The organism is Paraburkholderia agricolaris (genome assembly GCF_009455635.1).
Classification (GTDB): domain Bacteria; phylum Pseudomonadota; class Gammaproteobacteria; order Burkholderiales; family Burkholderiaceae; genus Paraburkholderia; species Paraburkholderia agricolaris.
In genome coordinates, this window is sequence record NZ_QPER01000001.1 from 3,158,394 (window position 1) to 3,216,064 (window position 57,671).

Sequence of the window (57,671 nt, forward strand, 5' to 3'; positions counted from 1 at the left end):
GGTCATGGCACGGGCACGCGGCGCTGTAAGCCGAATCGCAGGCACGCCCGCTATGCTTCGAATGCGCGGCGGCACGTCGCCTGCCGCTATCCCGACCGACCGTGACCCAGAACGCCCACCACGAAGCTGTCCGCCAAGCACCGTCTCCGGGCGCGTCAGCCGGGCACGTTGGCGAAAGCGCCCCGCTCGATCCAGCCCGCCACCGAGCCCTCGCCGAAATCCGGCGCGGCGACGGCGACGAACTGGGCGCACTCGCGCATCTGATCGCCGCCCACACGCTGGACGCCTACGCCGGCTCGGCACCCGACGCCAGCGCCGCGAATCTCTGCGACGTGGCAACCGGATACTTCATGAAGGGCGATCACGCGATCGCGGAATACTGGTACCGCCTCGTTCTGACACTCGATCCGCAACTCGCCACTGCCTGCCAGAATCTGGCTGCCGTCCTTGCAAACGCTGGACAGGTGGATGAAGCCGCCGGGTACCGGGAACGTGCCTACCGGATCCAGCGCGTCTTTGTCGAAGGAAGCGGTACGGAACAGCGTCGCGTGCTGCTCCTCTGCGCGGCGCGCACGGGCGGCAATGTGCCATTCGATGCCTTGCTGTCTGGCGCGGACTGGTGCCGCATCAAGTACGCGATCGACTACGCCGCCGACGAAGAAGACGATCTCTTGCCGGCCTACGATCTCGTGTTCAACGCGATTGGCGATGCGGATATCGCCGCCCCGCTCTCCGGCCGGCTCGCGCGCTTCGTCTCGCGCTGCGCGCGGCCCATGCTCAATCCACCCGCGCTTGTCGCTCGAACTCAACGGCACCTGAGCGCGAGCCTGCTCAACGGCTTGCCGGATGTACAGGTGGCGCCGTGTGTGCAGAGCGATGCCGCCCCAACCTCAAGCGCCGCGCTTGGCGCGCTGCTGGCGGCGGGTGGCCTCGGGTATCCGGTTCTGGCGCGCCCCGCCGCTACGCATGGTGGCGACGGACTGGTGCTATGCGAGAACCCCGCGGCGCTCGAAGCATGGTGCTCGACACAAGCCGGGGTTTCCTATCTGACGGCGTTTCGCGACTATCGCAGCACCGACGGCTTCTACCGCAAATACCGGATCATTTTTGTCGATCGCGAGCCGTTTCCCTACCATCTGGCGATTTCATCGCACTGGATGGTCCACTACTACTCCGCCGACATGGAACAGCATGCGTGGAAGCTGGAGGAAGAGCGGCGGTTCCTGGGCAATCCGCATGCCGCGCTCGGCGAGCGTGCGATGCATGCCATCGCGGCAATCGGCAGGCAGCTCGATCTCGACTACGGCGGGATCGACTTCACCTTGCTGCCGGGCGGACAGGTGCTGGTCTTCGAAGCGAACGCGACCATGCTGGCGCACTTCGAGCGCGAGAGCGGCGTGCTCGCGCACAAGAATCCCTACGTGCAACGCATCGTCGACGCGTTCGAACGGATGATGACGCGCCGCACGCCGGTCTGAAGATTGGTCCGTTACTGACTGGACAAATGCTGGCGCAGATACGGCACAAAGCCGTTCTGCGTCGGACCTATCTGCTTCACGCAGTCGTCGTAATCGGAGCCCATCGCGCGATCCGGACCATACATGTCACGGCACTGCGCATACAGCGTGATAGTCGCTCCGCTGCCCTTCGCCACTCGCGTAGCCGAATAGACTGCCTTGCCCGAGCGGCCCGGCACGTCGGTCTCGATCGCCACCGCGTCCGCGCGGACGATCGAGGTATAAGAGTGCTTCGCCACGTAGTCTTTCGTGAGCGACCAGGCCTTGTCGCACTGCGCCTGATCCGCGCACGCAATGGCAGCGTTACGCTGCGCGGCATCGAGCAGGTTCTCGGAGCGGGTGAAGTCGCGCTCCTGCGCCTGCTCTTTCTCGGCGGACATACAGCCACTCAGGGCGAGCGCGGCAAGCGCAATAGCGATAGTTGTTTTCACAGGTTGAAGATCCGATGGCGAATTCCGGTGAGGATTATAGACGCCCTCAAGCGGCGCTTACAGGTTCGGAACCGCCATCGGCACGCGGCCTCAACTCGCGTAGCCGACCACGCCCTTGATCTCCAGGAAGTCCTCGAGACCGAACTCGCCATACTCGCGGCCGTTGCCCGATTGCTTGAAGCCGCCGAACGGCGCATCGGGACTGTAGTCCGCGTAGTTCAGATAGATCGTGCCGGTACGCAGGCGCTTCGCCACCGCATACGCATGTTCGATCGACGCGGATTGCACATAGCCTGCGAGACCGTAGAGACTGTCGTTGGCCATCGCGACCGCTTCGTCTTCGGAGTCGTAGCCGAGGATCGACAGCACCGGCCCGAAAATCTCCTCGCGCGCGATCGTCATGTTCGGCGTGACATCGCCGAATACCGTCGGGCGTACGAAGTAGCCGTCTTTCAGGCCTTCAGGGCGCCCGAGGCCGCCGGCCACCAACGTTGCGCCTTCTTCGATGCCCACGCCGATCAGCCGCTGGATCTTGTCGAACTGCTGCTCACTGATGACAGGTCCAAGATCCACACCCTTCGCATCCGCAGCGCCGACGACCAGTGCGTCAGCCGCTTCCTTCGCGTAGGTGAGCGCCTCGGCGAGGCGAGCGCGCGGCACGAACATGCGGGTAGGCGCGTCGCACGACTGGCCGCTGTTGTCGAAACAGGCACGGGCGCCGCGCATCACCGCGTGTTTCAGATCGGCATCTTCAAGAATCAGGTTGGCCGATTTGCCGCCCAGTTCCTGATGCACGCGCTTGACCGTATCCGCCGCGGCCTTCGCGACCAGCACGCCCGCCCGTGTGGAACCGGTGAACGACATCATGTCGATATCCGGATGACGCGACATCGCCTCGCCCACCGTCGCGCCCTCGCCGTTCACGAGGTTGAACACGCCGGCCGGCACGCCCGCTTCGTCGAGAATCTCGGCGAAGATGATGCCGGACAGCGGCGCCAGTTCCGAGGGCTTGAGCACCATCGCGCAGCCGGCCGCGAGCGCGGGCACCACCTTGGTGGCGATCTGCAGCGCCGGCCAGTTCCACGGCGTAATCAGCCCGCACACGCCGACCGCTTCCTTGCGGATCAGAATGCTGCTCTTCACGTACTCGAATTCGAACGTGTCGAGCGTGCGGATCATTGTCTCCAGATGCGCGACGCCGGTCCATGCCTGCGCGTCGTTCGCATACTGCAGCGGTGCCCCCATCTCGCGGCTGATCGCATGCACCATGTCGTCGTAGCGCTTGCGGTAGACGTCGAGGATCGCCTGCAGCAGATCGATTCGCTGCGCGATCGTCGTCTCGCTATAAGCCGGAAAAGCACGCTTCGCAGCGGCCACCGCACGGTCGACATCCGCCGTGCTGCCGAGCGAAATCTGCGCGAACGGCGTGGCCGTGGACGGATCGATCACGTCGAGCGTGGGCGCGCCGGCCGCGTTTAACGGGTCGACCCATTGGCCGTCGATATAAAACTGCCGGGCATGTTGGAATTGCGATTGCATGGCTTAGTCCTTTACATGGATTGTGTTAGGTCAGATCGTGGGCCGCGGATCGCGCCCATGCGGTATCGAAGGCTTTACATCGACGCCGCTCAATCTGAATGTCTTCAAATCGAAATTCATCGCTACGCAGCTTTGGCTCAGACTCCGGTTCTGCTTCGATTTCTTCATCGAATTCCCTGTTATCGACTTCCTTGCCTCTGAATCACATCAACCAGGAGAGACACATGAGCACCATCACTTTCACCCGCATCGACGCTAAAGGCCCCGGCGCTTCCGGCCTGAACCCAGCCCTGCACGATCCCGCCGACGTCATTCTGGAAGGCGCCAGGGCGCCGCACGCCCTCAACGCCTTCTCCGACGCGACCAACATGTTGTCCGCCGGCGTATGGCAATGCGATGCGGGCACGCTTAAGCTGGCCGACCTGCCGATCCACGAAGTCTGCGTGCTGATCGAAGGCGAAGTCGTGATCACCAGCGACGACGGCCGCAGCGAACGCTATGCCGCCGGCGACGCCTTCATCCTGCACAAGGGCTTCTCGGGCACGTGGCATATGCCGGTGGCGACCAAGAAGTACAGCATCGTGTACTGCGGTTGATTCATACTGCTTCACACCGTTGCTGCAACAGGAACCGCACCCGTTAAGGTGCGGTTTTTTTATTCCGGCGGCAATGAATAAAAACGCCGCCGCTACATCGGAAAACCCAGCGCCTTGATCGAATTGATCCACAGACGCCGCCAGCCGCCTCGATCGTCGGCGCCGTCGAAGGCGTTGAAGGTGATCTTCGCGGCGATCCAGCGCAGCGGTTCAGGCGGAATGTACGACGGCCCTTTGCGCGAAATATCCAGCGACGTGATCACGGTATCGCGATTCCACAGCATATCGAGGCCCATCTTCGCACCGAATCGGCTGCCCGCCACGCCGAAGCCCGTGTAGCCCGCGACGAACACGCTCTTGCCGCCGTGATAGCGGCGCGCGAACACGGCGCCCCGCGAGCAGTAGTCGATCGGGCCGCCCCATGCGTGGGTAAAGCGCACGTCGTGCAATTGCGGGAAGGTGCGATAGAACGCCTCGGCGAGCTTGTAGTAGGTGCTTTCGTCACGATCCGCGGCCGGATTCGGATCGCCGCCGAAGTGATAGCTCACGCGGCCGCCGAAGATGATCCGGTTGTCTTTGGTGAGTCGGAAATAATTGAGTTGCGTACGCGTGTCGTAAATGCCCTGGCGATTGTTCCAGCCAATCCGCGCCATCTGCTCGTCGCTCAGCGGCGCGGTCGCGATGATGTGATCGCGCACCTGCATCACGCGGCGCTTGATGTCGGTCACGCCCACGTCCGCCGTGCCGGTGCCGAGCAGCACACGCGGAGTTTCGATGCGCCCCGCCTGGGTATGCACGATCATCGTCGCGCCGAGATCCTCCAGACGCGTGATCGGCGAGTGTTCATGCAAACGCACGCCGAGCTTCAACGCAGCCGCTTTCAAACCCCACGCGAGCTTGGCCGGATGAATCGTGCCGCTGCGATTACGTGACCACATCGCGCCCGCGAACAGCGGCGAATCGAGTTGTTCTCTGGCGCCGTTGCTGTCGAGCAGCACCACGTCGTGCCCGTGCGACACGTGCAACTCGTAATCGCCCTTCAGATGATCGAGGTGGCCCGGGTCGACCGCGACCGTCATCTCGCCATTCCATTCGACGTCCGCTTCAATACCGTAACGCGTCAACGACTCCTTGAAACCGTCGAGATTCTCCTGACCCAGCTTTTCCAGCACGTCGAGGTCTTGCGGAAACACCCGGGTCGCATTCGGCAGACCATGCATCACCGACGTGGAGATGATCCCGCCCGGACGGCCCGACGCACCGTAGGCCACTTTCCCCGCTTCGACCAGCACGACGTCGAGCGACGGGTCCGCTTCTTTCGCCTGAATCGCCGCCCATAACCCGGTAAAACCACCACCGACCACCACCAGATCCGCGGACGTCGGACCGATCAATTCCCGTTCGACAGCCGGCGCGCGCGGATTGTCCAACCAGAACGGAAACAGCTTTACCCCTTCAAACGCGCGCTTTACTGACTCGCTCATCTTGTTTGCCTACTCAACTTGAATACCATTGCATTTACCGCGTAACTGTCGTTTCGGTGCGGGCGATTCAACCCGCGTCCTGCATGTCCAGTGCTTCCTCGCGTTCGCGTCGCACGGTGCGCGGATCCGCTTGATCCTTCATTTGCGGCGTGATTTGTGCCCCACCCGCCTTAAGCTTAGTCGCCGGCACCACCGGATGCACAGTCACATTGCGTTGCGAACCGCTACGCAACCAGCGGCGGCCAAGCGGCCCGTACACGCCGTCCGGTTCAGGAAAGCACTGCAGCAAGGCGATATACAGCGCGCAGGCAAGCGTCAGCGAAACCGGCATGCTGATGTCGAGACCATCGGCGAGTTGTCCGAGCGGACCCACGAACTGATCCGGCAGATTGACGAAACACAGGCCGATCACGGCGCTCGGAATCCACGCGCCCATCGCGCGCCAGTTCCAGCCGTGCGTGAACCAGTAGTGACCGCCACGGCCACCGCGGTTGAACACCTGCAGGTCGTCGGACAGATAGAAGCCGCGCCGCGTCACGAAGCCGATGATCATGATCACCATCCACGGGCAACTGCAGACGTTGATCAGCACCGAGAACGTCGACACGCTTTCGACCAGATTGAACGCGAAGCGGCCAAGAAAAATAAAGCCGATGGCGAGGCTGCCGATCAGCAGCGTGGCGCGCACGCGGTTCAGAAACTTCGGGAACATGCTCGACATATCGAGCCCGGTGCCGTACAGCGCGGTGGTGCCCGTCGACATCCCGCCGATGATCGCAATCAGGCACACCGGCAGAAAGAACCAGTTCGGCGAGATGGCCAGCAGACCGCCCACGTAGTTATTCGACGCGATGAATTCCGGCGCCTTGCCGGCGATGATCGTCGCCGTGGCGAGCCCGAAAAAGAACGGCACGAAGGTGGCCAGTTGCGCGAGCATCACCGCGAGAATCGTGCGTTTCTTCGGCGTGTTCTCGGGAATATAGCGAGCCCAGTCGCCGAGCGTGCAGGCAAACGAGACCGGATTGCTCATCGCGACCAGCACGGCGCTCACGAAGGCCGGCCAGAAACCCACCGAACCGAGCGCAACCTTGCCGGCGTACGCGCTATCGAACGGCCCGGCAAATGCCACGATGCCGACCACGAACAGCAGGCTCGCCGCCCACACGGCGATCTTGTTGACCCACAGCATGAAGCGGAAACCGTACACGCAGACGGTCAGCACCAGCACCGCAAACAGACCGTACGCGAAGCTCAGCGTCATCCAGTTGACCGGCAGGCCGAGCAGATGATTCGCGCCGCCCACCAGCGCGTCGCCCGAACTCCACACGGCCAGCGAGAAGAAAGCGACCGCGGTCAGCACCGCCAGAAAGGAGCCGACGATCCGGCCATGAATACCGAAATGCGCGCCGGAAGAAACCGGATCGCTCGTGCCATTGCGCGGACCGAACAACCCCATCGGCGCGAGAATGCATGAACCGATCAGCACGCCGAGCACGATCGAATAAACGCCCGCCTTGAACGACAAACCAAGCAGCACCGGAAAGCTGCCGAGCACCGACGTGGAAAAAGTATTGCACCCGCCGAACAGCAAGCGGAACAGATCGATCGGCCGCGCGTAGCGCGAGCGGTCGGGAATGCGCTCAAAACCGAATGTTTCGACTTGGGTGATGCTGTTGCTGCTCATTGTCTCCAACTCCTGTAACGGCCAGGTCTCAATCACGATGGCTCGCCACGGGGGATGTGGTGTCCACTTTTTTCAGATGTCTGGACGTCACTGTAAAGACAATCGGCGTGGGCAAAAATATCGGCCGCCCAACCTTTACTTCGATCTCGGGCGATGTAACCCGAAACCCCTGTCAAATAAGGCGCTGCGCGCTAACGAAGGGCCGCGTGAGGACATCCTTCAGGCCTGATAGAGCGCAAACGTCGAAGCAAATCGTGAGAATCCGCGCCTCAGACCGGATCTGCCGCGCGCCCCGCTTCACGCCCCTGACGGCGCCGCTTCGCTGCGGCGACGGTGGGCAGCGGCACCGGTACCGCGCCGGACATGCCGTGCTCGAGCAGAAAATCGCGGAACAGTCCGGCGACGTGCGGCAGGCGTTTATCCGACACATGCATCACATACCAGTCGCGTTCGATCGGATTGGCAGGCAAAGGCAGCAAGGCCAGCAAACCGGCCTGAAATTCCAGCGAACACGCGTGCAGCGACAGAAACGCAATGCCCAGGCCCGCTTCGACCAGTTGCTTGATCGCCTCGTTGCTCGAGAGTTCGGAGCCGATATGCAGCTTGTGCCCGGCGAGCCGAAACAGGTTCTCGACGGTCGAGCGCGTACCCGAACCCCGCTCGCGCACAAACAGATTCGCGGTTTGCAGATCGTCCAGCGACAGGCGTTTTTTCTTCATCAACGCATGTCCGGGCGAGGCGACAAACGCCATGGGATGCTTCGCGAAAGCCGTCGCCACCGTGCGCAATTCACGCGGCGCGCTGCCCATCACAGCAAGATCGATCTCGTGCGTGGCGAGCATGCGGATGATATCGGCGCGATTGCCCACCTTGAACTGCACCTTCACCTGTGGGCGCAATTCAGTGAAGCGCACCAGAAACGGCGGGATCAGGTATTCGGCGGTGGTGATCGCGCCGATACGCAGCGTGCCGCCCTGCTCGCCGTGCAACGCGGCAAGATCGTCCGCCGCGCCGTTCCACAGATCGAGAATTTCCAGCGCATAGCGCGCGAGGATTTCGCCCGCCGCGGTCAACTGCACGCCACGGCCCACCCGCTGCAACAGCGGCGCCCCGGCCGCCTCTTCGAGCAGACGCACCTGCAGCGACACCGCCGGTTGCGTGAGCTTCAGTTCCTCGGCCGCACGCGACACGCTGCCGAGCTTCGCGACCGTATGCAAGGCTTTCAATTGACGGAACGTAGCGGCTTTTAACATAAGTGAAAACCTATATGTTCTGTATAAACATTAAATTGTGCTGCGGTTTCCGCCGATTCTATACTGACCCCGACAGATCAGACCGATGAATTCCGGGTATAGCCCGCCAGCACTTTCATCGGCTGTGCATAGATAACTTCAGGAGGATCAGGATCATGGCCGGAATCGATCAGCGAACAACCTCTGACGCGCAATGTACACAGCCCACTAGACAGCCCATTACGCAACCCATTCAGCACGCGCAGGAAGCGCCGCACGCAACGCCGGCAGCGGCGCATCGCGTCGTGATCGTCGGCGGCGGAGTGGGCGGTCTTGGGCTTGCCACGCGGTTGTCGGAGACCCTCGGGCGCGCCGGTCTCGCTCAGGTCGTGCTGGTGGATCGCTGGCCAACGCATTTCTGGAAGCCCTTGCTGCATGAAGCCGCGTCGGGCCAGATCGATCCGGCTACGCATCAACTGCAATATGCTGTGCAGGCGCAGCGGCACGGCTTCGAGTTCGAACAGGGCGAACTCGCCGCGCTCGATCGGGCCAACCGGCACATCACGCTCAATGCGCTGCACGACGCCGACGGCCGCGAAATCCTGCCCTCACGGCAGTTGGCATTCGATACGCTGGTGCTGGCGATGGGCAGCGTCACGCAATATTTCGGCGTGCCCGGCGCGGCTGAACACGCGTTGCCGCTCGAATCGGTCGCTCATGCTGAAGCGTTTCGCCGCAAGCTGCTCGACGCCTGCCTGCGTGCGAACCACGCGCGCCGCGCGCGGACCGCTCAGGCGGACACGCCGGTGTCGATCAACATCATCGGCGCCGGCGCAACCGGCGTTGAACTCGCCGCCGCGGTACGCGATACGGTGCGTCTGTTGAACCGCTATAGCCCGTTTTCGCTCGACCCGGTGCGCGATTTCCGTATTCGTCTGATCGAAAGCAGCGAGCGCGTGTTACCCGCGCTGTCTGAAACGATTTCAACGCGTGCGCAAACAATGCTCGGCACGCTTGGAGTGGACGTGTTGACCTCCACGCGCGTCACCGAAGTGCGTGCCGATGCCGTGCTGACGGATCAAGGCGCACCGCTCGCCAGCGACATCGCAATCTGGACCGCCGGCATTGCAGGGCCGCCGGTGTTGCGCACGCTGGATGGCATCGCGGTGAATCGTAACGCCCAGGTGCAGGTGAACCGTACGCTGCAATGCACGAACGACGCGAACATCTTCGGACTCGGCGACTGTGCGGCCTGCCCTTCTTCAGGCACCGCGGATGCGTTTCTGGCGCCGCGCGCTCAGGTCGCGCACCAGCAGGCGCTGTTTCTGGCACGCACGCTGAAGTGCAGAATCGCGGGCGAGCCCTTACCGGAGTTCGTCTATCGCGACGCCGGCACCCTGGTCGGTTTCGGCCGCGAAGGCACGATCGGCAGCCTGAGCAACAGCTTGCTGACGCAGCCGGTGTTCGTCGACGGCTGGCTGGCGACGGTCGTCTACAAGCTGATCTATCGCCGCCACGTGATGACCTTGACCGGCTTCGCACGCATGGCGCTCGATTCGGCAAGCCACTGGTTGCGCCGCCGCGTGCATCCGGTGATCCGCTTGCATTGAAGGCGGACGCATTTCGGCCAGCGTGGGCGGCGTCTTTCGGAAAACGCCGCCCGCGTGGCGCTCAATCTCAATCGAGAAACTCGGTCGCCCGCTTGCGCAGCACCGCGCTGAAATCGTCGAGCCAGCCGATCGACAGGCGCCAGCTCTGCCAGTAGAGATCGACGTCGATATGCTTGCCGGGCGCCATGTCCACCAGTTCGCCGCTGGCCAGATGCGGCGCGATCATGCGCTCCGGGCACATGCCCCAGCCGAGCCCCGTCACGCAAGCCCGCAGAAAACCGGCAACGTGCGGAATCCAGTGCAAAGGCGGGTCCAGATCCGCCCGCGTGATGCGGCGCATGAAGCGCTTCTGCAACTGATCCTTCGGATTGAAATCGACACACGGCGCGCGCCGCAGCGACTCGCGCGTGACGCCATCGGCAAAATGGCGCGCGCGAAACGCCGGCGTGCAGACCGCCAGATAGCGCATCCGTCCGAGGCGGGTCGAGCGGCAGCCCTGCACCGGTTCGGCCTGCGTGGTGACCGCGCCTTGCACGCTGCCATCGCGGATTCGTTGCGCGGTGTGGTCCTGATCGTCGACCACCAGATCGAGCAGCATCTCCCGTTCGACGCAAAATTGCGCCACCGCGTCGATAAACCAGGTGCCCACACTGTCGTCGTTGACTGCCACCCTTAATGCCGGCCATGGTTCGACCAGCGCGCCGGGCAGCGCCGGCAGCCGGCCGGTGAGTTCCGCTTCCAGCAACAGCACGCGTTCGGTATGGCGGCACAGCAGCGCCCCCGAGGTGGTGGCAACGCACGGCTGGCCGCGCTTCACCAGCACGCTCCCCACCCGCTCCTCCAGCAGTTTGACCCGCTGGGAGACAGCTGACGGCGTCACATTCAGTTCGCTGGCGGCACGGTCGAACGAACCGTGCCGCACCACGGCGGCCAGGGCATCGAGCAACGCATAGTCGAGCATTAGCGTTCCTTAATCGGCATTAACTAAATTAGCTTCTCTTACGAGCAGCAAACCCGCAGACTAGCTTCGTTCGCTTCCCCCGTCTACTGGATTGACTATGAACTGGCTGTCTTTTTCCCATGGCGCCGCGCTATGCGCGTCACTGATCGTGACGATTGGCGCACAAAACGCCTTTGTGCTGCGTCAGGGCATCATGCGCTCGCACGTCGGCAAGATCGTCACGCTGTGCGCGCTGTCGGACTTCATTCTGATCGGCGCCGGTGTCGGCGGCGCATCGGTGCTGGTGGAACGCTATCCGGTCTTCGTCCACACCATGCTGTATGTCGGGCTCGCCTATCTGGCATGGTTCGGCATCAACGCGCTGCGCCGCGCGGTGCGGCCCGGCCACGCGGTGCTGGACGCCAATGCGGGCAGCGCCGCGGGAACGGCGCCAACCCAGCGCGCAATGCCGATCATTCTGATGACGCTGGCCTTCACGTGGCTCAATCCGCACGTGTATCTCGACACCTTCCTGCTGATCGGCACGGCGGGCGCGCGTGAACCCGACGGCGCACGGGTGGCGTTCGCACTCGGCGCGATGGCGGTGAGCGGGGTCTGGTTTATCGGTCTGGGTTACGGTGCGCGTGCGCTCGCGCCGCTGTTTCGGCGGGCTACGGCGTGGCGCGTGCTGGATGGCGCGATCGGCAGCATGGTGCTGCTGCTGGCGGTGACGCAGTTGCGCTAACGCCGGATCGGCAGGCGCTTGACTTCCTGCGCGCCGGCCGGCCCAGCGCCCTACTTCTGCGCCTGCTGCATACCCAGCAGATCCTGCACGAGCTGGTCCGACACATAATGCGGTCCGTCGAACAGATAGGTCCGGTAACCGCGATACGCCAGCAATTGCGGCGACAGTTCAGCAGCCGTCGCGGCGCGGAACGCACCGTTTTGAGCCGGACGGAACGCCTCGGCAATGATCCGCACACGGTCCTTGCCGAGCCGCGCGGCCAGCGCGTCCGCATACTCACGCGCAGCCGCCGGGCCGCGTGCATAAACACCGCAGCCGTCCTGCAGAAACACGCCGACATCCTTCGGCAGCCAGCCGTCCAGCCACGCCGCCAGCGCCTGACCGCCGATATTCGAATTGTCGTAGACACTGATCCACAGCGGCCGCGGCAGCTTGTCGAGTAAAGGCGCGAGCGTGACGGCGTCTTTCCAGGTCGGATCGACTTCAACCGGAAAATAGTAACCGTCGATGTGGACTGCCGGCCGCACGGCGGCCAACTGCTTCGATTGCTCGACCAGTTGCGCCGCTTGCGCGCGGGCCGTGGTTTCGTCGAAGCGTCCGGCGAGACCGACGATCACATTGCGCGCCCACGGCTCGCCGCCAATCCGGGTCCAGTCCGGCAGACGCTGGGCCGTTTGCATCGTAGTGCCGGGCAGAAACGAAATGTCGTCCACCGCGGTCCATTGCACCAGCAGATCCGTCACGCCGAGACGATTCCAGTCGCCATGCGGATTGACATGATCTTCGTCGATCTGCCAGACCACGCCTTGCGCCAACGCGGCGGCGTCGGCCGAACCCGGTGCCGAGCAGCCGTACAGCAGCGCCGAGAGCGCCACGTTGGCGCCCGCGGCGAGCAGTGCACGGCGGCGCGGCGAGACCGGCTCGCCGGTCTGGACCGGAACGTCGTGCGAATTACCCATTGTGCTGCCGCTGTGCCTTGAGATGAATGTCACGATAATCCTGAGCAAGTTGCGCGCGGTCGATCTTGAAGTTGACCGATACCGGCAAGCTCCGGCACGCGAGCAATTCTGACGGGATCATATACGACGGCAGGCGCGTGGCCAGCAGCGCCTTCCAGTCGTGCAGCGCGTCGGGCAGGCGGCCGTCGTCGCTGCCGGTCGCCACGAACGCGACGATCCGCGCAACCGAGCCATCCGGGCGCCGCAGCGGCACAGCGGCGGCACTCGCCGCGCCAGGCAGCGCACGCAGGCCCGCATCGATCTCCATCAACTCGATCCGGTAACCACCCATCTTGATCTGATCGTCGATACGCCCGTGGCAAAACAGCAGGCCGTCCGCATCGACCGCGCCCAGATCGCCGGTGCGAAACGCCCGTTCGCCGTGACGGGTGAACATGCGCGCCGCGTTCAGGTCCGCGCGATTCAGATAGCCGCGCATCACGTGCGCGCCGGCAATGCACAACTCGCCGTCATCGACGAACACCTCGGCGTCGCGCTTGGCGCGGCCAATCGGCAGGCGCGCGTGATGGGCCAGCACCGCATCGTCGACGACGATCCAGGTGGTCGCCACGGTCGCTTCGGTCGGTCCATAGGTGTTGATGATCCGTGCGGCCGGAAACCGCTGGCGAAGTTGCCGCGCGAGCGCGACCGGCAGCACTTCGCCGCAGAACAGGAAGGTGGTGAGTGCCGGCAAGCCCTCCTGAGAGAACTGCGGATTGAGCAACTGCTGCTGCGCGAACGACGGTGTCGACACCCAGGTCGTCACGCCGTGCCGTGCGAGGCTGGCAAGCAAGGCCACGCCCTGCGCGGTCAGTGCGCGTGAAGCGAGAACTACGGTGCCGCCGAGCGCAAGCGTGCCGAACACTTCGTACATCGACAGATCGAAGCTGAACGGCGCCTGGTTCAGAAACACCGGCGCAGCGCCGAGTTCGAAGTCGGCCGCCATCCAGTCCGCCAGCGCGGCCACGCTTTCGCGGCCGATCTGCACGCCCTTCGGCTCGCCGGTTGTGCCGGAGGTGAACAGTACGTACGCGAGATTTTTCTCGTGCAAGGCGGGTGCCGCCGACGCCGATGCCGATGCCGATGCCGATGCCGATGCTGAAGCTGAAGCCGAAGCAACCGGTTCCGCGCCGTGCCCACTCAAACTCACGAAGCGGCCAGCCTGCGCGTCGAAGTAAGTCCGCGCGCCGAGCGTGCTCGCGATGCGCCGCATCCGTTCATCCGGGTAGATTGTGTCGACCGGCACGAACGGCGCGCCGAGCAGCAACGCCCCCGCCATCGCCACAAAGAATCCCGCTTCCTTGTGGCCGCGCACGAGCACCGGCACATCCGCGGCAAAACCGTGCGCGCGCGCCTGTGCGGCCCATGCGTGTGCCTGCTCCGCCAACTCGTGCCAGCGCAGCGCGCGATCGGCGCCGATCACCGCCCACGCGTCGGCGCGCACATCGGTATCGACAAAGCGGCTTGTGCCCAGATCGAATCGCATGATGCGCCTACCGATTGGCGGCAATGAACGCGCTCAGCGCATTCACGGATGCCAGATGCTCGGCGATCTCGGTGGGCGGAATGCGCACGCCGAATTGCATCTCGACGCCCATCACGATTTCGACGGCCAGCACCGAATCGACCAACCCCGTTTCGAGCAGCAACTCATCATCGCGCACGAGGCGCAGTACGACGGATTCGACCAGCGCCGCTACGTCGGCGTGCAGTGTTTCGTTTTGAGTCATGGTGGTGTCCTTGTGCAAAGGTCGTTACGGCAATCAGAACTGGAAATAGAGAAAACGCACTTCGCCGTGCAACTGCGCGACGCAGAATACGAGCACCCCAAGCATCGCGACCGTCCAGCGCAGCGACGGCCGCCATGTCAGCGCAGCGGGCAGCCCCTCGGCCGCGCGTTCGAGCGCCGGCGAGAAACGGCCCATCAGTTGATGTGAATTCGGCGTGCACCAGACAATCGCCAGTAACGCGGCGATCTGCAAGGCAAGCGTCGAGCGGCCCGCGACCAGATGCAGCCACTCGCCAAAGCCGATGTTTGCCGTGCCCCATGCGGGCCAGTCGAGTGCTTCGATGCCGTGCAGCCCCGCCATGCCCTGCAGTAAGGCGAGCGCATCGCCAACGCCATGAGCGCGGAAAAACGCAAACGCGACCAGCGCGGCCACGAAGGTCAGCAACACGTTGCCTGCATGGCGAACGCGCGCCCTGAAGCGCATCGCGAATGCCACCGAATTTCGTGGCGATCCCGCCGTCTGTGCCGATCCCGCCGCTGTCCCCGCTGCCGCGCCCCCGGCCGCCGGCGCGGGCGCAGCCGCCGCCCGCCACGCGCGATAAGCGTGGTTCACGGTGAGATACGACGCATGCAGCAAGCCGTAGATCAGATACTGCAGGCCCGCGCCGTGCCAGATGCCGGCCAGCGCCATCGTGTAGAACGTCGGCACGGCGACCGTCGACAGAAAGCCACGCGTCGAACGTTGCGCGAGACGGCCGATCGGCAGGCCCCGCAGCGCACGGCTGCGATTGATCCGCATCGCCATCGGGTAATAGAGGTAGGCCGTGAGGTAACGCGTGAGCGTCATGTGCCAGCGCTGCCAGAAATCGATGATGCTGGCCGCCTTGAACGGCGAATTGAAGTTCAACGGAAAGCGCACACCGAACATTTTCGCGAGACCCACGGCCATATCCGAGTAGCCGGAGAAATCGAAGTAAAGTTGCAGCGCATAGGCGAGGCAGGTACCCCACGCCGCCAGCCACTGCAATTCGTGCGGCGCGGCAAATCCGGCGTCGGCGAACGGCGCGATGGTGTCGGCGAACAGCACCTTCTTCGCGAGACCGATGGTGAACACGAACGCACCAATCGAGAGATTCTCAGCGCGCAGCTTGTACGTGGCCGGCTGCGCGAACTGCGTCATCATTTCCTTGTGATGCAGGATCGGCCCCGCGATCAGATGCGGAAAGAACGTGACGAATTGCACGTAGCCAAGCGGGTCGCGCTCCTTGACGATCCCCGCATTGCAGTCGAGCAGATAGCCGATCTGAGTGAAGGTAAAGAACGACACGCCGAGCGGCAGGATCACGTCCTGCATGCCGTGCGCGAGCCAATCGGCAGGCGCCACGCCACTTGCGTGCACGAGCGCGGTAAGCAGCGTCGCCAGATATTTGTAGCGCACCAGCAATGCGAGATCGGCGGCAATCGCAAGGCCCAACAGCCAGCGGCGCCGTGCCGACTGCGCGGGCGCCGCGACGATCGCACAACTCATCGCATAGTTGAACACGATCGACGCCACCAGCAAGCCGACGAACGCCGGATTCCACCAGCCGTAGAACACGATCGACGCACCGCACAGCCACGCCGCCGCGGCACGCGGCATGCGTTGGCCGAGCAGGTAGTAGCCGGCCAGCGCGGGCGGCAGGAACAGCGTGAGGAAGATAAAGGAATTGAATAGCATCGCGCTCAGTCCTGCTTCGCTGGTGCGGCAACGGGGTTGACAGGCATCGCAGCGTTGGCGGCCGTTGCTGCGGCAGCCGTTGCTGCGGCAGCCGATGCTGTGGCAGCCAACGCTGCGGCAGGCGTCGGCGCTACGCCCTCGACCGGCATCGACAGCGCGTCTTCTGACATTTCCCAGACCACCACGCGCACACTCTTCGGCCAGTTGGCGCGCTCGCGCCAGATCGCCTGCAAGGCACGGTCGAACTGACCGTCGTCGAGACTAACGTTCCAGACTTCGCGGCCAAGCTGCTCGCCCAGGCGCTCGGCAAACGCGCTGCGGCGCGAGAACGAACTGCCCGCAAGCAGCACGTCGGCCGCCGGCCCGTCGTCGAGCAGACCACCGCTGCGTTGAGCCTGCAAGGTTTCTTCCGCGACGACGTCAGGCGCCGGCCGCCAGGCGTCCGGCACGTCGTTCAGGTTCGCGAGCGTCAGCAGATCGCCGACCCGCGGCGCGGGTTGCGCCGTCGCATGCGTGAATTTTGTCTCTCCGGGTGTGCCGAGCAAGGGCAACACCGCCGCGCCGACCACCTGGGCGGCGGCTTGCGCGCCTTGCGCATTCCAGTGCACATCGGTGCGGAAAAACGCCGGACGCGCGGCTTGCAGGGCCGGCAGCAATTCGACGTGCGTGACCTTGCTCGCAGTCAGCGCACGGTTCCAGACGTTCAGACGCTGCGTCATCCGCGCGTCCTGGCGCAGCCCGCACAGCGCCTCGCTTTCCGCGCGCGCCTTGTCGGGCACCGTCACGACCACCAGTTGAATTCCGGCGCCGCGCAGTGCATCCGCATAACGATGCAGCGTGGCAATGCGCGCATCGGTCAACGCATCGCCACCGTCGGCGCGTTCGACGGGATCATGGCCCGCCTGCACCGGCGCGCGCAAACCGTCCGCATAGAATAGCCTGCCGGGGCAACCCTCGCGCACCTGCTGCCCGAGGTCGCCGAACAGGCGGTAGCGCGCCGCCGCCTGCCAGCGGTGCAGCGAGCGCGCGTACGGCACGTCGATTGCGCGGTCGAGTTTGTGGCCGAGGCTGCCGTCGCGCCAGCCACGCAGATCGAATGCCGCGCCGTTGCGCGACTGCACGACCAGCGAAGTCACTGCGCCAGCACAACCGAGGCCGAGCAGCAGCGCGATCAGCCACGCGATGCGCCGATGCGCGCGCGCGAGCGGCAGCGCGAGCTCCGCCGCCGCTCCCGTCTGAGCGTGCGCGGTGGCGCCCTCTCTCGCCGGCGTGCCTGCCGCCGTGCGTTCAGCCGCGCGTTCCGCCGGGCGTCCGACTGACTCGCTCATCAGGTCACAGCCTTGCTCAGGCGCGCGAGAAACGCATCGTCGGCCATCACCGACGCCGCGTCCCATTGACCTGCCGCGCTCGGCAGATTCATCATCTGCCCTTCGTTGAATTGCCAGACGATCGCTTGCGGCGGATTGGCCTTGAACTCGGGCGACTCCAGATAGTTGAGCAACGTCTTCCACGGGCCGGTGTCGCCGAAGGTCCACGTCAAACCGACCTGGCGATCGATCGCGTTCGAGAGCTTCTGCGGAAAACCGAGGTACGGCTGCACCATGCTGTTGCCGACCACCTGCACGACCGGCGGACCGCTATCGACGAGACCCGGCGACGCCACCACCGTGCGCACGATGAAGTGATCCTTGCCGACCGCCTTCTTGCGCTCCGGCGGCAACAAGGCCGCAAGATCGCCATAGCGGACTTCCTCGTTCCATGCGCCGAGCCGGCTCCCTGCACCCGCCGCGCCCTTCAGCGGACCGGCCGAGACCAGGCGTTCGGCGACGCGCGCCGCGACCGCTTCGGCGGAATGGCCGCTCCAGTGGTAGTCGGCGCGAATGTACTTTTCCTGTGCCGGGTCGACTGCGGCAATGGCTGCGTCACCATCGACGATCTGCAGGCCGAGCGAATCGGCATGCGCGCGAATCGCGGCATAGCGCCCCGCGACACCCGCGGACAATGCGGTGCCGTCCGGCAGATTCTCCGGGCAAGAACGGGCTTTCAGCGGTGCGATCACGATCACACTGCGAATGCCGCGCGCCGAGAGTTTGTCCGTCGCCTGACGAATCAGATCGACGGCTTTCAGACAGGCGGGCGTCGCGTCGTCGGTGAGACTCTCCCAACCGGGATAGAGCCACAGATTGCGGCCTTCGATCACACTGGTCGATGCCGCGGCGAATGCACGGCGCGGCAGCAGCGACAGCGCGCCGCCAAGCGGCGCCGCGGCCAGTGCGAGCAGCAAACGGCGGCGCACGCCGTTGAGCGGTTCCGGTTGGGCAGATGCCTGGATGAACGAACGGCTGGAGTCGGTCATTGTGTTGGGTCCCCGTGATTTATGTGAAGCGTGTGATGCAGGTGCAGCGGCAAGCAAAGCAGGAGGCAAACCGCGCGCGGCGATCAATTCGCGGCGGGCGGCCACGCCAGTGCATCGCGCGCGCCGCTCAAGACCGGTTTGGCCGCATCGCCGGTGACGAACAGGCTATAGCTGTCGCCGGCTGCGAGCGCCGGCAGCGGCAGCGCCGCGCTGGCCGCCGCGCCGCACTGCCCCACCAGTTTCGCGCTGACCGGATTGATGGCACGCGCGTCCTGCGCGCCCGCGGCCACCTGCGCGAACACCGTCGGGCCGTTGCCGTCCACACCGATCTTCGCGCTGCAACCGGACGCGAAATTAAACGCACGCAAGGTCGCCTTCAAACCGTCGACGCGCTCATAGCGGCCGACGATCCGCGTCGCATGCCAGCCCTTCGCGTCATGACGCAGCGCGACGGTGACGGCGTCGCCTGCGCCGGCTGCCGCATTAGCCGTGGCCTCGGCGACGGCCTTGCCGTCGGCCGTCACGCGCGCCGGCGTGCCCGGCGTCAGCACGCTGAAGCGCGTGACGGCGCCCGGTGCCAGCGTCTGCGGCGCTTCGCTGCCGGCGAGCGCGACGTGCACCGCTTGCGACGATGCGTTCAACACGCGCAGATACGACGCGTTGGCGGGCGGTTGCGGTCCATACAGGCTCGCGACGTCGTCCGCCGCTGCGTGCGCCACGCCGGCCGACAGCAGCGCCGCCAGAAAAACTGCTGTCCTCGAATACCCCAAGCTATTTTTTTTCATTTGATCCGTCCGGATTCAATACGAGTAAATCGCGCCGAAGAACACCCCGCGCGCGCGATCGTCGCCGCTAATCTTCCAGCGGTACTGCACCGACAGATCGACATACGAGCGCGGCGAGTCGTATTTGCTGTCGCGGAACCAGTAACGCGTCGAAATCCCCACCCCCGCGCCGAGCGGAATGCTGTGGTCGATGCTCGAGTCGTAGTCCGCGCCGATCACCGCATACGGGAACACGGTCCACTTCGGGCTATAGCGATCCATGCGGTAGGTGCGCCCCACTTCGAGATTGGTGGTCGCATAGACCGACCCCGCGTTCAGATAGGTGCCGGTCTCGGCATAGATCTGCGCGGTCCACCATGAAGGCACGTCGACCCGCCGCTCGATGCCGTAACCGCCCGAATACGCGAGCCGTGCGAGCCAGTCGGGATTCACCTGCGAGCCGATCGGAATGATCCGTTCGAAGGCGACGATCGCGTCGATCTGCGAGAACGGCTTGGCGCGCGCGCCAATAGTGGCCTGCAGGGTATCCACGCCGCTCGCGCCGCCGTTCTTCACGCCGAAACTCTCGTAGCCGCGTGCGTAGAGTTCGAACATCCGGTCGCCGAGACTGCCGAACGGACGCCAGTAGGCTTCCACGCCCGCCTGCCAGTTGTTCGACGTGCCCGGTGTCGGCGACGACGCATAGCCCGGCTGCATGCCCGCGCCGCGATAATTCATCGACGCGTCGAAGCCCCAGTTGCGGGTGGCTTCGGCGTGCGCGCTGCGCATCTCGTTCAGTTGCGCGGGGGTGGCCGGCGGGGTGTCGTCGCCCGGTTTGGCGCTCGCGTCGATCGCGCGTTCGAAGTACTGCGCGGCTTCGCGGTTGCGGTACGCGTTCACGGCCGAATAGCCGGCGTCGGCGTAGGCGCTGGCCGGCATCGTGCCGGCCTTGTCGGCCATGCTGAAACGCTGGAACGCGACCTTGTTGTTGCCGGCCCGTTGTGCGATGTACGCGGCGCTCAGGTCCGGCATCGCGTCGAGCATGCCGGCGTCGATCATCTTTTGCGCTTCGCGCGACGCGGCGGAGTCGTTACCGGCCGTGCTGAGCGCGTTGATCAGTTCGACCCGGTGCTGCGGATCGTCCGGCGCGGCTTTGACCGCTTCGCGTGCGTAGCCGACCGCGCCGGCCTTGTCGTTTGCAGCGGCTGCGGTGGCCGCGGCGCGTGCCGCGGCGAAGCCGCGATCGGCGGCGTATACATCGCAGCTGGCGCCGAACTGATCGACCACGCAGTCGATCACGGGACGGTGCGCCGGGTCGATTTGCGTGGCTGGAGCGAGTGAATCGGTCGACGCGGTTGAAGCGGTTGCGGTGCTCGAAGCATTCGCCGCAACGGCCGGCGCATGCGCCAGCAACCGCCGCGCCTGCGCACGGCGCAGCGCGATCGGCGGATCAGTGTCGTCGCCATTCATCTTAAGCGGCGCGAGCAGATCGAGCGCGCGCTGCGGCTGTCCTTCGGCGATCCATACGTCGGCGATGATCACGCGCGCCACGCGCTTGTTGCGCTGCGTCGCATCGTTGGCCTGCAACGCTCTCGCGAAATCCGCCTCGGCGTCCGCCGTCTTGCCCTGAGCGGCCAGCACGTAGCCACGCAGCGCGAGCGGCATGATTTCCGTATCGTCGGCGGCAATCGCGTCGCTCGCCGCGGCTTGCACGCCCGGCAGATCGTTCGCGGCGAACAACACGTCCATCAACTGGATGCGGTAGCCAACCTGATCCGGCGCATAGGCGACCGTCTCGCGCGCGAGCGTGGCAGCCTGCGTGTAGTCGCCCTTCCTGAACGCCTCATACGACGCAGCGGACGACTTCGGCGCCAGACGGTTGCCGATGAAGCTGCGCCTCAAGCGCAGTTCGTCGGTGTCGCCGAAGCGCTTGCTTGCGTCGAGATCGGCGTTCCATGCTTGGGTATCCTGACCGGCCGCGCTCGCCGCATCGATCAGCAACAGCCGCAGGCGCAGCAAGTCGGGACGCAGCGAGATCGCCTCGTTCGCGTACTTGACGGTGCCCGCAAAATCCTTCGCCGCGTACGCTTTGTAGGCCTGCTGCGCGGCCGTCAACGCGGCGCCGGTCAGCACGTCCGGATCGGCCGGCTGCTGGCGGCCCGCGCGTGCCACTGCGCGGGTCGACACGTTCAGCGCGTCGATCTGCTTGCGACGCGAGACCAGCGCCGGATCGCGGCCGATCTGCGCAATCGCGTCGCCGAGCGAGCGGCTTGCTTCGCTATAGCGGCGCAGCGCGGCGAGCGAGTTGGCGAGCAGCACCCGCAGCGACACGACGTCGGGGCGCTGGCGGATCGCCTCGCGTGCTCGCGCCACCGCGCCGGTGTAGTCGCCGCGCTCATAGGCGGCGTATGCGGCCTGCGCCACCCGGTAGGCGGCGCCGCTCAACGGCAGCGTGTTCTGTCCGGATGCGGCCGGCTGCGGCGTGGCCGCCGTGCTCTGCCCATAGGCTGTCGCGCCGCTCAGGCACAATGCGCCCGTCACCGTTGCAGCGGCAACGGCACGCAAGCTGAAGAAAAATGAATCGCTCATTCGGATGCCGCCAGAGCGCCCTGCAGGCGGCGCTGTTGCTGGATTACGTTCTCGAGTGCGGCACGCGAGATCACGCCGCGCGCCACCATGTAGTCGCCGATACGGCCGTGTCGATCCGGGCGGTAGTCCTGCATGGCTGCCTCGAAGGCTTCACGGCGCACGTGGCCATGCTCGATCAGCAGATCGCCGATCAACGGCACGCCGCGTGCCGGCACGGAACCTGCCGCGTCGCCTGGCAACGCACCTGCCGACGCACCTTCCACCGTGCTCCCCGACTCGACCTCGCCCGCCGGCGCTGCGGTTCCAACGCCGCGCAACACGCGCAGGCCCGCCGCGATCTCGCCCTCACGGACGATCTGCTGGGTGACCGGTCCCTTGATCAGCGCGCTCAGTTCCGCGACCGCCGTCTCGGCAAGCGGACTCGCGGTCAGCAAAATCGTGCGGCCATTCGCGGCGTCGATCTGCGGCAATACGCGATGGCGCACGATCGCGTCGAGCGGCAGGCGCTCCGCGTCGTCCTTGATGCGTTCAAGCATCACATGGCCACGCGGCAAATCCGCCTGGAAGGCAATCGCTTCCGCGAGGGTCTCCTCGTCGAGCCAGCCCTTGGCCATCAGCACGCGGCCAAGCGGCGCCTCACGCGCATGGCTTTCGCCGAGCGCCTGTTCGAGCTTGTCCGGATCAATGGCTTGCCACGACAGCAGCAATTCGCCCAGACGCTGGCGGCGGTTGTTGAAGCCGTCGGCGGAGGGAAAGTCGTGCATGGTCTTGTCCCATGCCAGACGCTTGCCCGTCACGAGGTGCGTGAGGAACATTTTCCACGCACGCGAAACAGCCATGAAGTTGATGAAGTTACCCACCACCATGCGCGGCACGGACAGCACGCCGTGCTCCCAACCGTACAGACGCGTCACGAAGTAGATCCGCTGCGCGACGCGCAACAGCAATGCGCAGCCGTTGGCCCATAACAGCGCTTGCAGCCACGGCGAATCGGAGAACGGCGAAGCGATCAGGTCCGGCATCCAGCCGAGCAGTTCGGCGCCGGCGAAGAGCAGGAACTGGATCACCAGCCCATACGCGATGATGCCGACGAACGCGGTAACGATCCCCTTGCGGTCGCGGAACAGCAGATAGCGATTGGCGAGCGAGCCGGTCCAGCCGGTCTGCTTCCAGCCTTGCAAGCCGATGCCGAGCGTCCAGCGCGCACGCTGCCGGTAGGCGGTGCGGAAGGTATCGGGGAAGAATTCGCGCACGCACAGCGGCATCGTCACGGTGATGTCGCGCTCCTTGCCCAGGCCGAACCACGCCTTGCGGCGCGTTGCGAATTGCACCGGAAAGCGCGCGAAAATCGACTGCATCCCCATCTTGCCCAGGCGCGCGCCGACGTCGTAGTCCTCAGTCAGGCTTTCGGTATTGAACGGCTGGTTATCGGTTTCGGCGATCAGCGCGAGCAACGCGCGGCGCGAGAAGCACGTGCCTACCCCAGCGGACGGCACCGAGCCCACCAGGCTCTCGCGCACCACCAGGTCTTTCGCGTGCCATTCGGCGAACTCGTCCATATAGGTGCCGGCCACGAGTTCGAACCAGTTGCGCTCGAGCGAGGCGACCGGCAACTGGATCATGTCCTTGCGCGGCAACAGATAGTTGAAAAAGCGCAGCTCAACCGGATGCAGCACGTCTTCGCTATCGTGCAGCACCACGCCGGCGAATTCGATGCCGGCCTCACCCTCGTACTTGAAGATCGCCTGAATCACCCAGTTCAGACAGTCCGCCTTGCAGGTCGGACCGTCATGCGGCACTTCCACGCGACGCAACTGCTTGTAGCGGCGGCGCATCCGTTCGACTTCGGCGATGGTCTGCGGGTCGTTCTGATAGGTGCCGACGAACACCACATAGTTGCGGTAGTCCATCACCCGCACCATGTCCTCGATCATCGCCGCGACCACGTCGTACTCGTGCCACGCGGGCACCATGATCGCGATCGGCTGCTCGTCGCGCTGATACAGCTGCGCGCTGGTAAGCGGCTTGTAGGTGCGCTGCACCGTGAAGCGGCGATAGATCGTTCGGGTCCAGTACCAAGCGTCGATGAACAGATCGTCGATGCTGGATAGCAGAATGATGAACGCCACCAGCGCCGCGACGTATTCGAGCCCCAGGTAGTAGTGGGCTACCGCGTAGCCCGCATACCATTTGATCAGCGCGATGCTCACGACTTGTCCTTATTCCTGCGGCGCGCCACGTTGGCGACCAGCAGCAATACGATCAGCAAGCCGACGAGCGCGGCCGGGATGCCCCAGCGTACCCAGTTCTGCATGAACCACGGACCTTGCACGTCGTCCGCGTCGACCACTTCGCCCGGATGACGCGTATCGAACTGGCGCAGCGTACCGCTGCCGTCGACAATCGCCACATCGCCACGCGAGAGTTGCAACGATGCAGGCAGCACCGCCGCCGTATCCCCCACCGTGCGATACGCGATGCCCGAAACGCTGCCCGACTTCACCGCTTCGATCACGCCGACGCGGTTCAGACCCGACACGTCCGCGAGGACCTTGCCGGATGCATCGGTCAGCGACAGGCGGTCTTTCGACAACCGTGCGAGGCTCTTCTCATCGGCGAGCGCGACGTCGGCCGCGAGGAAGGCGCCCTTCGGGTTCACCGCTTCGCCGTCACGGGCGACGCTGAAGGCTGCGCCCGTCGGCGAAATGCCGCTTGCGTTCGCCAGTCGCGCGACGCGCGGCAGTGCTTGCGTGGGATCGTTCAGGTACGCGGCCGGCACCAGCACATTCGCTTCCGACGCGAAACGCGCGACCATGCCGGTGAAATCGTCGCCGATCTTCGCATCGGTGAGCGTCAGGTGACTGCTCGGCAATACGGCAATCGGATGGCCCTGGCTACGCGGCTGGCAGCCGCCTTCCGGCTGACGCTGGAACACCACGCGCAGCAGATTGTTCGGCGCCAGCGCGTAGTGCGGCACGCGCGCGGTGATGCGCTGCGGCTTGCCGTTGGCGTTCAGCAACTGCGAGCCGATCAGCACGTCGTTGAAATAGATCGAGGCGGTCTGCGCCGTGTTGTTCAAGGTCGGCGATGCGGCCACGTCGAGAACCACGCTGCCCGGCAGCTTGCCGTTGCCCGACACCGCGCCCAGATCGAAATTCGCGTCCCAGGTGGCGCGGCCTTGCACGTCGAGCGTGCGCGGCAGGCCGCCCAGCAGCGACAACGCGATTTCGTCGCCGCGCGTGTTCGGCGCGGTGTCGATCTGATGCACCACGAGACGGCTGGTCACGTCGATCGGACGCCACGTGCGCGCGAGAATCGCCACGCCGTCGTTATCGCCGACCACGATTGCGGTTTGGCCGCCGAGGTGGGCAAGGCGCACTTCGCCCGAAACGAGCGGCTTCGCGATCGGATCGATCGCGCGGGCACGCCATGCGTCGAACGCGTCGGCAGCACCAGGGGCCGCGCCGACAACCTGTTCGCGCAACGCATCGAGCGACGTCTTCAGCGTGTTGCGCAGCGTGTCGTCGGCGACGATCACGTCCGGCGCGAATGCCGGGCGCGGTGTCAGTGCGACCAGGGCGCCCGCTTCCGCCGGATTCGCCAGCTTGTGCGAACCGCCCGTGGCCAGCGCGGCGAAGGCCGGCACCGCGCGCAGCGGCGCCGGCACCTCGATATCGCTCAGGTCGACTGTGTCGCCTACCACCGGCCACGTCCGCGTGACCGGCGTGCGGCCTTCGCGTTGCAGCAGCGCTTCGACGCGCCAGCCTGCATCGAACGCCGGTGCGCCCACCGTGCGCGCGCCGAGCATCACCACCGGTTTGGTCGGCAAGGCGCCCCACGCGCTGCGCAGATCGACAATCGCGTCCGGATCGTAGCGATAGGTCAGGCGCGAAGTCGGCGCGATGCGCCAGACGTTGCCGATCGCGGTCTGATCGGTACAGATGTTATCGCTCAGCACCGACGACCAGTCGAGACCCACGCGCACGAAACCGCTCGGCCGTGCCGCGCCGTCCACGCCGAGACTCACGGACGCATCGCCCTGGTCCTGCGTTGGGGTGCGCGAGAGTACCGGCGAGCCGTCGAGCGACACCAGCATGGTCGTGCGGCCGCCGTTACCGCGCAGATAGCTGCCGTCGATCTGCAAGGCCGCATCGCTCAAGGGCACGCCGGCCGGCACCGGCAGATACAACTCCTGACGCCCGTCCGGCGCACGCAGCACGACCGGATCGCGCATGCCCAGTTCCGCCAGCGACACCGTGCGCGTCGCGAGCCGGCCGCTGCCGAGCTGCGCGAAGCTGCCGGCGACATCGGCCGGCTGTTGGGCATAGGCCGTCGACGCCAGCAACAGCAGCGCGGCAAGAGCGTTCAGGTGAGGGTGCGCCAGGCGGCGCATGGGCGAATTGGTGGTCACGTTGTCTTGTCTCGAAATTAGCTCGCAAACAGTGAGGCAAATTTGCGCAGCATGGATTGTCTGAAACTGCGATCCCGCTTTTGGCAGGTCGTACTGCCGGAAGCTTTGCCGGCGCGTCGCGATCGACGGCAGCCGGCGAACGTCAGCCCTACAGTGCGCGCCCGGCCGGTGCGCCCGCAACCTGAGTGGTCCCGCCCGCTGCGCCGCTCACGAACTCGTTGAACGGGCGCCCGCTCAGCGCCGCGACGATCCGTTGCGATGCATGGCCGTCGCCGTACGGGTTGACGCGATGCGCAAAATCGTCACGCTCGCCTGCGTTTTCGAGCAGGCCGGTCACCGCGCGCACGATCGCTTCGCGCTCCGTGCCGACGAGGCGTACCGTGCCCGCCGCCACCGCTTCCGGACGCTCGGTCACGTCGCGCATCACCAGCACCGGCTTGCCGAGTGCGGGCGCTTCTTCCTGCACGCCGCCCGAGTCGGTGAGAATGATCGACGCTCGCTGCATCAGGCGCACGAAGCCGAGGTAATCCAGCGGCTCGATCAGATGAACGTTGCGCGCCGCGCCGAGGGTTTCCTGCACGGGACCGCGCACATTCGGATTCAGGTGGACCGGATAGACGATCTGCACCGTGTTGGTTTTCGCGAGTTCGGCGAGCGCCGCGCAAATGTTCGCGAAGCCCGCGCCGAAACTCTCACGGCGATGGCCCGTGACGAGCAGCACCGGCAGCGCGCCATCGAGAAACGGCAGGCGTGCGTCGAGCTCGGCACGCAATGCCGCGTCATGGTCGATGCGCGCGGTGGTGAGGTTCAATGCGTCGATCACCGTATTGCCGGTGACGATGATCTTGCCGTGCAGTGTTTCGTGCGCGAGGTTTGCTTTCGAGCTCGCGGTGGGCGCGAACATCAGATCGCTCATCACGTCGACCACGCGGCGGTTCATTTCTTCCGGCCACGGCTGCATCAGATTGCCAGTACGCAGCCCCGCTTCGACGTGACCGATCGGAATGCGCCGGTGGAACGAAGCTAGCGCCGCCGCGCAGGCGGTGGTCGTATCGCCGTGCACCAGCACGCGATCGGGTTGCACGGCAGCGAGCACTTCGTCGAGCGAGGCGATGAGACGCGAGGCCAGACCGTTGAGCGTCTGGTTGCCGGTCATCAGGGCGAGGTTGTAATGCGGCTTGATCTGAAACAGCTCGAGCACCTGATCGAGCATCTGCTGATGCTGCCCGGTGACGCAAACAATCGACTCGATGCCGGCATCGGCTTCCAGTTGCTTGACTAACGGCGCCATTTTGATGGCTTCCGGCCGTGTGCCGAAAATCGACAGAATCCTCATTGGCAATACCCCGCATCTCTCACAAATGTTTTATTGGCGGCAGGCATTGCGGGGCGCGCGTTAATATCGCCTCCCCGTATTTACCGATCTGACTTGCCTTGAGCCGATAATTACCGGCAGTTCCCGTCTGGGTGGGAAACGATTCGATCGGATGCAATTACTTGCCGACTGGATTCACGCGAGCATCGTTTGAACGATTGGTCATTGGCGATGAATCGACGCGCATTCTAGCGTGTATCTGCGCCAATTCCACAACGGATTTCCCCTATATCTCGTATTTAGGGCTGCGGCTTGCGAGCTTGATGCCGGGATTTTTGCCGACAAAGGCGGCGAATTAAGCAACGCAAACGTTTTCCAAATAGTTATGGGAACGTTAAATTCAGGTCAATAATTTTTCAGATTCTGTAAATGTCAAATCTTGATTAACAATTATCCTGCCTCACTTGCTCGATTTGAATTTCCCGTTGATTAAGGCTGCGCAAACGTTATCGGGAGATTTTGTATGACCGAGTCAATATCACGAATTGTCAGCTCGATTTGACAGTGTGTCTCAGTTGCCGGAGGCGCGTTCGATTTCTGCGGCCAGTTCGGCGATCTGCGATTCTGCGAACACGCGGATGCCGTGTTGTTGCAACAACGCGACAGTGACGCCGGTAGCGGGATGGGTTTGGCCATCGAACGTACCGGTGTAGATGAAGGTGCTGCCGCAGGAGGGGCTGCCGTCGGCGAGCAGTGCATAGCGGCAGTTTTCTGCTTTTGCGCGGTTTAGCGCGTGCTGGGCGCCTGCGATGAAGAGCGCGGTGACGTCGGCGCCGGTATTGTCGTTGATGGTGGCGTGATGCGCGAGGACGTCGGCGCCGGTACGGCGCAATTGTATTTCGGCCGGCGGCCGCGGGGTCGGGAAGCCTGCTGCCACTTCGGGGCAAACGGTGATGAGGCGGCCTTCAGCCTGCCAGCGGGTTAGCCACGTGTCGTGGGTGGGTTTGGCTTTGCCGTTATAGCGGACGGGGTGGCCGGCCAGGCAGGCGCTGATCAGGATCTTCAGCATAAAAGATGAGGTGTTGCCCTGCGGGCTGTCTTGGGGGTGGAGGGATTGTAATCTGGTTTGGTTCGGTTGTTTGTGGTGTGGTTTTTTTATTCTGTTGTTAGGGATGCTGATTTTTTTGGGTTTTTTTTGCCGTTGGCGGTGGTGTTGGTATCGGTGGTTTGCCTATGGCATTGGGATTTGCCTGTGCTGGTGTTTTGGCCTTTCCTTGCTGTGTTAGTGGTCTGTTCTGTTGTTGGTCTTTTGGCCTTTCCTTGCATTGTTAGTGGTCTATTAGCGTTCCCCCTGTGCGGGGGGCACCTACTTTTCTTTGCCTGCCGCAAAGAAAAGTAGGCAAAAGAAAGCGGCTCAAACCGCCAGCTCATAAGCGGGTCCCCTGGCTTGGAGGGGGTAGTGGTGCATCTGGAATCTGTCACCTCGCACACTCCCCGTTAGTGACAAAGCGCTCATCAGCTCCCACTCCGCACTGCGTACGTCGCGGACGGGTCTGCCAGGGAAACCTGGCTGATGCTTTGCATGACTGATTGTTTTTTGGATCCGGATATCGGCGCGCGCAGCGCCGCCGGAGGTATGACTGCCTTGTCACTAAAGCCGAATGTGCGAGGGCACAGATTCCAGATGCACCACTGCCCCCTCCAAGCCAGGGGACCCGCTTATGAGCTAGCGGGGTAAAGCCGCTTTCTTTTGCCTACTTTTCTTTGCGGCAGGCAAAGAAAAGTAGGTGCCCCCCCGCACAGGGGGAACGCTAATAGACCACTAACACAACAAGGAAAGGCCAACACCATAAACAAACAGCCAAAAAGCGCCGCGAAGACCCCACCTGCCGGGCAGGCAAAACCAAACCCCTTTTTTCAAAACACCCCCATCAACCTGGAAAGCACCGAAACATACTCCCCGTACAGGGGATCACTCTTAACCTGATCAGGTTCCCTAGGCCGCGCCAACTCAATCTTCACATCGTGAATCACCCGCCCCGGCCGCTCCGACATCACCAACACCCGGTCAGACAAAAACACCGCCTCATGAATACTGTGAGTCACCAGCAAAACCGTCAGCGTACTCCGCTGCCAGATCCGCAAAAGCTCGACATTCAACCGGTCCCGCGTCAACGCATCCAACGCCCCAAACGGCTCGTCCATCAACATCACCCGCGGCTCGAGCAACAGAATCTGCCCAATCGCCGCCCGCTGCCTCATCCCGCCCGACAACTCATGCGGATACCGGTCGGCAAACGCCGTCAACCCCAAAGTCTCAAGCAAGCCAGGAAGCCGCTCCTCCACCTGCGCCCGCGGCACATTCCTCAACTTCGCGCCCAGCCGGATATTCGCCCCCACGGTCAGCCAGGGCAGCATATTGCTGGTCTGAAACACCACGCCAATGTCCGGCACCGGCGCGGTAATCGGCTCAGCACCAAGCAGAATCCGCCCGCCATCGGATGGCACCAATCCCGCCACCATCCGCAACAAGGTGCTCTTGCCGCATCCGCTCGGCCCCAGGATCGAAACGAACTCGCCCTGGCGAATCTGCATCGATACATCGTCGAGCGCGCTGAATGCCTCCGCCCCACCCCGCGCGGCAAAGCGCTTACCGACCTGTTCGACGGAAATCAGCGCAGGCGCCGCTTCGTCGCGATGCAAAGGATGAACCTGTGCGCCGGTTGCCGCGGCGCGCTGCACAATACGCAACTTGTCGACCAGTGCCATCAGACCGTCACTCCTCTCCACCACACGCCGCGCGAAACCAGTTCGACAGCCCAGTAAAACAGCATCGCCAGCACGGTCACCATCAGGATCGCGGCAAACGACAACGCAGTCTGCGCATTCGATGTCGCAAACACGATCAGGTGCCCAAGCCCCGACTCCGACCCAATGAACTCGCCGACAATCGCCCCAATGACCGCCAACGGCATCGCGATCTTCAACCCGTCAATCAGCGCGGGCAACGCGGCAGGCAACCGCAAATACCAGAAGGTCTTGGCCTGCGACGCACCGAGCGCCCGAAAATGCTCGTCCAGGTTGCGCGGCACACCGGCGAGGCCGCCCATCGTCGCGATCACGATCGGAAAGAACGCGAACAGCACCGCCGCCGCCAGCTTCGACGCAAACCCGTAACCGAACCACACGATCAACAACGGTGCGAGCGCGATCTTCGGCATGCTCTGCAATGCAGTGACAAGCGGAAACAAGGTGCGCCGCGCAATGCTCGACATGCTCGCAAGCAAGCCGATCGTCAGGCCGCCGACCAGCGCCAGCGCAAAACCGGCAAACACTTCCCATGCGGTAGCCAACGTATCGGACAGCAACTGTCCACGCATCTCCCAACCGGCTGCAAAGACCTGCGACAGCGCCGGCAGCACATAATCGCGCGTGCCCGTCCAACGCACGCCGAATTCCCAGATCAGACCAATCACGATCCAGAACAGGACGGTTTCGATCATTCGCTTCATGAGGGTTCCGAATTATTCGCTATCAGCCGACTTGGACGAATCGGCTTTCGTTGAATCTTGCGTGGTGCCCGACGCCGTAGTCACCGCCGCTGCCTGCGCCGATTTTTGCGCCACCAGATGCGGTGGCGGCGGCACGACAAAGCGTTCGAAGCGATACTGGTCGAACGATTCGATCGTGCGCTCCCACACCTGCGGCTCGTGTGCGTCGCGCTCGCCGATCTGCGTCATCTCGCAGTACACCTCGACGTTGTTGCCATCCGGGTCCTTGAAAACGAGGAACAGGTTGTTGCCAGGACCATGCCGGCCGATGCCACGCACGATCTCGACACCATGCTCCTGCAAGACCTTCACCGAGCGCTCCATCTCCTCGTAGCTGTCGATCAGATACGAAAAGTGTTCGAGGCCGGGGCGTGAATAGCGCGGCAGGTCGTTGAAATCGGCGGAATCTTTCGGCAGTTGCGCGAGCGCGAGATCGTGATGATCGCTGCCGGCGCGCAGAAATACCATCTGGTCGCCGATCCAGTCGGATACTTTGAGACCCAGCACGTCGGTATAAAACTGCGCGGACTTCTTGATGTCGCGCACCATCAGCACCATGTGCCCAAGCCGCTTCGGACGCAAACTGTTCATTGCCTGTCTCCTCGGTGCCCACGCCTCGCGCGGGCTGGTTGGAGTGAGCGCGCCGTTTCAACAACGCGTCACCCCCAATAGGGTTCACTCGACAAACTGATTCGTATAAAGATCGGCTGCCTTCACCTTCGAGCCGGTGCCGAACGCACGCGACACAAACGCGGCGGTGGCATCCATGCGCGCGGGCCGCAACCAGCCGGTCTTGTGCTGCGTAGGATCGTCGGCGATCAGTCCATTGGTCTCGACGATCTGCTGCAACAGGATCGTCTTGTCGAGTACCGGATAAAGCCCCGCAATCGCATCGGCGGCCTCCTGCGGGTGCTCGCGCATCAGCGCATAACCGCGATAAGTCGCGGCGACAAATCGTTTGACCACGTCGGGATGCTGCGCCACAAAGGTATCGGTGGTGACAATACCGTTACCCATCATGTCCAGACCAAAATCCCGGTAGAAAACCTTGCCGAGCTGCTGTCCGGCCCGCTTCGCCAACGCGGCTTGCACCGGCAGGCTGGCGCCCTCCCAGCACTCCGACAGGTCGATGCGCTTTTGCAGCAGCGCGGTATTGATCACGGCCGGGTCGAGGCGCACGGTCTTGATCGCGTCGGGCGCCATGCCGTTCTGCTTGAGCCATGCGGGCATGATGTTCTGCACCGGCGACGCACCGCCGCCGCCGAGCGTCATCCCCGAGAGATCCTTTAGCGTCGTCACCTTGAAGCCGGGCCGCTCGAGATAACACATCGCACCGGGCCAACGCGTGTTGATCGCGCCGACCATCACCGCATGGCCGCCATGCGCGCGGTTCAGCATCACGCTGACGGGGTCGCCGTAGCCGAACTCGAACAGCCCTTCGTCCACTTCATTGACGGTGCGCTGGCCGCCATATCCGCGCATCACGCTGACGTCGAGACCCGCGTCGCGGTAGTAGCCCTTCGCCTGCGCGAGCAGGATGCCGCCGGTGCTGCCCTGCGGCAGCCACGCCAGATTGACGCGCACCTTGTCGGCCGCATGGGCGCTCGTGAAAAGCGCGGTGGCGGTCAATGCCACCGCGCTCAACGCAGCCCGCCGCCTGAGTGGCCGAACCCACTGTCGTACCGCGCGCCGTATCCGCTGCAACATGTCGTGTTCCCCGTCTATGAGTGGAGTGAGTGGGGTGAATGGAAAGTACCGGGAGCCTGCTGACGCTCAGCCGGCGACCAGCGGATTCTCGATCGAACCGATCCCGTCGATCGAAGCGACCATCACGTCACCCGCCTTCAGATAAATGCCCCGCCCCATGCCGACGCCGGTCGGCGTGCCCGTGGCGATCAGATCGCCCGGTTGCAGCGTGAGGATCGTCGATAAATATTCGATCTGCTCGGCGATGTTGAAAATCATCCCGGACGTGTTGCCGTCCTGCATCATTTCGCCATTTACCGCGAGGCGCATGCGCAGATTCTGCGGCTCGGCGATACACGCGCGCGGCACGAACCACGGGCCGAGTGGACCAAAGGTATCGAAACTCTTGCCGCGAAACCAGTCGTGTTTGAACGGATAGTCGGAGCGGCGATTCAGGTCGCGCGCGCTGACGTCGTTGAGAATCGTGTAGCCGGCAATGTAGTCGTAAGCGTCCTCTTTCGCGATGTGGCGGCCGGCCTTGCCGATCACCACGGCCAGTTCCACCTCCCAGTCGACCCGCTCCGCGTGCGGCGGAATCACCACGTTCGCAAGGGTCGGCACCACGCTCGTCTCGGCCTTCATGAACATGTACGGCGTGCTCTCTTCGCGCGGCGCCAGCTCGGTTCCCATCTCCTGCGCGTGTTCGTGATAGTTCGACGCCGCCGCGAAAATGCGGCGCGGCTGATACGGCACGCACAGCGTGTGGCCGGCGAGCGGCGCGGCGTCGAGCGTGCCCGCCTCGAGCGCGCGCGCAGCGGCGTCGAGCCGTTCGACGGCCGCCGCACCGTCCGTCTCCCAGCCGGCGATCAGCGCGCCGACGTCGGCAAACGGCAGCGCCGAAGCGCTTTGCTTCAATACCGCCTGCGCGTCATACAGCTTGTCGCCAACCGCCAGGCCCGTGGCCGTGCGGCCGTTCAATTCATAAGTTGCGATACCAAACCAGGTCACGTATTGCCTCGCTTTTTGCGTTTGTAGGGAATTAGTTAGCTGCGGTCGAGGGTTCAATAATTCGTATACATTCAGTCATCTGTGTATTTTTATTTAAATTCTCGTATACACCAATCGGGGCATGAACATGTTCACGCGTACACTGCATGGGCTTACAGAGGCCGGATATGCGCGGTGGCGATTGAGGCGGTTGGGCCGCTGGCGCATAATGGGGCCGCTTGCTCACGGTTTCGCTCAACCCACAACCATCACGATGACGACGCTCTCCTCCAAGATTTACCGCCTGCTGTGCGACGAGATCATCGAAGGCACGCTTGAACCGGGCCAGAAGCTCGAAGAAGCGGCACTCGCCGAACGCTTCAACGCGTCGCGCACACCGATCCGCGAAGCGCTGCGCGAGCTCGCCGCCCGTGGCCTCGTCGAACTGACGCCGCGCAAGGGTGTGGTGGTCGCGCAGTTCAGCATCGACGAACTGGCCGACATGCTCGAAGCGATGTGCGAACTCGAGGCGCTGTGCTGCCGGTTGAGCGCGCAGCGTATGAGCCTCGTCGAGAAGAAGCAGCTCGAAGAACTCCAGACCGAAATGAACGCCGCGATCGCGCGCGGCGATGAAACGGAGTACTTCCAGCTCAATCGCGAATTCCACGAACTGATCTGCAAGGGCGCGCAAAGCAAATCGCTGGCGTCGATCATGTCCGTTCAGCGGCAGCGTCTGGCGGGTTTTCGCGCCGCGCAGCCGGCTTCGCCGTCGCGCTTCGAGGCGGCAACCGACGAGCATCGCGAGATCGTCTCCGCGATCCTCAACTCCGAGCCGGAACGTGCGTACAACGCGATGCGCGACCATACGGCGCGGCTGTCTATCGTTGTACTCGGCCGGCTCAAGCGCCAACGCACCGAGCGTGAAAACGCCTGAAACGCTGGGCGTAGCGCGATCATGCGCATGCTGCCGACGCTTCGCGGTTTGCCCCGCTGCCATGGACGACATGGATGGCATCGCTCGCCACCGATGCGCCGGCTGAAATCGCGGCCCGTTCACGCAACCACCGCCGCCAGCGATGCCACCGACGGCATCGAAAAATCCAATGCCTGAAGCTGCTGCAACAACGCGCCCGACTGCGCCGGATTCATCGGCGTGAGCGGTGGGCGCACCCGCGTCCACGCGGGGTCGTGCGCAAAGTGCGCGACGATGCTTTTCAACGCGGGGATCATCGGTTGTGCTTGCACGGCGAGACGAACCGTCGCGACCTTGCCTTCCCATATCGCCCTTTCTTCCACCGTCGCCGCGTTCAGCAGACTCGCGATCGCGTGCGGCTGAATATTCGCGGTAGCCGAAATGCAGCCGGCCGCGCCCAGTGGCAGTGCTTTGCCGAGCAAAGCCTCGGACGCGGGAAACACCGCGAAGCCGGGAAACTTCTCAAGCATCGCCGCGGTGTTGGCCCAGTCGCCTGAACTGTCCTTGATGCCGACCACGGTTTGCGGATACGCCGCGATCAGCCGCTCGATCAGCGTGGGGGTGATCGGCACGCCGGTGAACTGCGGGATGTGATACAGCAGCACGCGCAACTGATCCGAGCCGACGGCCTGGATCACGTCCGAGTAGTACGCGAACAGGCCTTCGTCGCTGACACCTTTATAGAAGAACGGCGGCAGCATCAAGGCGCCGGCGCAACCGGCTTCGGCCGCGTGACGGGTCAATGCGATCGCGTCAGGCAACGCGCATGCACCGGTACCGGGCAGCATCTGAGCGGGGTCGATACCGGCTTCGAGCACCTGATCCAGCAACGTGTGGCGTTCGGCAAGACTCAGCGAATTCGCTTCGCTATTCGTGCCGAACAGCGCGAGGCCGGCGCCCTGCCCGACCAGCCACCGGCAAAACGCGACAAAGCGCGCTGCATCGACATCCAGCCCGGCGGTGAACGGCGTAACCACCGGCGCAAACACGCGTGGTTTGGCAAAAGCAGATAGACGGCTGACGGACATGCGGATCTCCTGATTAGCTGGACGGATAGGCCTAGACGTAGACGTGGGCGCAGATGTGGACAATCAGGCGCTGAAAAAATCGAGCATCGCGTCACCTAACATGGTCTCGCCCGAATCGAAATGCGCGACCACCGATGTGTGGTTGTGCCGCAGCATCTGCACGAAGCGCGGTGCGCGTTTGGGCGCGCCGTCGCCGGCACGTTGACGCGCCAGCAGAACGCGCTCGAAGAAAGCCGCGCCGTAAGCGGCCAGATAAGGGTTCTCGTATTCGGCGACGACCACCATCAGCGGCGTGTCGAAATGCGCCGCGTGGCTCAGCGGCGAACGCGCGGCGTAGCGTGTTTCGTCCGCGCCGAAATAGGCGCGCACACCGGCTGCGTTCGGGTTATCGGGCCGCACGTCGGCGGCCAGCCGGGCGCTGATCAACACCGCACCGGCGACAGCCGAAGCGCCTTCACGCAGCCCGGCATACAACGGATCGCACAGATACGTGGCGACATGCGCGCCGCCCGCCGAATGTCCGACCAGAAAGATTCTTTGCGGATTGCCACCGAAATCGGCGACGTGTTTCTGTGCCCACGCGAGTGCAGCGGCGACGTCGTCCGCGCCGGCGGGATACGGCGCTTCAGGCGCGAGCCGGTATTCGACGTTCAGCGCGACACAACCCTGCCGGGCGAACCAGCGCGACACGTTGTCGTAAATGAGTCCGTTGAAGCTCTTGCTGCCGCGCAGGAACGCACCGCCGTGGACAAATAGCACGACATCGGCGTTGCCCTTCTCCCTCGTTTGCGCGCAAGCAAACACATCCAGACGCTGCCGCTCATGGCCACCGTAGGCGATATCGCGCGCCACCTCGAGCGGCTCCCCCGCATCGCGCGCAGCAGCCACCAACGGCGAATACGCGGCGATCACCAGGTCGCGATGCGCATTGATATCGCGCCCCCAGACCGGTCCGATCTGCGCAAAGCGCTGCCTGAGCGTGGCGGAAAGACTGCCCAACGGTTCCTGCAAGGTGTGCATCGGTGGTCCTCATACAGTGCGGCGGATCGGCGCTAAAGGCACCGATCCATGTATGAGAACCATTCTGGTATATCAAATCGTTTTTGTGTATACATTTATTATACGTAGTATACCTGGTGAAGTTGCGGACACACTTGATTCAAAGTGACGACAACCCTCTCTACGCCGACAGGCGATTCACCCAGCAAAGCAACCCAGGACAACCCAAGGACATCTCATGGACAAACTCCGCCACATCGCGCTTTCGGTCGAAGATCCCGAAGCCGCCGCGCAATTCTTCGAACAGGCATTCGGCATGCGCCGCGCCGGCAACGCGATGCGCGGCATCTATATGACGGACGGCACCATGAACGTGGCGCTCCTCAACTTCAAGGACGAGACCGTTCCCGGTTACGCGGGGCTGAAGGACGTGCGCGGCGTGATTCACTTCGGCATGTGGGTGGACAGCGTCGAAGACACCGCGGCGCGCGTGGTCGCGGCGGGCGGCACGTATCTGACAGGACGCCACGAGAAAGATCCGAACGTGTTTTACGAAGTGAAATACCGCATGCCCGACGGCACCGTGTTCGACATCACCGAAAACGGCTGGAAAGGTGCGGTGAAGGAAGTCGCGCCTGCCGCACAAGCCGCCGATCCGCGAGCATGAGCGCGCCTGTCAGCGCCAACGTCAACGCGAGCGCGGGCGGCACGCATGTGCTCGCGCTGATCGCACTGCCGGACGCGACACTGGATGCGCTGCGGCGCGGCTATACGCTTCACTATCATCCCGACGGGTGGGACGCGGCCTTGTCGGCCGAGGTCGATCCGGCGAACCTGCGCTCGGTGGTGACCAACGGCTCGACCGGCTTATCCGGTGCGCAGATGGCCGCGCTGCCCGCGCTGGAGATCGTCAGTGCGTTCGGCGCCGGCTACGAGAACGTCGACGTGGCCGCCGCCACGCGGCGCGGCATCGTGGTGACCCATGCGCCGGGCGCGAATGCGGCGACCGTCGCCGATCACGCAATCGGTCTGCTGCTCGCGCTCGCACGCGGCTATGCGCCGCTCACCGACGCGGTGCGTGCCGGGCGTTGGCAGGCCTCGCGTGCCGAGCGGCCCACCCTGACGGGTGCTCGCCTGGGGCTGCTTGGAATGGGGCGCATCGGCCGGCTAATCGCGGCGCGCGCACAGGGCTTCGACATGACGCTCGGCTATCACGGACGCCGGCTGCACGCCGACGCGCCGGGCCGCTACTACGCGGAGCTCATCGAGTTGGCCGCCGACAGCGATTTTCTCGTCATCGCCTGCAACGGTGGCGCCGCGACCCGGCATCTGGTCAATCGCGAGGTGCTGCAAGCGCTGGGGCCGAACGGCTACGTGGTGAACGTGTCGCGCGGCTCCGTGCTCGACACGCAAGCGTTAATCGACGCGCTCGCTCACGCCGCAATCGCCGGTGCCGGGCTCGACGTGATCGAAGACGAACCCGAGGTGCCGGCCGCCCTGCTCGATCATCCCGGTGTGCTGATCACCCCGCACATCGCGGGCCGCTCGCCCGCTTCATTGATTGCGCAGCGAGACGCGCTACTCGCCAGTCTGTCCCAGCACTTCGCACGCGCTCCCATCGAATTCGCGGTGCGCGCGGCCTGAAACCGTGGCGGCGCAGCGTCGCGCCGCCACCTGATGCTGCATTGCTGTCCCGCTGTCGTCCCGCTGTCGTCCTGTTGCCGTCTTGTTGCCGTCCTGTTGTTGCCTCATCGCCGTCCCGCCGGTGTTCTGCTGATGTCCCGTTGCAATCTCGCTGTTCTCTCGCTGTTCCCAACCGCATAAGAGGATCCGCCATGAACGTTCGATCGTTGGGCGCGCTCGCGCTCAGTTGCGCCGCCGCATGGGGACTTGCGTCCCATGCCGTCAACGCGCAAACATCCGTCACCCTGTATGGACTCGTCGGGCTCGATATCGCCAGCACCAAACGCAGCAACGGGCCGCCCGCCGCCATCGCCGAACAGAGCCCTGGATTGACGGCGCCTTACTGGGGCATCCGCGTCAACGAGGAACTCGGCGCCGGCTATCGCGCGATCGCCGTGCTCGAGAGCTTCTTCCAGCCGACGAACGGCGGCATCGGCCGCACCGCCGCCGATCCGTTCTGGGGGCGCAATTCGTATGTCGGCATCGCCGGGCCGTTCGGACGTGTCACGCTCGGACGCCATACCAATCTGCTCTACCTTGCCGAGCAAGCGGTCAATCCGTTTCAGGCCTCGATCCTGTTCTCGCCACTGGTCATGCAAACCTTCACCGCGCCTTACGGCGGTGCGATTGCTGGCGATACCGTCTGGAACAACGGCATTCAGTACACCAGCCCTAATCTGAACGGACTGACCACCACCGCGGTGTATGCGCCTGGCGGTTTCGCGGGTGCGAACGGCACGTACAACGCCGCGCTCTCGACCCTCTATGCGGGCGGCTCGCTCACCGCTGTCGCGGCCGTACAACGCACTCGCGTGGTCGCCGGTGTGGCGTCGCCGACACAGAACGCGTACCTCGTCGGTGCCGCCTATGATTTTTCGCTCTTCAAACTGTACGGCGCGCTGCAAGGTCTGCGTACCGATGCGGCCGACATCGGCGCGCACACCTACGAAGCCGGCCTCTCGGTACCGCTGACCTCGCAACTCAGCGCACTCGCCGAATGGTCATACACCCGCCGCAGCGCGCCGAAGAACGCCGTCACCGGCCGCAATACGGGCTCCGCGGGCCTCGACTACTTCCTCTCCAAACGCACCGATCTTTACCTGGTAACCGTCTACGACAAGCTCTCCGGCTCTGGCACCGCGATGACCTATGCAGCCGGAATCAGGCATCTGTTTTGACGCGCAATGCCATCAGGGTCAACCCGCTATAACTAAACCGCTGTTTTGTATAAAAAAATAAAGCTCGGAATCCAAATTTTGCCGTGGGTATAATTTTCTCCAGTTTGTGTATACACGACAGAAAAGGAATGTAACCGCGGCTGTCGCGCGCGACGACAGCACTCTCACTCACTCGAAAAAAACAACGATCTGTTTGGAGACTGAATGAAAAAGAAAGCACTCGTGTCCGGCGCCGTCATGCTTGCATGTGCCGGAGCACACGCGCAGTCGAGCGTCTGGCTGTCGGGCTATGTCGACATGAACATCGAACATCTGATCTCGTCCGGTTCTGGCGGAAACGTGACCCGCATGTCGAGCGGCGGTCTTAACAACTCGCGCTTCAACTTGAGCGGCGTCGAAGATCTGGGCGGCGGCAACAAGGCCGTGTTCACCGTCGAGCCGATGTTCTCCGCCAACACCGGCGTGCAGTCGACGCAGTTCCGCCAGTCGTTCGTGGGCCTGAAAGGCAACTGGGGTGAAGTGACGATGGGGCGGCAGTTCACGCCCTCGTACTGGATTGCGGGCTACGCCGATCCGAGCTGGGCCGCCGACTTCAGTATGGTCAACAACATGGAGTTCTTCTACGCGTCGTATCGCGTGGATAACGCGATCCAGTACAAGACGCCGAGCTTCTACGGCTTCACCGGCCGCATCATGGCGACCACCGGCGTGGGCGACAGCACGCGCGCGGGGCGTTTCCTGAGCACCAGTATCGAATATCGGCACGGGCCGGTTTTCCTCGGCGCCGTGAGCGAGTTGCAATACACGCGCGATATTTTCAAGTCCTCGCAGATTCATTCGTCGCGCGACAACTATTTCTCTGCCGTCTACAAGTTCGGCGGTTTCGAGCCGACGTTTATCTATCACACGTACAACGGCTACTACGCGTATCCGCCTTACGTGGCGTTCAATTCGCAAGGGTGGGACGCGCAGATCGGCGCGCGCTGGAACATCGACGGGCGCAATCGTCTGTACGTGAGCGTGGTGCATCGTCACGACGACAACAACACCAGCATTTCCAGCGCGACCGGCGGCGTGATTGGCTACATCTACGGTTTGTCGAAACGGACCGACCTGTATGCGACTTTCGCGCACGTGAAGAGCCAGCACGACGTGCCTATCCCCTATCCGGTCACGTTCCAGGTGTATCCGAACGGCGGACAGAATCCGAGCGGCTTCCAGTTCGGGATTCGTCACGCGTTCTAATATAAAAAGGAGGAAGCCAATGCTTCGCAAACGCAATTTAAAATCCACTCTCGCAACAGGCGTCCTGTTGACCTTCGTGTCCGCGGCGGCTTGTGCCGCCACGGAAAATGCGCCGGCTGCGTCGGCGCCGGACGCTGCGGCATCGGCTGCACAAGTGACGCCCGGTACGCCGAATGTCAAGGACCCCTACCTTGCCCAGTGGCTGCGCCTTACGCCCGATCGCCGGCCTGCCCCGCTCAAGCCCGGTGTCGACTACGGGATGGACCCGGCCACCGGCCAGTTCGTATGGCCGAAGGCCACCCCTGAAGTGCATCAGGGCCAGCACTTCCCGGGTGAAATGACCACATGGGACAAGAAGAGCTATACCAAGGATGTCAAGGTTCTGGCCTTCTACCCTCTTGTCGACTCGCCCTTCCACGCCTGGAACAATATTGCCGACTTCAACGGCCGCCGTTACCTCTATATCCACGACCGCGACTATATGCGGATCATGGACGTCACCGATCCCGCCAACGGCAAGATCGTGTTTTCGGAAGGCGGCACGTGGGGACCGAAGGGACCGACTGAGAAGTTCGATCCGAACAACGTGCATAACTATCTCGGTGGCGCCACGATCGTGTGGAGCAAGAAGCTCGGCAAGCCCGTGCTGGTTGCCTCGTTCGAAATTGGCCGCTACGGTCTGATGACCGACAAGAGCGAGCAGCCGGATAAAGTTGAAGCACAGCGCCACTACAACTCGCTCAAGGGCTTCAAGGTCTTCGAAATGGACGGCCCGCTGCCGAGCCAATGGAAGCTGATCGCCACGCGCACGACCGACTACAAGCATCCCGATGCGCCGGTCGGCCAGCAGCAGGGGTCGGGCTCACTCGACGCGCCGGAATATTACGGCGGCAAGTACATGATCCTGTCGGCCGCACCGGATGACAGCTACGCGCTGACCGAGTACCCGAACTATCTGTATTCGCCGGGTTATCAGGTCTGGGACATGTCGGACCCCGCCGATCCGAAGTTCGTCTCGCAGATCTCGGTGCCGGGACAGAAAGTCGGCAATGAAGCTGACGAGCAGGCTTATCTGCTGAATCCGCGCGCCGGCAATCGCACCTCGTGGATGGGCTCGCGGATTCCAATCTTCTTGCCCAAGCCTTTGGAACAAGGCGGCAAGATTGGGTTTGGCGCGATGGGCGGTCTGGGTCTTTATTCGTTCGACCTGTCCAATCCGGCGCAGCCGAAGATCCTTGGCAACGTGAATACGGCGCCGAGCTTTGCGGGTACCGAGTACGACAATGCCGACGTCAGCCAGTACGAACGCACCGGGTTCGTGTTGACGAGTGGCTATCCGATGAACCGCGATTGCTACGAACCGTACAAGGACATTTTCGTCGTCGATGCTCGCGATCCGTCGCATCTGAAGGTAGCGGGCAAGCTGCCGCAGCCGACACCGCCTGAGGGTGCGCCGTTCACGAGTTTCTGCCAGCGTGGCGGCAACTTTGGTCCTAAGCGTTCGAACGCGATTGGTCAGCCGGGTGGTGCGCGTCAGGGTGTGATTCCGTATTCGTTCTATAACGCCGGCGTGCAGATTTTCGACGTACGCAATCCGGAGAAGCCGACTATCGCCGGGTATTTTGTGCCGGCGTTGGCGGACGAGAGCGAGCTGCCGAGTTATACGCTCGGCAAGGGTGTGCTGGCGATTTATACCGAGTATGACCGCAACATCATTTGGGCCTTTACGGAGAATGGGGCGTATGCGTTGTCGACGCCGTTGCTGGGTAAGCCGGTGATTGGCGCGCCGTCCAAGCCGTGGCCGCCGCGGTAACGCGATTGGGTTTGTTTCTTTTCTCTTGATGATTTGTCGAGCGCTTTGCCCTGCCGGTGGTTTTCGCCGGCGGGGTTTTTTGTTTTTTACTGGGGTGGGATTGTGAGAGAAATGGTTTTTGTTGCTGCGTTGGCTGGGGTTTTTGGTGGGAGTTCGTTTGCTGCAACGCCCGGGGGTGGGATTGCGACTGCGAGTGGGGTTTCTGCTAGCGAGCAGACTTGCCGCGCTTGTCACTCGATTGATACGACTAAGGTCGGGCCGCCGTTTCGGGCTATCGCGGAGCGGTATCGAGGGGAGTCTGATGCTGTCGCGAAGATGAAGAAGAGTATGTTGGAGGGGAGTTCCGGGAAATGGGGTACAGGGGCCACGATGCCGGCCAATGCGATTTCGGATGCTGACGCTGAGAGGTTTGCTCGGTGGATTTTGGGGATTAAATAGGAAGCCTGCTCGGCGGTTTTGTTGTTGGTCTGACTCTTTGGCCTTTCCTTGTTGTGGTAGTGGTCTGTTTTGTTGTTGGTCTTTTGGCCTTTCCTTGTTTTCTTATCGGTCTTTTGGCCTTTCCTTGTTTTCTTATCGGTCTTTTGGCCTTTCCTTGTTTTCTTATCGGTCTTTTGGCCTTTCCTTGTTTTCTTATTGGTCTATTAGCGTTCCCCCTGTGCGGGGGGGCACCTACTTTTCTTTGCCTGCCGCAAAGAAAAGTAGGCAAAAGAAAGCGGCTCAAACCGCTAATTCTTAAGCGGGTCCCCCGCACAGCCACGGTAGTGGTGCATCTGGAATCTGTCGCCTCGCACACTCCGCGCGAGCGACAAAGGACTCATCAGCTCCCACTCCGCACTACGTGCGTCGCGGACGGGTCTGCCTGGGAAACCACGGGCTTCGTTTCGCGCAACGGGAACCATCGGCTTCGCCTCGGCGAAGCGCTGGATGCCGAATGCCGAATGTGAAGTGCGGAGTGCGGAGTGCGGAGTGCGGAGTGCGGAGTGCGAACAATACAGTCTGAGCCACTGCGCCGAATGACGCGTGAGCGGAAAAAGCAGCAGACGGTTTTATGAACTGGGTGTCGGCGCGCGCAGCGCCGCCGGAGGTATGACGCCCTTGTCACCAGGGCCGAATGTGCGAGGACACAGATTCCAGATGCACCACTACCCCCTCCAAGCCAGGGGACCCACTTATGAGCTAGCGGTGTGAGCCGCTTTCTTTTGCCTACTTTTCTTTGCGGCAGGCAAAGAAAAGTAGGTGCCCCCCCCGCACAGGGGGAACGCTAATAGACCACTAACAAAACAAGGAAAGGCCAACACCATAAACAAACAGCCAAAAAGCGCCACAAAGCCCCCCTGCCGGGCAGGCAAAACCAAACCCCTACACGATCTCAACACGAGCCGCCCCAGCGGCTCTCCCCCGATACCAGACAAAATAAACCACCAGCAACGCAACAACAAACGGCACCCCAATCACAAGCGTCATCCGAAACTCGCGAGTAAACCACGTAGTCACCAACGCACTCACCATCAGCCCGGCGCCAAGCAGAGAAGTAACCGGATACCCCCACATCCTGAACGCCAACGGCGCACCCTTATGCCGATGGCGAAAAAAGAAATGCGTAACAAAAATCATCAACCACGTAAACATAGCCCCAAACATCGACACCGACATCATCAACACAAAGGAAGCATCCGGATAAATCACATTCAACACAGTAGCCAACGCAATCCCGATCGTCGACAGCCAAAGCGCTGCAACCGGCACGCCCTTGCTATTCAAAGCTCCCAGACGCCTCGGCGCATACCCCGCCCGTGACAAACTGAACATCATCCGCGTCGTGATATAGAGCTGGCTATTCATCGCCGACAACGCCGCCACCAGAATCACAAAATTAATCACACCCGCCGCGCCAGGCACATGCGTCGCCGCCATCACTCGCACAAACGGGCTCTCATCCGTACCCGCCGCATTCCATGGCACGATCGCCAGCATCAGCGCCAAAGTCAGCAAATAGAAAAACACCAGCCGGAACATCGTCGCGCGAAATGCCCGTGTGATGGCTTTCTGCGGATCGCGGGCCTCGCCCGCCGCCACCGCGATCATCTCGATGCTCAGGTAGCTGAAAATCGACACGATCACCGCCACCCACATACCCCACACGCCCTTCGGAAAGAAGCCGCCGTGCGATGTGTAATTGCCAAACCCGATCCCCGAATTTGCCGGCGCGCCAAACACGACATACGCACCCAGCAGGATGAAGCCGACAATCGCCACAATCTTCAACATCGAAAACACATACTCGACCGCGCCAAATACTTTCACGCTCACTGAGTTAATGCCGATCAGCGCCGCGGAGAACCCCACAATCCAGTACCAGCCCGGCACCGCCGGAAACCAGTATTTCATATACACCGCAATCGCCGTCACCTCGGTGCCGACCGCGAACACAATCGACGACCAGTACGCATAGCGCACCAGAAATCCCGCCCACGGCGCAATGTAGTGCTCGGCGTAGGCGCCGAACGATCCCGAGGTCGGATGCGCCACCGTCATCTCGGCAAGACACCCCATCAACAACAATGCGATCAGCGCGCCAATCGCGTAACTCACCAGTACGCTCGGGCCGGCGAAGCCGATCGCGAATCCGCTGCCGAGAAACAGGCCGGTGCCGATCGCGCCGCCAATCGCAATCATCGACAACTGCCCCGTCGATAACCCACGGTGCAACCCCTTCTCACGTTCGACAATCGTGTCGAAGCCTCGCTGCTCTTGCGTCATTTTTCTGTCTCCTCCTGGGATGCGGTCGCGTACATGGACGCAACCGCCGGTGCCGCGGTCGTATTACCTGGTACGCTCGAATCGCGGCGCTTGTCTGTTCATTGAGTCGTTTTCAGTAACCGTATTCTTGCCATCACTCACGTCACCGATTTGCGCGCTTTGAATTCCTCGGTGTTCCATGCATCCGTTGCGATGATGTCCTTGAGCTGCGCGATGGTGTCCCAGATATCCACGTAACGCACATACAGGGGCGCAAAACCGAAACGCAGAATGTCCGGTGCGCGGAAGTCGCCGATCACGTTGCGTGCAATCAGCGCCTGCATGATCGCGTAGCCTTGCGCATGACCCAGCGAGACCTGGCTGCCGCGTTGCCCGGCATCGCGCGGCGAAGCGAGTGTGCAACCGAGACCCTGCAACTCCTGATCGGTCAGTTCGATAAACAGATTGCCGAGCGCCACGCTCTTATCGCGCAGCACGTCGAGATCGACATCGTCGAATGCTTCCAGTGCGCTCTCCAGCGCGATGACGCCGAGTTGCGGCGCGGTGCCGGTCAACATCCGGTCGATGCCGGGATGCGGCGCGTAGTCGTGGGTAAACTCGAACGGTTTCGAATGGCCGTGCCAACCCGTCAGCGGCTGACGCACTGCTTCGATGTGACGCGACGCGACGAACACGAATGCCGGTGCGCCCGGACCGCCGTTCAGATACTTGTAGCCGCAGCCCACCGCGAAATCGGCGTCGCAGCGGTTCAGATTCACCGGCATCGCACCCGCCGAGTGACAAAGGTCCCATACGATCAGCGCACCAGCTTCGTGCGCGAGACGCGTCACCGCTTCCATGTCATAGCGCTTGCCGGTTTTGTAGTTGACGTGCGTGAGCGACACGATCGCCACGGTATCGTCGATCGCCGCGACGATGTCATCCGGATCAACGCAGCGCAATTCGCAACCTGTCATCTCGGCGACGCTCGAAGCGATATACACGTCAGTGGGGAAATTGGTTCGCTCGGCAAGGATCACGTTGCGGCCCGGACGCATGCGCGTGGCGGCGACCAGTACCTTGAACAGATTCACCGAGGTCGAATCGGCAACGATCACTTCGTCCTGTTCAGCGCCGATCAAGCGGGCAATCTTGTTGCCGGTGCGCTGTGGCGCCGGATACCAGTCAGCGTCGTTCCACGAACGAATCAAACCGTGTGCCCATTCCTGTTTCAAAGCCCGTTCGATACGCGCGGGCACATTGGCGGGCATCGCGCCCAGCGAATTCCCGTCGAGGTAAATCGTGTCGGCGGGCAGATCGAAGCGCGCACGGCAGTGGGCCAAGGTATCGGCGGCGTCGAGCGCGGCGCAGTGTTCCCGGGTGATCATCTGGCTAATTTCCTATGTGTTCTTCTTGCTATTGCAAAGTCTGTGGTATCTGCTGCTTAGGCGGTGTGTGCAACCGTCATAGGCAAATCAAAAAATCGTTGAGCGTTGGTGCCAAGGATCTTGGTCTTCGCCGTGTCGCTCAGTTGGGGATGATTCGCGACCAGGTCGCCGATCTTCTGCTCACCGAGCGGGAACGGATAGTCGGAGCCGAGTAGCACATGGTCTTCGCCCATCGTGTCGACTAGCAGACGCAATGCGCCCTGATCGAATACCGCGCTATCCACGTAGAAGCGATCGAGATACGACACTGGCGGATTGGGGCAATCCTCGCGCACAATGTCGCGCTGCTCCCACGCGTTCTGCACCCGGCCGAGCAAAAAGGCAAAGCTGCCGCCGCCGTGCGCGAAACACAACTTCAGCGATTTCGGAATCCGCTCGAATGCGCCCGACAAAATCAGCGACACCATGCTCAATTGCGTTTCGGCCGGCATCGCGACCAGCCATGGCAGCATCCATTTCTTCATGCGGCCGTCGGTCATCATGTCCCACGGATGCACGAGCACCGGAATGCCGTCGTTCGCGCAGTGCGTGAGGAACGTCACGAGGTGTTCGTCGTCGAGATCGCGCGGGCCGAGGTGATTGCCGATCTGCACGCCGCGATGCCCTGCGCGATGAGCGCGCGTGGCCTCGCGGCACGCCAGCTCAATGTCTTGCAACGGCACCTGTGCCAGCGCCATCAGCCGATCAGGCGCATGCGCGCAAAGTTCGAGCGCATGGTCGTTCATCCGCGCGGCCCAATCGTGCGCGGCGGCCGCATCGTAGCAATAGCCGAACATCACAGGCGTCGCGCACATCAACTGGATATCGACGCCGAGCGCGTCCATTTCGGCAATCCGCGTGGCCGGGTCCCACAGCGCGCGATACACCGGGCGAAAGCTCTTCTCGCCGGTCATGATCATGCCGCGTTCGCCGTCCGCGTCGATCTTCAGCCAGGGCGCGTGCTCCACGTCGAGGCGTGCGGCCTCTTCCCGCGTGATCGGCGGGAAAAAGTGGGAATGCATGTCGATTCGAAGTGTCATCGTGATTCTGTTTGTTTAGACGGCGCGGCCGGGGTGGACATGACCGCAATGCGCACAGCGGCGTTTCTCTTCCGACGCATAGAACGCGTTGAAAAGCGGTGGCAAGTCATTGACAATGCTTTTCAGTTGTACCTCCACGCGGTGAACGAGATGGCCGCAGTTGTCGCAGTACCATTCGAAACCGTCCACCACGCCTTGCGGGCGTTGCCGCTCGATTACGAGGCAAACGCTGCCCGCTTCCGGCCGTTGCGGCGAATGACGCACATGCGGCGGCAGTAGAAACACGTCCCCTTCTTTCAGGTCGACGCGCTCGCGCTTGCCGTCGATCCATAGATACAGGTACGCGTTGCCGCGCAACTGATAGAAGAATTCCTCGAGCGGATCGTCGTGGTAATCGGTGCGGTGATTCGGGCCGCCTACCACCGTGACGATGAAATCGCTGTCCTGCCATACCTGCTGATTGCCCACAGGCGGCTTCAGCAGATGCGCGTGATCGTCGATCCAGCGCTGGAAATTGAACGGTTTGCCGTACGTAAGCATGGCTGTCTCTGTCGTTAGTTTTCTACGCGTGATTACTTTTTCGGTGCGTACGCAATTGCCTTCATCTCGATCAGCAGGTGCGGATGGGGCAATTGATGCACGGCAACCGTCGTGCGCGTCGGACCGGTTTCGTCGAAGTACTCGCCGTACACGGCGTTATAGCCGCCAAAGTCGTTCATGTTGACGAGGAACGACGAGATCTCGACGAGGTTCGACAGGTCCGCGCCTTCACTCTGAAGAATATCGCGAATGTTCTCGATCACCACGCGCGTCTGCTCACGAATGTCGAGTTGCACCGTGCCGAGCTCATCGGCGCAGGCACCCGCGATCGTATTGTCCGGACGGCGCGAGCTCGTGCCGGAGACGAACAGGAAGTCGCCCGCCCTCGTCACGTGAGGAAAACGGCCACGCGGTTTGGCTTTGCCGGGCACTACGCGCCCCTGAATGGTCGGTTCGTTGGTCATGAGAGTCGATGGGTTGTGAATTCGGTGCTGCCGAGGCCGTTGACGACGCAATGCACGTGCGCGTCAACGGGCAGCGGATGAGCGGCGGTAGCGGCACCCGCCATGATCAGCGAGCCAGCGGGCAATACCAGGCCGCTTTGCGCGATCAGGCGCGAGGCCTGCACGATCGAGCGCAACGGATCGCCGAGAATCGCCGCGGTCGAACCGGCCTGCACGATGCGCCCGTCGATTCGCATCGTGACGCCCGCATTGCGCAAACTGTCGAAACCTTTGCTCCACGGGCCGATCACCAGTCCCGCTGACGAACAGTTATCGGCGACCACATCCTCGAGCGTGAACTTGAAATCGCGGTAACGCGAATCGATGATCTCCATCGCCGGAGCCACCGCGTCCAGATAGCGCGACGCTTCAAGCATCGTCAATGGGCGGTCGATCTCGCGGCTCGTCAGAAAGCAGACTTCCGGCTCGACACGCGGATGAATGAAACGATCGAGTGCAACACGGCCGCCGTCTTCTTCGAGCATTGCATCGGTGAGCCAGCCCCAGATCAGGCTATCCACGCCCATCTGGATCATCTTCGCGCGGCTCGTAAAGCCCAGCTTCACGCCGACCATCCTTTCACCGCGATGAATACGCCGCTCGATCGAGGCGCGCTGAATCCCGTACGCGTCGTCCAGCGAGAACGGTTTGGACACGGTGAGTTGCGCGATCGGTTCCGCGTGGCGTGCGGCGTCATCGATACGTTGCGCGAGCGCATCGAGGTCGATCATGCGGCCTCCTTCGCGAGTTCGCGCGCCTTCAGCATATCCAGCGCGACATCGACGATCATGTCTTCCTGCCCGCCGACCATGCGGCGCTTGCCGAGCTCGACCATGATGTCGAAGGCCGATAAGCCGTATTTCGCCGCAGCCGCTTCAGTGTGGCGCAGAAAGCTCGAATACACGCCGGCATAGCCGAGCGCCAGCGTTTCGCGATCCACGCGCACCGGCCTCTCCTGCAACGGACGCACCATGTCTTCCGCGGCGTCGATCAGTTTCTTCACGTCGCAACCGTGATTGAGTTTCATCCGGTCTACCGCGGCGATGAACACTTCGAGCGGCGCGTTACCCGCACCCGCTCCCATGCCCGTCAGCGATGCATCGATGCGGTCGCAACCGTGTTCGAGCGCGACCACGGAATTCGCCACGCCTAGCGACAGATTGTGATGCGCGTGCATGCCCGTTTGCGTGGCCGGATCGAGCACCGCCTTGAAGGCGTCGAAACGCTCGGCGACGTCGCGCATATTCAGCGCGCCGCCCGAATCGACCACATAGACGCATTGCGCGCCGTAGCTTTCCATCAGCTTCGCCTGCTTCGCCAAGGCGTCGGGCGTAGTCATATGCGACATCATCAGGAAGCCCACTGTGTCCATGCCGAGCGAGCGGGCGTATTCGATGTGCTGCTTCGAGATATCCGCCTCGGTGCAGTGCGTGGCGATCCGCACGATGCGCGCGCCGGCGTCGTACGCCGCCCGCAGATCGTGGACGGTGCCGATACCGGGCAACAGCAGCGTCGCCACTTGCGCGCGCTTGACCGTGCCCGCGACCGCGGCGATCCATTCGAGATCGGTGTGCGCGCCGAAACCATAGTTAAAGCTCGAACCTGAGAGACCGTCGCCGTGCGCGACTTCAATGCTGTCGACGCCGGCTTCATCAAGCGCTCGCGCGATCGCTACGGCGTCGTCCAACGAGTACTGATGGCGAATCGCGTGCATGCCGTCGCGCAGCGTCACGTCCGACACATAGATTTTCTTGTTGCTATCGGTCATTGTGTGTTTCCCTTGCGTGTTGCTCTCATGCCGCCACGCGGCTGGCCGCGATCTGCTCGGCCGCGGCGAGCGCCGCCGAGGTCATGATGTCCAGATTCCCCGCATAGGAAGGCAGATAATGCGCGGCGCCCTCCACTTCGAGGAACACGCTCACCTTCAACCCCGCGCGGCGTTCGTTCGCGTGCAGGGCAAGCGGGTTTTCCGCGCTATAGCGGTCGAACTGCACCGCCTGCTTCAGACGATACCCGGGCACGTAGCTCGCCACCGCCGCGACCATCGCGTGAATCGAACTTTCGATTTCATCGGTGTCGGCGCCTTCTTCGGTCAGGCAGTAGACGGTGTCGCGCATCATCAGCGGCGGCTCGGCCGGATTGAGCACGATGATCGCCTTGCCGCGTGCCGCGCCGCCGACGGTTTCGATCGCCTTCGAGGTGGTCTCGGTGAATTCGTCGATATTGGCGCGCGTTCCCGGACCAGCCGAACGGCTCGCAATCGACGCGACGATTTCCGCGTACCGAACCGGCGCCACGCGCGATACCGCGTGAACGATGGGAATCGTCGCCTGGCCGCCGCAGGTGACCATGTTCAGATTCGGCGCGTCGAGATGCGCGAACAGATTCACCACCGGCACCACGAACGGACCGATAGCGGCCGGCGTCAGATCGATCACGGTCACGCCGTGTTCACGCAACACCGCCGCATGGCGATGATGCGCGCCTGCCGAGGTCGCATCGAACGCGATGCGAATGTCGCCAAAGTTCGGCATGCCGACCAGACCTTCGATCCCCTTCGCCGTGGTTGGCACGCCGAGGCGTTCGGCACGCGCCAGACCGTCCGAAGCGGGATCGATGCCGACCATTGCGCCCATTTCAAGGTGCTTCGCGTTGCGCAACACCTTGATCATCAGATCGGTGCCGATATTGCCGGAGCCAATGATGGCGACGGCTTGTTTGTCCAGTTTCTCTTGCATGGCGTTTCCGTTCACGATGCGGATTCCGCGTGATGGGCAAAACTCGCGCTCACGGAGCCGAGTCCTTCGATGTGGGCGGTGAAGACGTCGCCGGCGCTGACGCCGACCATCGGTCCAAGCGCACCCGTTAGCACGATGTCGCCCGCCTTCAACGGCGCGCCGACCCGGGTCATCGTGTTGGCGAGCCACACGGCCGCGTAAAGCGGATTGCCGAGGCACGCCGCACCCACGCCGATGCTCACCTGATCGCCGCGCCGCTCCATGACCATGCCGCAGTTGATTGCGTCGAAAGCATCAAGCTTGACGGGGCGATTGCCGAGCACGAACAGACCACTCGACGCGTTGTCGGCGACGGTATCCGTCAAACGGATATCCCAGTTGGCAATCCGGCTGCCAACGATCTCGATGGCGGGCAACGCATACGCGGTTGCACGAATCAGGTCGGCGATCGTATGCCGTTCATGCGGCAGATCGTGCGCGAGTATCAGCGCGATCTCGGTTTCCACTTTGGGTTGCTGCGTGCGCGACATCGCGATTTCTTCACCATCGGCGATCGACATATCGTCGAAAAGCATGCCGAAGTCCGGTTGATCGACACCGAGTTGCGCCTGCACCGCTTTCGACGTAAGACCGATCTTGCGCCCTACGAGGCGCCGGCCGCTCGCCAGCTTACGTTCGGTATTCAAACGCTGCACCGCGTAAGCGGCTTCGAGCGCATCGCCACCGAGTTCCGCGATGGCCGCGCGCACCGGCGCGACCGGTGTGCCGTTCTGCTGCGCCTGCCAGAGTGTGTTTGCGATCCGCTGCGCGGCGTTCAGGTCGATCTCGCTCATGCGATCCTCACGCAAACGTTGGTCAGTTCCGAATAGAAGTCGAGCGAATGACGTCCGCCTTCACGGCCGATGCCCGAGAGCTTGGTACCGCCAAACGGCGTGCGCAAATCGCGCACGAACCACGCGTTGACCCAGACGATGCCGGTTTCGATCTGCCGCGCCACACGATGACCGCGTGAGAGCTGCGTCGTCCAGATGCTGGCGGCGAGGCCGTAGGCGCTGTCGTTCACGCGTCCGATCACTTCGTCTTCGCTATCGAACGGTGCGATGTGGCACACAGGTCCGAAGATTTCTTCTTTGACGCAACGCGCATCGTCGGACAGACCGGTCCAGATAGTCGGCATCACGAAGGCGCCCTGATCGCGCGCGTCGCCGAATTGCGGAACGTTGCCGCCGGTTACGACCGTTGCGCCCTCTTCGACTGCGAGACGGAAGTACGACAGTACTTTCTCACGATGGCCACGCGAGATCAGTGGGCCCATCGTGGTAGTGGGATCGTCGGGCGCGCCGACTTGAAGCGTCTCGGTTTTTTCCTTCAGGGCGGCAACGAAGCGCTCGAAGATCGGCCGCTCGACGTACACGCGCTCGCTGCACAGGCAGACCTGACCGGCATTGGTGAAGCTCGACTTCAGCACACCGGCGACGGCCGCATCGAAGTCCGCGTCGGCGAACACGACGGCGGCGTTCTTGCCGCCCAGTTCGAACGAGATTTCTTTCACGCCGTCGGCCACGGTCTTCATGATCGTGCTGCCGGTACGCGATTCACCGGTGAAGGTGATCGCACTGATATCCGGATGACGCGTGAGGAATTCGCCGGCCGCATTCGGTCCGTGACCGTGGATGAGGTTGAACACGCCGGGCGGCAAGCCGATGTCGTGCATGACTTCGGCGAGCAGCGTGGCGGAGCTGGGGGTTTCCTCCGAGGGCTTGGCGACGACGCAATTGCCCATGGCGAGGGCCGGTGCGACTTTCCAGGTGAACAGCAGCAGCGGCAGATTCCAGGGCGAGATGATGCCGACCACACCGAGCGGTTTGCGCGTGACGTAGTTGATCAGTTCGCTGCCGTCGGCGGCATGGGTTTCGAAGAATTCGCTGTTCGCGGTGCGGATGAGGTCCGCGAAGGTGCGGAAGTTCGCGATGCCGCGGGCGATATCCAGCTTGCGGGCTTGTTCGAGCGGGCGGCCGGTGTCGGCGACTTCTGCAGCGACGAAATCGTCGAAACGGGCTTCGATGCCGTCGGCGATTTTATGCAGCCAGTCGGCGCGTTCCGCCGGTTTGGTGTTGCGCCAGCCGGCGCGTTGGGCGCTGGCTGCGGCGCGGACGGCGGCATCGACGGTTGCGGCGTCGGCTTCGCAGACTTGCGCGAGTTCGCGGCCGTCGACCGGGCTGATGTTAGGGAAGGTGTTGGCTGTGGCGACGAATTCGCCGTTGATGTAATGGCGAAGTAATGGTTGAGCGCGCTGCGCGGCGGCCGGGGTGAGGGTCACGACGTCTCCTGCTCGATTGAGGTGTTTGCAGGAGTCTAAAGGGGGCCTCGCGGGGGCGGTAATCAAAGATTGGGTGGTGGGTATGCTAAAGGGGAATACCAGACATAAAGGGTGGGTTTTTGCCTGCCCGGCTGGGGGCCTTCGCGGCGCTTTTTGGCTGTTTGTTTATGGCGTTGGCCTTTCCTTGCTGTGTTAGTGGTCTATTAGCGTTCCCCCTGTGCGGGGGGCACCTACTTTTCTTTGCCTGCCGCAAAGAAAAGTAGGGCGGTTTCAAATACCAAGTGCAACAGCCGGGTCGATAACAATTCCCTGTCTGGCGCAGTTATCAATGAAGACCTCGCCGGGCCGGCGCCAGCCGAGTGTTTTGCGAGGTCGCCGATTCAGGTTCAGCGCGATGGCATCGAGTTCGCGCTGCGTGAACTTTGACAGGTCCACGCCCTTCGGCAGGAACTGGCGCAGCAACCCATTGGTGTTCTCGCAGATACCGCGTTGCCAGGGACTATGCGGATCACAGAAATACACCTTGATACCGGTTGTTTCGGCCAGCTTCTTGTGTAGCGCCATTTCCTTGCCCTGATCGTAAGTCAGGGTCTTCAGCAAATCCGGATCGAGCGGCGCAAACGCCGCACTGTACGCCTTGAGCGCGGCTTCGGCGGTGCTGTCCTCCATCTTCACCAGCATCACGAACAGCGTGCTGCGATCGATCAGTGTGCCCACTGCCGAACGGTTGCCCGCACCCTTGATCAGATCCCCCTCCCAATGTCCGGCAATCCGCCGCTCATTGGCCTCCGGAGGCCGGATATGGATGCTAGCCATATCGACCAGTTTGCCCCGTCGGTCTTCGCCTCGCGTGCGCGGCTTGCGCGTGCTACGCCCCTGTCTTAACAGACCCACCAACTCGCGCTTGAGTTCTCCACGCGGCATGGCGTAGATGGCGTTGTAGATGGTTTCGTGTGAGGCATTCAAGGCAGGTTCGTCTGGATGGGTACGTTTGAGTTCGGCAGAAATCTGTTCGGGCGAGTGACACTCGTCCAGATGCTGACGCACTTCAGCCCACAGGGCTCCTTCAGGCTGTAGCTTGCGTTCGCGACGCGGCTTATGACGAAGCTGTGCAGCCCTGCGCCCGGCCGATGTTGCATTGTATCCACCCGCAACCGGCGGCCTGCCCAGTGCGCCGCGTTCGTGCTTCGGCTTCCAGTTATTGCGCATCAACTCCCGACTGATCGTGCTGCGCGAGCGCTGCAAAGCGAGCGCAATCTCGCTTGATTTGCGATTCTCCATCTTCATCGCAAAGATCACGCCGCGCTCTTCGACGCTCAGATGTTCGTATATTTTTCCCATGCAACGCATCCTAACTGAGGCTGTTGCACTTGTATTTTGAAACCGCCTAGGCAAAAGAAAGCGGCTCACACCGCTAATTCTTAAGCGGGTCCCCCGCGCAGCCACGGTAGTGGTGCATCTGGAATCTGTCGCCTCGCACACTCCGCGCCGTTGACAAAGGATTCATCAGCTCCCACTCCGCACTACGTGCGTCGCGGACGGGTCTGCCAGGGAAACCAGGGGGCGCGCAGCGCAGCGGGAGCAAAAGATAGGCGACTGGTTTTATGAACTGGGTATCGGCGCGCGCAGCGCCGCCGGAGGTATGACGCCCTTGTCACTGAGGCGGAATGTGCGAGAACACAGATTCCAGATGCACCACTACCGTGGCTGTGCGGGGGACCCGCTTATGAGCTAGCGGTTTGAGCGGGCCTGTCAGTAATTTCGTGTTTGAGGCATAACATGTCGCCAAGGAGTGACTATGCCTCGCAAACCGAAAGCCAAGCCGGTAGACCTGCCGGCAATTCCTGCCGAGCTGCTTGAACAGTTCGGCAACGGCCCGATGACGGCCGAAGCCATCAATGCCGCCACGATGGCGCTCAAGAAGGCCCTGATCGAGCGTGCGCTGGGTGGCGAGATGAACCACCATCTCGGCTATCCGTCGGGCGCCGCCAGGCCGGCCCACGCCACGAACCAGCGCAATGGCCGTGGTGCCAAGACGGTTCTGACCGAAGACGGTCCAATCCGCATCGAGGTGCCCCGCGACCGTGATGGCAGCTTCGAGCCGATATTGATCCCCAAGCATGAACGCCGCTTCACCGGCTTCGACGACAGGATCGTGGCCATGTACGCGCGTGGCATGACGGTCCGGGAGATTCAGGGTTTCCTGCAAGAGCAGTACGGCACCGAGGTCTCGCCTGATTTCATCAGCTCGGTGACCGACGAGGTGATGGCCGAAGTGAGCGCCTGGCAAACCCGGCCGCTCGAGCCCATGTATCCGGTCGTGTTCTTCGATGCCTTGCGCGTCAAGATCCGCGAAGACGCCGTGGTACGCAACAAGGCGGTCTATCTGGCACTGGGCGTGCTGCCGGACGGCACACGCGACATTCTCGGACTCTGGATCGAAGGCACCGAAGGCGCCAAGTTCTGGATGAAGGTCTTCAATGATCTGAAGACGCGCGGCGTCAACGACATCCTGATCGCCGTCACGGATGGTCTCAAGGGCATGCCCGAAGCACTGGCCGCCGTGTTCCCGGCCACCACGCTGCAGACCTGCATCGTCCATCTGATCCGTAATAGCCTGGATTATTCGAGCTGGAAAGATCGTCGGGCACTGGCCGCAGCGATCCGTCCGATCTACACGGCACCCAGCGCGGAAGCGGCCGAAGCTGAACTCGACGCGTTTGCCGATGGGCCATGGGGCCAGAAACTCCCGATGATTGGCATGGCCTGGCGCAGTGCCTGGGACCGCGTGATCCCGTTCTTTGCGTTTCCCCCCGCGATACGCAAGATTATTTACACCACAAATGCCATTGAGAGCATCAATGCCCAGTTGCGCAAGATCATCAAGACCCGCGGCCACTTCCCGAGTGCCGAGGCCGCCACCAAGCTCATCTGGCTGGCCTTGCGAAATATCACGGCGAACTGGGGACATGCCGCTCACGACTGGAAGACGGCCATGAACCAATTCGCTATCCTCTATCAGGATCGCTTCATCAGATCACCCGTGTAATTCTCCAAACGCCTTAAACACGGAAATTCTGACACCCCCGTTTGAGCCGCTTTCTCTTGCCTACTTCTCTTTGCGGCGGCAAAGAGAAGTAGGTGCCGCCCCGCACAGGGGCAACGCTAATAGACCACTAACACAACAAGGAAAGGCCAACGCCATAAACAAACAGCCAAAAAGCGCCGCGAAGGCCCCCAGCCGGGCAGGCAAAACCCAAACCCTTTACCCCCCCTCAGCCCGCGCAGCCACCCCCCGTAAACACTCAACAAAAGCCTGACAAGCCGCACTCAACTCCTTGTTCGACCGCACCGAAAACCCCACAGTCCCAAACGCGCCGCTCTCAGGCAAATCCAGAATCCGCAACAACCCCGCATCTTCAAACTGCTGCGCCGCGACCCGCGGCATCAACGCAATCCTCGGCGTATCGAGCAGCAAGCCAATATTGGTCAACAACGACAACGACTCGACAATGTCCGTGGGCAACGGCAACCCCGCCGCCCGGAACAGATGCTCCGCAGCCA

The 57,671-nt window shown here is 62.9% G+C and carries 49 protein-coding genes (1 of these 49 only partly in view); 12 read left to right on the forward strand and 37 right to left on the reverse strand.

Annotation, left to right across the window (positions count from 1 at the left end):
* The first annotated feature begins 101 nt into the window (after window positions 1–101).
* A complete protein-coding gene (locus tag GH665_RS13915) occupies window positions 102–1,478 on the forward strand; it encodes an ATP-binding protein (protein ID WP_153136353.1) in 1,377 nt (458 codons plus the stop codon).
* A gap of 11 nt (window positions 1,479–1,489) precedes the next feature.
* Here the strand turns inward: GH665_RS13915 and GH665_RS13920 are convergent, their stop codons facing one another.
* Window positions 1,490–1,948 carry a hypothetical protein gene (locus tag GH665_RS13920; RefSeq protein ID WP_046565894.1) on the reverse strand — a complete coding sequence of 153 codons (459 nt, stop codon included), beginning with the start codon at window positions 1,946–1,948 and terminating at the stop codon, window positions 1,490–1,492.
* 90 nt (window positions 1,949–2,038) lie between these two features.
* Entirely contained in the window at window positions 2,039–3,487 is a 1,449-nt protein-coding gene (locus tag GH665_RS13925; protein WP_153136354.1) for an aldehyde dehydrogenase family protein, read from the reverse strand.
* Window positions 3,488–3,711: 224 nt separating this feature from the next.
* Between GH665_RS13925 and GH665_RS13930 the strand changes: the two genes are divergently transcribed.
* Entirely contained in the window at window positions 3,712–4,083 is a 372-nt protein-coding gene (locus GH665_RS13930; protein ID WP_153136355.1) for a cupin domain-containing protein, read from the forward strand.
* Between the two features lie 92 nt (window positions 4,084–4,175).
* Here GH665_RS13930 and GH665_RS13935 read toward each other — a convergent pair whose 3' ends face one another.
* The 3 genes from GH665_RS13935 to GH665_RS13945 form a co-directional block, all read right to left on the reverse strand.
* On the reverse strand, window positions 4,176–5,567 hold the full coding sequence (locus tag GH665_RS13935; protein ID WP_153136356.1) for an NAD(P)/FAD-dependent oxidoreductase: 1,392 nt from the start codon (window positions 5,565–5,567) through the stop codon (window positions 4,176–4,178).
* A 67-nt stretch (window positions 5,568–5,634) separates the two neighbouring features.
* Window positions 5,635–7,251, reverse strand: a complete 1,617-nt coding sequence (locus GH665_RS13940; protein ID WP_246216208.1) for a purine-cytosine permease family protein — start codon at window positions 7,249–7,251, stop codon at window positions 5,635–5,637.
* Window positions 7,252–7,520: 269 nt separating this feature from the next.
* Entirely contained in the window at window positions 7,521–8,504 is a 984-nt protein-coding gene (locus GH665_RS13945) for a LysR family transcriptional regulator (RefSeq protein ID WP_035520682.1), read from the reverse strand.
* 155 nt (window positions 8,505–8,659) lie between these two features.
* Between GH665_RS13945 and GH665_RS13950 the strand changes: the two genes are divergently transcribed.
* Complete coding sequence (locus tag GH665_RS13950) at window positions 8,660–10,093, forward strand: NAD(P)/FAD-dependent oxidoreductase (protein WP_246216209.1); 1,434 nt, start codon at window positions 8,660–8,662, stop codon at window positions 10,091–10,093.
* Between the two features lie 67 nt (window positions 10,094–10,160).
* Here the strand turns inward: GH665_RS13950 and GH665_RS13955 are convergent, their stop codons facing one another.
* Window positions 10,161–11,054 carry a LysR family transcriptional regulator ArgP gene (locus tag GH665_RS13955; RefSeq protein ID WP_153136357.1) on the reverse strand — a complete coding sequence of 298 codons (894 nt, stop codon included), beginning with the start codon at window positions 11,052–11,054 and terminating at the stop codon, window positions 10,161–10,163.
* 97 nt (window positions 11,055–11,151) lie between these two features.
* Between GH665_RS13955 and GH665_RS13960 the strand changes: the two genes are divergently transcribed.
* A complete protein-coding gene (locus GH665_RS13960; RefSeq protein WP_153136358.1) occupies window positions 11,152–11,778 on the forward strand; it encodes a LysE/ArgO family amino acid transporter in 627 nt (208 codons plus the stop codon).
* 50 nt (window positions 11,779–11,828) lie between these two features.
* Here the strand turns inward: GH665_RS13960 and GH665_RS13965 are convergent, their stop codons facing one another.
* The 17 genes from GH665_RS13965 to GH665_RS14045 all read right to left on the reverse strand — a co-directional run bounded on the left by GH665_RS13965 (window position 11,829) and on the right by GH665_RS14045 (window position 33,902).
* Window positions 11,829–12,737: an alpha-amylase family protein gene (locus tag GH665_RS13965; protein ID WP_153138460.1), complete on the reverse strand. Its 909-nt coding sequence runs from the start codon at window positions 12,735–12,737 to the stop codon at window positions 11,829–11,831.
* On the reverse strand, window positions 12,730–14,262 hold the full coding sequence (locus GH665_RS13970) for an AMP-binding protein (protein WP_153136359.1): 1,533 nt from the start codon (window positions 14,260–14,262) through the stop codon (window positions 12,730–12,732). The genes GH665_RS13965 and GH665_RS13970 overlap by 8 nt, the downstream gene beginning before the upstream one ends.
* Window positions 14,263–14,269: 7 nt before the next feature.
* A complete protein-coding gene (locus tag GH665_RS13975) occupies window positions 14,270–14,506 on the reverse strand; it encodes an acyl carrier protein (protein WP_030103466.1) in 237 nt (78 codons plus the stop codon).
* A 33-nt stretch (window positions 14,507–14,539) separates the two neighbouring features.
* Complete coding sequence (locus GH665_RS13980; protein WP_153136360.1) at window positions 14,540–16,222, reverse strand: MBOAT family O-acyltransferase; 1,683 nt, start codon at window positions 16,220–16,222, stop codon at window positions 14,540–14,542.
* A gap of 5 nt (window positions 16,223–16,227) precedes the next feature.
* Window positions 16,228–17,550: an alginate O-acetyltransferase AlgX-related protein gene (locus GH665_RS13985; protein WP_153136361.1), complete on the reverse strand. Its 1,323-nt coding sequence runs from the start codon at window positions 17,548–17,550 to the stop codon at window positions 16,228–16,230.
* On the reverse strand, window positions 17,550–18,578 hold the full coding sequence (locus tag GH665_RS13990) for an alginate O-acetyltransferase AlgX-related protein (RefSeq protein WP_153136362.1): 1,029 nt from the start codon (window positions 18,576–18,578) through the stop codon (window positions 17,550–17,552). Before GH665_RS13990 ends, GH665_RS13985 begins: the two co-directional genes overlap by 1 nt.
* A gap of 83 nt (window positions 18,579–18,661) precedes the next feature.
* On the reverse strand, window positions 18,662–19,363 hold the full coding sequence (locus GH665_RS13995; RefSeq protein WP_153136363.1) for an alginate O-acetyltransferase AlgF: 702 nt from the start codon (window positions 19,361–19,363) through the stop codon (window positions 18,662–18,664).
* 15 nt (window positions 19,364–19,378) lie between these two features.
* Window positions 19,379–21,931, reverse strand: a complete 2,553-nt coding sequence (locus GH665_RS14000) for a bacteriophage N4 adsorption protein A (protein WP_153136364.1) — start codon at window positions 21,929–21,931, stop codon at window positions 19,379–19,381.
* Window positions 21,928–24,141, reverse strand: a complete 2,214-nt coding sequence (locus GH665_RS14005; RefSeq protein WP_153136365.1) for a glycosyl transferase family protein — start codon at window positions 24,139–24,141, stop codon at window positions 21,928–21,930. The genes GH665_RS14000 and GH665_RS14005 overlap by 4 nt, the downstream gene beginning before the upstream one ends.
* Complete coding sequence (locus tag GH665_RS14010; protein ID WP_153138462.1) at window positions 24,138–26,324, reverse strand: cellulose biosynthesis cyclic di-GMP-binding regulatory protein BcsB; 2,187 nt, start codon at window positions 26,322–26,324, stop codon at window positions 24,138–24,140. The genes GH665_RS14005 and GH665_RS14010 overlap by 4 nt, the downstream gene beginning before the upstream one ends.
* A gap of 166 nt (window positions 26,325–26,490) precedes the next feature.
* Complete coding sequence (gene wecB, locus GH665_RS14015; RefSeq protein ID WP_174771719.1) at window positions 26,491–27,678, reverse strand: non-hydrolyzing UDP-N-acetylglucosamine 2-epimerase; 1,188 nt, start codon at window positions 27,676–27,678, stop codon at window positions 26,491–26,493.
* A 550-nt stretch (window positions 27,679–28,228) separates the two neighbouring features.
* Window positions 28,229–28,726 (reverse strand): 2-thiouracil desulfurase family protein, encoded by a 498-nt coding sequence (locus GH665_RS14020; protein ID WP_153136367.1) that lies wholly within the window; start codon window positions 28,724–28,726, stop codon window positions 28,229–28,231.
* Between the two features lie 848 nt (window positions 28,727–29,574).
* Window positions 29,575–30,426 (reverse strand): ABC transporter ATP-binding protein, encoded by an 852-nt coding sequence (locus GH665_RS14025; protein WP_153136368.1) that lies wholly within the window; start codon window positions 30,424–30,426, stop codon window positions 29,575–29,577.
* On the reverse strand, window positions 30,426–31,169 hold the full coding sequence (locus GH665_RS14030) for an ABC transporter permease (protein WP_028646379.1): 744 nt from the start codon (window positions 31,167–31,169) through the stop codon (window positions 30,426–30,428). The genes GH665_RS14025 and GH665_RS14030 overlap by 1 nt, the downstream gene beginning before the upstream one ends.
* A 12-nt stretch (window positions 31,170–31,181) precedes the next feature.
* Window positions 31,182–31,799 carry a VOC family protein gene (locus tag GH665_RS14035; protein WP_246216212.1) on the reverse strand — a complete coding sequence of 206 codons (618 nt, stop codon included), beginning with the start codon at window positions 31,797–31,799 and terminating at the stop codon, window positions 31,182–31,184.
* An 84-nt stretch (window positions 31,800–31,883) separates the two neighbouring features.
* Entirely contained in the window at window positions 31,884–32,915 is a 1,032-nt protein-coding gene (locus tag GH665_RS14040; RefSeq protein WP_153136369.1) for an ABC transporter substrate-binding protein, read from the reverse strand.
* Window positions 32,916–32,981: 66 nt separating this feature from the next.
* On the reverse strand, window positions 32,982–33,902 hold the full coding sequence (locus GH665_RS14045) for a fumarylacetoacetate hydrolase family protein (RefSeq protein WP_153136370.1): 921 nt from the start codon (window positions 33,900–33,902) through the stop codon (window positions 32,982–32,984).
* A 253-nt stretch (window positions 33,903–34,155) separates the two neighbouring features.
* On the opposite strand from GH665_RS14045, the gene GH665_RS14050 reads away from it, so the two are divergent.
* Window positions 34,156–34,815 (forward strand): GntR family transcriptional regulator, encoded by a 660-nt coding sequence (locus GH665_RS14050; RefSeq protein WP_030103452.1) that lies wholly within the window; start codon window positions 34,156–34,158, stop codon window positions 34,813–34,815.
* A 119-nt stretch (window positions 34,816–34,934) separates the two neighbouring features.
* Here GH665_RS14050 and GH665_RS14055 read toward each other — a convergent pair whose 3' ends face one another.
* A complete protein-coding gene (locus GH665_RS14055; protein ID WP_153136371.1) occupies window positions 34,935–35,882 on the reverse strand; it encodes a dihydrodipicolinate synthase family protein in 948 nt (315 codons plus the stop codon).
* Between the two features lie 63 nt (window positions 35,883–35,945).
* Complete coding sequence (locus GH665_RS14060; protein ID WP_153136372.1) at window positions 35,946–36,902, reverse strand: alpha/beta hydrolase; 957 nt, start codon at window positions 36,900–36,902, stop codon at window positions 35,946–35,948.
* A 217-nt stretch (window positions 36,903–37,119) separates the two neighbouring features.
* On the opposite strand from GH665_RS14060, the gene GH665_RS14065 reads away from it, so the two are divergent.
* The 6 genes from GH665_RS14065 (at window position 37,120) to GH665_RS14090 (ending at window position 43,238) form a co-directional block, all read left to right on the forward strand.
* Complete coding sequence (locus GH665_RS14065; RefSeq protein ID WP_030103449.1) at window positions 37,120–37,548, forward strand: VOC family protein; 429 nt, start codon at window positions 37,120–37,122, stop codon at window positions 37,546–37,548.
* The gene (locus GH665_RS14070; protein ID WP_153136373.1) at window positions 37,545–38,525 is read left to right on the forward strand and encodes a 2-hydroxyacid dehydrogenase; all 981 of its coding nucleotides are present in this window, start codon (window positions 37,545–37,547) and stop codon (window positions 38,523–38,525) included. Before GH665_RS14065 ends, GH665_RS14070 begins: the two co-directional genes overlap by 4 nt.
* A gap of 191 nt (window positions 38,526–38,716) precedes the next feature.
* Window positions 38,717–39,742 (forward strand): porin, encoded by a 1,026-nt coding sequence (locus GH665_RS14075; RefSeq protein ID WP_153136374.1) that lies wholly within the window; start codon window positions 38,717–38,719, stop codon window positions 39,740–39,742.
* A gap of 204 nt (window positions 39,743–39,946) precedes the next feature.
* A complete protein-coding gene (locus GH665_RS14080) occupies window positions 39,947–40,987 on the forward strand; it encodes a porin (protein WP_153136375.1) in 1,041 nt (346 codons plus the stop codon).
* Between the two features lie 19 nt (window positions 40,988–41,006).
* Entirely contained in the window at window positions 41,007–42,800 is a 1,794-nt protein-coding gene (locus GH665_RS14085; RefSeq protein ID WP_153136376.1) for an LVIVD repeat-containing protein, read from the forward strand.
* Between the two features lie 111 nt (window positions 42,801–42,911).
* Window positions 42,912–43,238 carry a c-type cytochrome gene (locus tag GH665_RS14090; protein WP_153136377.1) on the forward strand — a complete coding sequence of 109 codons (327 nt, stop codon included), beginning with the start codon at window positions 42,912–42,914 and terminating at the stop codon, window positions 43,236–43,238.
* 921 nt (window positions 43,239–44,159) lie between these two features.
* Here GH665_RS14090 and GH665_RS14095 read toward each other — a convergent pair.
* The 11 genes from GH665_RS14095 to GH665_RS14145 all read right to left on the reverse strand — a co-directional run bounded on the left by GH665_RS14095 (window position 44,160) and on the right by GH665_RS14145 (window position 55,448).
* A complete protein-coding gene (locus tag GH665_RS14095) occupies window positions 44,160–45,560 on the reverse strand; it encodes an amino acid permease (protein WP_153136378.1) in 1,401 nt (466 codons plus the stop codon).
* Window positions 45,561–45,697: 137 nt separating this feature from the next.
* Entirely contained in the window at window positions 45,698–46,927 is a 1,230-nt protein-coding gene (gene kynU / locus GH665_RS14100; protein ID WP_153136379.1) for a kynureninase, read from the reverse strand.
* Between the two features lie 56 nt (window positions 46,928–46,983).
* Complete coding sequence (locus tag GH665_RS14105) at window positions 46,984–48,006, reverse strand: amidohydrolase family protein (RefSeq protein ID WP_153136380.1); 1,023 nt, start codon at window positions 48,004–48,006, stop codon at window positions 46,984–46,986.
* A 15-nt stretch (window positions 48,007–48,021) separates the two neighbouring features.
* The gene (locus GH665_RS14110; RefSeq protein WP_102857344.1) at window positions 48,022–48,546 is read right to left on the reverse strand and encodes a 3-hydroxyanthranilate 3,4-dioxygenase; all 525 of its coding nucleotides are present in this window, start codon (window positions 48,544–48,546) and stop codon (window positions 48,022–48,024) included.
* 32 nt (window positions 48,547–48,578) lie between these two features.
* Window positions 48,579–49,010, reverse strand: coding sequence for a RidA family protein (locus GH665_RS14115; RefSeq protein WP_025496354.1), 432 nt, complete (start codon window positions 49,008–49,010; stop codon window positions 48,579–48,581).
* A complete protein-coding gene (locus GH665_RS14120; protein WP_153136381.1) occupies window positions 49,007–49,780 on the reverse strand; it encodes a 2-keto-4-pentenoate hydratase in 774 nt (257 codons plus the stop codon). Before GH665_RS14120 ends, GH665_RS14115 begins: the two co-directional genes overlap by 4 nt.
* Complete coding sequence (dmpG, locus tag GH665_RS14125) at window positions 49,777–50,817, reverse strand: 4-hydroxy-2-oxovalerate aldolase (RefSeq protein ID WP_153136382.1); 1,041 nt, start codon at window positions 50,815–50,817, stop codon at window positions 49,777–49,779. The genes GH665_RS14120 and dmpG overlap by 4 nt, the downstream gene beginning before the upstream one ends.
* A 25-nt stretch (window positions 50,818–50,842) precedes the next feature.
* Complete coding sequence (locus tag GH665_RS14130; protein ID WP_153136383.1) at window positions 50,843–51,787, reverse strand: acetaldehyde dehydrogenase (acetylating); 945 nt, start codon at window positions 51,785–51,787, stop codon at window positions 50,843–50,845.
* Between the two features lie 11 nt (window positions 51,788–51,798).
* Window positions 51,799–52,620, reverse strand: coding sequence for a 2-keto-4-pentenoate hydratase (locus GH665_RS14135; protein WP_153136384.1), 822 nt, complete (start codon window positions 52,618–52,620; stop codon window positions 51,799–51,801).
* The gene (locus GH665_RS14140; protein WP_153136385.1) at window positions 52,617–54,107 is read right to left on the reverse strand and encodes a 2-hydroxymuconic semialdehyde dehydrogenase; all 1,491 of its coding nucleotides are present in this window, start codon (window positions 54,105–54,107) and stop codon (window positions 52,617–52,619) included. Before GH665_RS14140 ends, GH665_RS14135 begins: the two co-directional genes overlap by 4 nt.
* 270 nt (window positions 54,108–54,377) lie before the next feature.
* Window positions 54,378–55,448, reverse strand: a complete 1,071-nt coding sequence (locus GH665_RS14145) for an IS30 family transposase (RefSeq protein ID WP_153136386.1) — start codon at window positions 55,446–55,448, stop codon at window positions 54,378–54,380.
* A 457-nt stretch (window positions 55,449–55,905) separates the two neighbouring features.
* On the opposite strand from GH665_RS14145, the gene GH665_RS14150 reads away from it, so the two are divergent.
* Complete coding sequence (locus tag GH665_RS14150) at window positions 55,906–57,156, forward strand: IS256 family transposase (protein ID WP_153134964.1); 1,251 nt, start codon at window positions 55,906–55,908, stop codon at window positions 57,154–57,156.
* Window positions 57,157–57,372: 216 nt separating this feature from the next.
* On the opposite strand, the gene GH665_RS14155 is transcribed toward GH665_RS14150, so the two are convergent.
* Window positions 57,373–57,671: the 3' portion of a LysR substrate-binding domain-containing protein gene (locus tag GH665_RS14155; RefSeq protein ID WP_153136387.1), read on the reverse strand. It continues 664 nt past the right edge of the window; only the last 299 of its 963 coding nucleotides appear in the window; its start codon lies off the right edge, out of view; its stop codon occupies window positions 57,373–57,375.

Bases quoted from the DNA above. Each gene is read 5' to 3' on its own strand.
- GH665_RS13925 (WP_153136354.1), bottom strand. From the start codon at position 3,487: ATGCAATCGCAATTCCAACATGCCCGGCAGTTTTATATCGACGGCCAA.
- GH665_RS13930 (WP_153136355.1), top strand. From the start codon at position 3,712: ATGAGCACCATCACTTTCACCCGCATCGACGCTAAAGGCCCCGGCGCT.
- GH665_RS13935 (WP_153136356.1), bottom strand. From the start codon at position 5,567: ATGAGCGAGTCAGTAAAGCGCGCGTTTGAAGGGGTAAAGCTGTTTCCG.
- GH665_RS13940 (WP_246216208.1), bottom strand. From the start codon at position 7,251: ATGAGCAGCAACAGCATCACCCAAGTCGAAACATTCGGTTTTGAGCGC.
- GH665_RS13945 (WP_035520682.1), bottom strand. From the start codon at position 8,504: ATGTTAAAAGCCGCTACGTTCCGTCAATTGAAAGCCTTGCATACGGTC.
- GH665_RS13950 (WP_246216209.1), top strand. From the start codon at position 8,660: ATGGCCGGAATCGATCAGCGAACAACCTCTGACGCGCAATGTACACAG.
- GH665_RS13955 (WP_153136357.1), bottom strand. From the start codon at position 11,054: ATGCTCGACTATGCGTTGCTCGATGCCCTGGCCGCCGTGGTGCGGCAC.
- GH665_RS13960 (WP_153136358.1), top strand. From the start codon at position 11,152: ATGAACTGGCTGTCTTTTTCCCATGGCGCCGCGCTATGCGCGTCACTG.
- GH665_RS13965 (WP_153138460.1), bottom strand. From the start codon at position 12,737: ATGGGTAATTCGCACGACGTTCCGGTCCAGACCGGCGAGCCGGTCTCG.
- GH665_RS13970 (WP_153136359.1), bottom strand. From the start codon at position 14,262: ATGCGATTCGATCTGGGCACAAGCCGCTTTGTCGATACCGATGTGCGC.
- GH665_RS13975 (WP_030103466.1), bottom strand. From the start codon at position 14,506: ATGACTCAAAACGAAACACTGCACGCCGACGTAGCGGCGCTGGTCGAA.
- GH665_RS13980 (WP_153136360.1), bottom strand. From the start codon at position 16,222: ATGCTATTCAATTCCTTTATCTTCCTCACGCTGTTCCTGCCGCCCGCG.
- GH665_RS13985 (WP_153136361.1), bottom strand. From the start codon at position 17,550: ATGAGCGAGTCAGTCGGACGCCCGGCGGAACGCGCGGCTGAACGCACG.
- GH665_RS13990 (WP_153136362.1), bottom strand. From the start codon at position 18,578: ATGACCGACTCCAGCCGTTCGTTCATCCAGGCATCTGCCCAACCGGAA.
- GH665_RS13995 (WP_153136363.1), bottom strand. From the start codon at position 19,363: ATGAAAAAAAATAGCTTGGGGTATTCGAGGACAGCAGTTTTTCTGGCG.
- GH665_RS14000 (WP_153136364.1), bottom strand. From the start codon at position 21,931: ATGAGCGATTCATTTTTCTTCAGCTTGCGTGCCGTTGCCGCTGCAACG.
- GH665_RS14010 (WP_153138462.1), bottom strand. From the start codon at position 26,324: ATGCGCCGCCTGGCGCACCCTCACCTGAACGCTCTTGCCGCGCTGCTG.
- wecB (WP_174771719.1), bottom strand. From the start codon at position 27,678: ATGAGGATTCTGTCGATTTTCGGCACACGGCCGGAAGCCATCAAAATG.
- GH665_RS14020 (WP_153136367.1), bottom strand. From the start codon at position 28,726: ATGCTGAAGATCCTGATCAGCGCCTGCCTGGCCGGCCACCCCGTCCGC.
- GH665_RS14025 (WP_153136368.1), bottom strand. From the start codon at position 30,426: ATGGCACTGGTCGACAAGTTGCGTATTGTGCAGCGCGCCGCGGCAACC.
- GH665_RS14030 (WP_028646379.1), bottom strand. From the start codon at position 31,169: ATGAAGCGAATGATCGAAACCGTCCTGTTCTGGATCGTGATTGGTCTG.
- GH665_RS14035 (WP_246216212.1), bottom strand. From the start codon at position 31,799: ATGAACAGTTTGCGTCCGAAGCGGCTTGGGCACATGGTGCTGATGGTG.
- GH665_RS14040 (WP_153136369.1), bottom strand. From the start codon at position 32,915: ATGTTGCAGCGGATACGGCGCGCGGTACGACAGTGGGTTCGGCCACTC.
- GH665_RS14050 (WP_030103452.1), top strand. From the start codon at position 34,156: ATGACGACGCTCTCCTCCAAGATTTACCGCCTGCTGTGCGACGAGATC.
- GH665_RS14055 (WP_153136371.1), bottom strand. From the start codon at position 35,882: ATGTCCGTCAGCCGTCTATCTGCTTTTGCCAAACCACGCGTGTTTGCG.
- GH665_RS14060 (WP_153136372.1), bottom strand. From the start codon at position 36,902: ATGCACACCTTGCAGGAACCGTTGGGCAGTCTTTCCGCCACGCTCAGG.
- GH665_RS14065 (WP_030103449.1), top strand. From the start codon at position 37,120: ATGGACAAACTCCGCCACATCGCGCTTTCGGTCGAAGATCCCGAAGCC.
- GH665_RS14070 (WP_153136373.1), top strand. From the start codon at position 37,545: ATGAGCGCGCCTGTCAGCGCCAACGTCAACGCGAGCGCGGGCGGCACG.
- GH665_RS14075 (WP_153136374.1), top strand. From the start codon at position 38,717: ATGAACGTTCGATCGTTGGGCGCGCTCGCGCTCAGTTGCGCCGCCGCA.
- GH665_RS14080 (WP_153136375.1), top strand. From the start codon at position 39,947: ATGAAAAAGAAAGCACTCGTGTCCGGCGCCGTCATGCTTGCATGTGCC.
- GH665_RS14085 (WP_153136376.1), top strand. From the start codon at position 41,007: ATGCTTCGCAAACGCAATTTAAAATCCACTCTCGCAACAGGCGTCCTG.
- GH665_RS14090 (WP_153136377.1), top strand. From the start codon at position 42,912: ATGGTTTTTGTTGCTGCGTTGGCTGGGGTTTTTGGTGGGAGTTCGTTT.
- GH665_RS14095 (WP_153136378.1), bottom strand. From the start codon at position 45,560: ATGACGCAAGAGCAGCGAGGCTTCGACACGATTGTCGAACGTGAGAAG.
- kynU (WP_153136379.1), bottom strand. From the start codon at position 46,927: ATGATCACCCGGGAACACTGCGCCGCGCTCGACGCCGCCGATACCTTG.
- GH665_RS14105 (WP_153136380.1), bottom strand. From the start codon at position 48,006: ATGACACTTCGAATCGACATGCATTCCCACTTTTTCCCGCCGATCACG.
- GH665_RS14110 (WP_102857344.1), bottom strand. From the start codon at position 48,546: ATGCTTACGTACGGCAAACCGTTCAATTTCCAGCGCTGGATCGACGAT.
- GH665_RS14115 (WP_025496354.1), bottom strand. From the start codon at position 49,010: ATGACCAACGAACCGACCATTCAGGGGCGCGTAGTGCCCGGCAAAGCC.
- GH665_RS14120 (WP_153136381.1), bottom strand. From the start codon at position 49,780: ATGATCGACCTCGATGCGCTCGCGCAACGTATCGATGACGCCGCACGC.
- dmpG (WP_153136382.1), bottom strand. From the start codon at position 50,817: ATGACCGATAGCAACAAGAAAATCTATGTGTCGGACGTGACGCTGCGC.
- GH665_RS14130 (WP_153136383.1), bottom strand. From the start codon at position 51,787: ATGCAAGAGAAACTGGACAAACAAGCCGTCGCCATCATTGGCTCCGGC.
- GH665_RS14135 (WP_153136384.1), bottom strand. From the start codon at position 52,620: ATGAGCGAGATCGACCTGAACGCCGCGCAGCGGATCGCAAACACACTC.
- GH665_RS14145 (WP_153136386.1), bottom strand. From the start codon at position 55,448: ATGGGAAAAATATACGAACATCTGAGCGTCGAAGAGCGCGGCGTGATC.
- GH665_RS14150 (WP_153134964.1), top strand. From the start codon at position 55,906: ATGCCTCGCAAACCGAAAGCCAAGCCGGTAGACCTGCCGGCAATTCCT.